This is a genomic window from Arthrobacter sp. MDT2-34-1 (assembly GCF_059091365.1).
In genome coordinates, this window is sequence record NZ_JBNHGO010000003.1 from 283458 (window position 1) to 339821 (window position 56364).

Consider the following 56364-nt stretch of genomic DNA (forward strand, 5'->3'; position numbering starts at 1 on the left):
AGCTTCCTGGCCCGCGTCTCCTAACCCGGGCTCTCCTCTAAGGACAGCCGGGCTCACCACCCCTACTGCGTGGACAACGTCGTCGTGCCCAAGCCGGGGCAGGACGTGCCTGCTCACACCCTGGCTGAGCACCGCCGTCGTCCTCCCTCAATAACTTGCACCACCCGAAAGGAACACCAGTGAGCACCACCCAGGAAACCACCGCGGCAGCCGTCCCCGCAGGCCTCGCCGCCGAAGCCAAGGCCTCGGCCCGGGAGTGGATCGACGCCAACATGGACCGGCTGTCCGAATGGCACCGGCACATTTGGGAGCTCGCGGAGCCGGCTTGGCGCGAATACCGCTCCGCCGCCTGGTACGTGGAGCGGTTGCGGGCCGAGGGCTTCGATGTGGAAGAGGCAAGCGGCGGGATGCCCACCGCGTTCAAGGCAGAGTGGACGCAGGGGAGCGGCGGCCCGGTGCTGCTGACCTACGCCGAGTACGACGCCGTGCCGGGCAACTGCCAGGCCGCGTCCACGGAGGAGACCCCGCGCGACGGGCTGAGCGCCTTCGCGCCCGGCCACACCGACCCGCACTCGGCGCTGGGCATCTCCACGCTGGCCGGGCTGCTCGGCACCAAGCACGCCATGGAGGTGCACGGCATTGCCGGCACCCTGCGCTATACCGGCGAACCGGCCGAGAAGGTGCAGGGCTCCAAAGTGGTGCACGGCCTGCGCGGCTACTACGACGGCGTGGACGCGATTGCCAGCTTCCACCCGTTCTACATGCTGCCGCTGTGCAACACCGCCCGCTGGGACACCCAGTGCGGCTCCTATTACTCCAAGGTCTACTCGTTCGTCTGCGACGAGCCGGAGACCTGGCAGCTCTCGGCCAATCCGAACTCGCCGATCCCGGCGTCGCACTCGGCGGCCCGCGCCCCGGGCGCGAACGTGGCGCTGATGCAGATGTACACCAGTTCGCGGGTGATGCAGGACGCCATGCTGCCCAGCTTCGGCGGCTGGAGCCTGTCGGACGCGATCCTCGGCTCCGGGCAGGCGACGGCGGACAACCTGCCGGCGCGGATTGCGCAGATCCAGTACTCCTGGCGCTGCGCCACGCTGGAGATGGCCGAGCACGTCCTGGCCGTGCTGGACCGCAACGCCGAGCACGCCGCCGCGATGGCGCACTGCCGGGTGGAGACCACCTGGGTGGCCCGAAACCGCCCCGGCATCACCAACCACGTGCTGGCGCAGGCGCTGTACAACAACCTTGAAGAGGTGGGCGCGCCTTCTTATAACGACGACGCCGTGGCCGCCGCGCAGCAGATCCAGTCCGGTCTGGGGATCGAGCCGATGGACAAGCCCTTCCTGGACGAGTGCGAATCGCTGATCTCGCCGCAGGACGCCGAGGAGGCGCTGCGCGAGCACCTTGCCCCGTGGCAGAAGAACTGGACCAGCGACGATTACGTGGAAATGACGCACTACGCCCCGACCGTGCGCTTCTACATCTCCCGGCCCGCGCTGAAGCCCGCGCCCGGCAAGGGGGCGTACCCCGGCTGGGTGATGAACGCGCTCGGCGGCATCCCCGCCGCCATCGACCCGACCATCGAGGTGGCCGGCAAGACTATCGCGGGCACCTTCGTGGACATGCTGACGTCGCCGGAACTGTTGGCGGAGGCGGGGGAGGAGTTCCGTCGCCGCAAGGCCGAGGACCCCACCGGAGCCCTGCTGCCCGCCGACTTCATGCCGCCGACCGGCCTCGCTTGGCCAGACTACGCCCCGGCCGAACCGACGGCTTCCGGCGAGCGGGTCTGGCACCCGCAGGCGCTGTAGCATCCTGAAAAACGTAAGGGTGCCGTCCCTGGCGGGACGGCACCCCTCATGGCTGTCCGCAGGTTAGGCGGTGGGCTCTTCGACGACGGGCTCTTCGATGATCGGGTCTTCGACAACCGGCTGTTCGGCGGCGAGCTGCGCCTCGTAGGCGTCGGCAACGGCCTGGTAGGCAGTGCGGGCTTCGTTGACGAGCACGCGGTTCTTGACGCGGAGGTCCTTCAGGGCAGCGGTCTGGGCTGCGCGAAGGTTCTTGACCTGCAGCTGCGCGGCTTTCACCGCCTTGCCCTTGGCAAGCTTCGCCTTCTTGGACACGGCCTTCAGCTCGGCGGCTGCGGTGGCGCGGGCCTGCTGTTCGGTGGTGCGGGCATTATTCTGCGCTGCCTTGAAGGCGGCCTTGGCGGCTTTGACGTCGGCCTCGGTCACGACCGGCTCGGCGCTGACGGGTGCGGTGATGACCGGTTCGGCGACGGGCTCAAGGTTAGCGGCGGACGCGGCGGTGGCGCTTCCGCCGGCCAGGAGGGCGGCTGCGAGGAAGCCGGCGGCGATCTTGCGGATTGCAGTCATGTGTACTCCGTGTTCGGATGAGGTGGCCGGCCCAGTGCCCGCCACCCTTCGAAAATAGCGAGTCCGACCGCCGCAATGGCCCTCCTTGTGGCTAACCTGCCGAAACGTTGCCGCAGCTTTCCAAAACCTGCGTCTTTGGTGGGACGAGACGTATCTGAAGTGACTGCAACCTGCCCCTGGGAAGGAGGCGGGCAGCGCCGTCGTGATGGGTTTCCGGCTCTTCCGCCGGAACCCTTTTAGCGTTAACCTGATTAACATGAAATCCGTGCAGGACACGGGAGCCCGGGGCTACCGGATGGGCAAGCGGGCCGAAACAACCGCGGCCACGGCTGACCGGATCCTGACTGCCACGGTGGAGCTCTTCACCGCGGAAAGCCTGGCCGGCGTGACCCTTGGCAAGGTGGCCGAGCGCGCGGACACCACGGTCCAGACGATCATCCGCCGTTTCGGCGACAGGGACGGCCTGCTGGGAGCGGCCGCGGAACGGGCCAGCGCGGAAGTAGCCCGGGCCCGCGGTGCGGTCGAACCGGGTGACGCGGCCGCCGCCGTCGTCAATCTAGTGGAGCACTATGAGCACGTGGGGCGGACTGCCTTGCGCATGCTCGCGGAGGAGGCCGGTTCGGACTTCATGCGCCGCATCACGGGGGAGGGGCGTGCCTTTCACCGGCGGTGGTGCGCCCGGGTTTTCGCCCCGTCCTTGGAAGGGCTGGAGAATGCGGACCGGCGCCGCCGGCTGGCCCAGTTCGTCGCCGTTTGCGACGTCTACACCTGGAAGCTGCTCCGGCTCGACGCGGGCCTCAGCCGTCACCAGACGGAAAAAGCACTGCTCGAGATGCTCGAGCCCCTCATCGGGAGGACGCCATGTCCACCATCCTTGCGTACACCTCGCCCGCGCTCGGGCACCTCTACCCGCTGATCCCGCTGCTGCAAGAACTGGTCCGGCGGGGGCACGACGTCCACCTGCGCACCCTGGAATCCCAGTTGCCGGCGGTCCGTGCCCTTGGCATCCGCGCGGAAGCGATGGACCGGCGGGCCATCACCGAGATCGAGGACTACCGGGCCGGGAACACCCGAGATGCCCTCGCCGCCTCGGCCAGCACCTTCGTTGAGCGGGGCCGGTTCGACGGGCCGGATCTGCGCGCGGCGATGTACGGCGTGCGGCCGGACCTGCTGGTGGTGGACATCAACGCGTGGGGTGCCCGCATGATGGCCGAATCCTCCGGCTTGCCGTGGGTGCTGTTCAGCCCGTACACCCCTCCCATCAGGTCGAAGGGCACCCCACCGTTCGGGCCGGGGCTGCGTCCCTTGAGCGGTCCGTTGGGGCGGATTCGCGACGCCGCCGTCCGGCCGCTGGTGATCGGCGCCGTGGAGCGGCTGGTGCGTCCGGGCATCAACGCCCTGCGGGCCGAGTTCGGGCTGGGCAGCATCAAAACCGCCGACGAGTTCTTCCGCCTGGCGCCGTTGATGCTGGTGGCCACCGCCGAGCCGTTCGAGTACCCGCACCCCGACTGGGGCGACCGGATCCGCATGATCGGTGCCCTGTCTTGGGAACCACCCGCCGAACCGCCGGCCTGGCTCGCCGAGACCACCGGGCCGCTGGTGCTGGTGACGACCTCCTCGGAGTACCAGGCGGACGAAGCGCTAGTCCGCGCCGCGGTCGACGGCCTTGCCGGCGAACCCTACACGGTGGCCGTCACCGTCCCCGCCGGGACCGCGGACTTCGGGCCGTTGCCGGACAACGTCCAGGTGGAGCGGTTCGCTTCCCACCTCGCTCTGTTGGAGCGGGCCGTGGCTGCGGTGACGCACGGCGGCATGGGAGCGACCCAGAAGGCGCTGGCCCGCGGGGTGCCGGTGTGCGTGGTCCCGTTCGGCCGGGACCAGCTGGAGGTCGCCGCCCGGGTGGTCGCCTGCGCGGCCGGTACCCGCTTGTCCGTGAAGAAGCTGTCGCCGGAGGCCCTGCGCGGCAAGGTTCGCCAGACAATCTCGATGGCCGACGGTGCCCGCCGGGTCGCGGCCGGCTACGACGCCGCCGGGGGAGCTCCTGCCGGTGCGGACGCAATGGAGGAGTTGCTGCGGCGGGGCGTTGGGGTGGGATAACCGTTTTGGGTGGGGGGCTCATCGGTTTGCAGCACAGACACGGCAACGGGGTGGCGCGGAGTCAGCGCGGCCGGATTCCAGTCCACCCTTGATGGTCAGGACGCAAGGGGCGGGAACCGATCCTGATTGCTCGTTTGACCAACGAGAGGGCGTTCAGGTAGTGTTGCGCCCCACACGCGGCCGCAGGTCCAGCGGCTTCTCCTCCCCGTCTCGTATTCCTTCACGTGAGAGTCCCTCCATGCGCCTGGCCTTAAAAATGATGCTGATCCCGGTCCTGATGGCGCTCGCGCTCCTGGGCGGAGGGGTTGTCCCCGCTCAGGCAGCCACGGCCGCGATAACTCTCAGTCCCTCATCCGGACCGGCAGGGACCTCCGTCACGGTGACCGGCACAGGCTTTCCCAAGAAGTCCTCCGGAACAATCACGGGAGGAACAGAGCCTGTCCCCTTCCTCTCAAGTGCCTCGGGATACTTCCGTACCACGCTGGTTATCCCTGCGACCGAGCAGGCAACTGTCTCCATCGAGGCTAAAGCCGGCGCCACCCGCGCCTCCGCTCCCTTCACGCTCACCTACAGCAGCCCCTCGGGGACACAGGAGGAACCGGCGCCGCCCCAGCAGTCTCCCGCCCCCACCGCGCCATTGATCAGCAAGGCGCCGCTTCGCTTTGGCTTGGGAACGCCCGGTGGACCGCTGGCTTCGGCGGAACTGGACGCAGTGGCTGCCCTGGTTGGCGAAGCACCGTCGATCATCCTCTCCTACAAGGACTTCAACCAAGCCCCGCCCATCACCGAATTGGAAGCGGTCCGCTCCCGCGGAGCTCATACCTTGCTCACCTGGGAGCCCTGGACCTGGGGCGGAGGCACTGCACAGCCCGCCTACTCGCTGGACCGGATCACCGCCGGAGACTTCGACCCCTACCTCCGCGAATGGGGTACCGCGCTGGCTAAGTGGGGCCACCCCGTGATGCTGCGCTTCGGCCACGAGATGAACGGAAACTGGTACCCCTGGTCCGAGGGAATCAACGGCAATACGGCCGGGGACTATGCCGCCGCTTGGCGGCACGTGCACGACGTCGTCTCTTCCACCGGCGCCCGTAACATCACCTGGGTCTGGAACCCGAACGTCCCCTACGCCGGATCTACCCTCTTGGACGGTCTCTACCCGGGCGCGGGTTACGTGGATGCGGTTGCCCTCGACGGCTACAACTGGGGAACCGCCGCCGCGTGGAGCACCTGGACCCCGCCGTGGGCGCTGTTCGCCGACGGGCTTGGACAACTCCGGTCGCTGGCCCTGGGCAAGCCCATCCTCATCGCCGAAACGTCCTCCGCGGAAGAGGGCGGCTCCAAGGCGGCCTGGAACAAGGACCTTGTCTACTACCTGTCCCAGCAGCCCGACATCACCGCCCTGGTCTGGTTCCACTACAACAAGGAAACGGACTGGCGCATCGACAGCAGCAAAGCGTCTGCCACTGCGCTCGCCGAAGCCCTGGCCGCCCGGCCCAAATAGCGAACGGACGTGCGAGCCTTCCACTAATCTGGATAATCCGGCAGCGCCGACCCTGAAATCCTGCACGCTCTGCTGGCCGAGCGGCCGGATGGGGCGCGACGTTACACAGCAGCATCTGGTCTTCAGCGCGCACGCGACGAGCCTGTCCGACCGTCGCTGCCGCCGGGTGCAGCCCATCGCCAGCGACTTAGGATGGGAGGCGCACGGAGTATGAGGGTGCGCAGTCAAGAGGAGGACCCAATTCCCGCCACCGCGCCACGGACGCAGCGCCCACAGCTGCAGCAATTGCTGGTCACGCTCTACGGTCTTTATGCGGGAGGCGCCGGAGCGTGGCTGCCGGTCTCTGTGCTGGTGGCCATGTTGGCGGATCTGGGCGTGGACGGCCAAGCGGCGCGGTCGACCATTTCCCGGTTGAAGTCAAAGGGTGTGCTGTCCGGCCGCCGGGTCGACGGCGTGTCCGAATACGCCCTTTCCGAAGGGGTGCTGGATATTTTCCATGCCGATGACCAGCGGATCTTCGCACCGGAACGCTCACGGCCGGACGATGCCTGGGCTTTGGTGGTGTTTTCCGTGCCGGAGGCGGAGCGAAACCGCCGGTACGAACTGCGCGCCGAACTGACCAGCCTCGGCTTCGGGTTTGTGGCGGCGGGTGTGGCGATCGCTCCCACTACGGTGATGGAGCAGGCTAAGCGCCGGCTGGCTGACCGCGGCCTTGACCGCTACACGGAGTACTTTGCCGGAAGTTACCTCAAAGAGGGCGACATCCGCGAGCACGTGCAGCAGTGGTGGGACCTGGCGCTGCTTGAGCGCCAGTACGAAGATTTTCTACAGTGCTACTCGCTCCCGGCGGACGAGTGGCAGCGCCGGACCGAAGCAGGTGAGCGGCCGCATCCGCGCGAGGCTTTCAGCCTGTACGTGCCGATGCTGACTCAGTGGCGAAGGTTCCCCTACCGGGACCCGAACTTGCCCTTCGAATACTTGCCAGAAGGCTGGAAAGCACCGCAAGCCAAACAAGTGTTCCTGACCCTGGACGGCATCCTCCGTGCTCCGGCCGCCGACCGTGCACATGCGCTGTTGGGAACACCAGTTCCCTGAGCCGGTACCCGTATCCCGAATGATCGCCGATGCCGGTGCCCTGCCTGCGGGAGGAGGGCACCGGCGTCGTGACCACAGGGTCACCTCGGCCGCTGGAGCGGGGATTACGCGCCGGGAACGCTGCCCTCGGGCAGGAAGTTTACGTCGTGCAACGCCGATCGGCGGACAACTTCTTCCGGATCGCTGAGGTCGTGCAGCTGGTCGAATAGCTGGGCGAGCCGGCCTGACGGGCTGACCCAGAAGAGAGCCTTGCCCGGGGTCTCTCCCTTGTTGTAGTAGGCGTGCGGCAGATCCCGGGGCATGCGTACGGTGTCGCCCGGGCCCGCAGTGGTCCACTCGCCGTCGAGGTACAGCGTGTAGACGCCTTCCATCACGTAGATGTGCTCGTCCTGAGTCGGGTGGACGTGCGGCGGCACGCCCGTTCCGGTGGGATCCAGCGACAGCCACGCAAAGCTTGTGGCGCTTTCCGACTTGGCCAAGTAGGTGTGGCCGAGGACGTTCCAGGTTTTGTTACCCATGGCTTCGCTGGCCAGAGTGATGCCCTTGGGCAGGTCTCCCAGAACGATTTCCTGATCCTGTTGCGCCTGCATGGCGGCTCCTTTCGTTGAACGAACTGTGCAGCCAGCATGGCAGGCCAAAGGTTTATATGCAATAGGTATTGCGATCGCAAAAGTAACTCCATATGATGTGTGTCACGCTTCGATCGCTACCAGGCCGAGGCGCGTCACGACGCCGCCACATCACCTTTCCGGGCGGCTCCTTTCCCGCCCACCTACCGAAGGAAAGAGGGCACATGGCTACAGCACCGCAGGGTATGAGCGTTCACACGCTTGGAACGGGAGGCGGTCCGATTGTCTCCACCAGTCGCGCAGGAACCAGCACCGCCATCCGCGTAGACGACGCTGTCTACGTGGTGGACTGCGGGATGGGCAGCATCCGCAACTACCGATCCAGCTCCACGTGGGGTGAACTGCGGGGGATTTTCCTGACTCACCACCACTCGGATCATGTGTACGACCTGGGTTCGTTCCTGGTCACCGGTTGGCAAGTCCCCGGGGAGTCCTTCAGCCGGCAGATCCAGATTCTGGGTCCGGGCCGTCCGGAGCGTGTACCGGCTCTGGATGACGATCATGCCGGGCAGATCAGCACCCGGCTAGGCAACCGCGGCATGACAGGTACCCGCGAGATGGTCGACGCTCTGCTGGACAAGGTTTACGCGTCTGACATCTGCATCCGGATGGCCGATGAAGGGCGCGCCGACCCGAACGACTGGGTGGTTGCCGCAGATATCGAGATACCAACATCGGCGGCCGCAGACCCTGTCTACAACCGGCATCCCGAGATGGAGCCCTTCGAGATCTACCGGGACGACAAAGTGGCCGTCAGCGCCATTCTGGTGGACCACCGGTTGTGTTTCCCGGCCTTCGCCTACCGTTTCGACTCGGCGTACGGGTCGGTGGTGATATCGGGCGATACAGCCTTTTCGGAGAACTGCATCCGGCTGGCGCAGGGTGCCGAGCTGCTGCTGCACGAGGTGATGGATCTGGAAGCCATCCTTGCGACCTTCCCGGACGGGCCGACCCGCAACGGCATAGAAGTCCACCTGCGTGAATCGCACACCCCGTACACCGAAGTGGGCAAGGTAGCCGCACGCGCCGGCGTGGGGCGGCTGGTGCTGCACCACGTGGTGCCGAACACGCCGGGCGCGGCAGACACACAAAAAATGCAGGAGGCCGCTGCCGCCGACTTCGGTGGCCCTGTGGACGTGGCCGAAGACAATGACGTTTTCGTCCTACCGCCGGGGTTCCCGGTTGGTGCGCCGTTCGCCACGGGGGCAGCGTCGTCCGTGGCCGCAGCCGAGACCGTGGAGGTCGGAGTATGAGCGCGCAGCAGGCCCGGCAGGTGACCGGGCAAGAGGAGCTGATCGCGCCGCATACCCTCCGGGCCGCGGTGAAGTATGGCCGGATGAATCGTCGAGCCTGGCTGGTCACGGGAGCGCTGGTGGTTTTTCAGATCATCAACTTCGCGGACAAGGCGGTCCTCGGCCTGGTTGCAGCGCCCGTGATGCAGGAACTCAACCTGAGTGCCGGTGAGTTCGGCTTCATTGGCAGCGCGTTCTTCTTTCTCTTCGCGGCAGCTGCCGTGGCCGTGGGCTTCCTGGCCGGCAAGGTGCCGACGCGTTGGATCCTGCTGGCCATGGGTATTTCCTGGGCGGTGCTGCAGTTCCCGATGCTCTTCGGCGGCGGCGCGGCCGTCCTGTTGGTTACCCGGATCATCCTGGGCGCCGCAGAGGGGCCGGCCACTCCCATCAGCCTGCAGCACGTCCACGGCTGGTTCCCGGCGAAGGAGCGGGGGCTGCCCAGCAGCATGGTCGCCATTGGCTCCACGCTGGGGCCCATCATTGCAGCTCCGGTGCTGGCCTGGATCATCGCACATCCCGATCTGGGCTGGCGCTGGGCCTTCGGATTTCTGGGAATCGTGGGGTTGCTGTGGTCGCTTGCCTGGCTGTTCATAGGACGCGAAGGTCCTTATAGCCACACTGCCACATCAGAGTCCGGAAAGGCGGGCGGCGAGGAGCCAACTGTTGCTGCCGCGGCGGCAGAGGAACGAACTGCGCCCGCTCCCGCGACCGCAAGTATCGCTGACCGTTCGGACCTGCTCAAGATAGTGCCGATTCGACGTGTGCTCGGCACTCGCATGTTCCTGTGCGCTGTCCTGGCGGGAGCCGGTTGCTTCTGGGCGCAGGGGTTCCTGACCACCTGGTCGCCCAAATACCTCGCTTCGGTCGTCGAGCTTTCTCCCGAGATGATCGGGCTCGTCTCCACCTTCCCCTGGGTCCTCGGCGCGCTGGCGCTGCTGGTGCTCGGCTACACGTCCCGGTTCCTCATGCAGCGCGGTGTGACCGTTCGCTGGGCACTCGGGGCGCTGTTCGGGGCATCGCTGCTGTGTTCGGGTGTGTGTTTCCTGGTGCTGCCGCAGGTTGGCGGCGCGGCAGCGGTGGTCTTTGTGACGCTTGGCGCGGGTCTGGCGCTGGTCTTTCCGCTGGCCCCGACGGCCTTGGCCTTCAGCGTCTGCGCCAAGCAGCGTGGCGCCGTCATGGCCACCTTGACCGGTTTGGCCTCGCTCGGGGGCGTGATCGCTCCGGCGATGGTCGGCCGGCTGATGGACCGTGCTGGCTATGTCATAGGCCCCAAGGGTGTTGCCGATACCGGCGAGATGGCGGCCCGGCTGGCCGCGGGGATGAACTCGGCATTCTGGATGATCGGCATCTACCTCGTCGCGGTCGGGATCCTGAGTGTGATCATGCTCAACCCGGACCGGACGGCAAGCCGGCTGCAGCAGCGGTTCGTGTTCAACGGCTGAACGGGCGGAAGGCCGCCGTCGTCTATCGACCCGGCAGGGCGCTCCGTCACCGTTGCGCCATAGGATGGACGTGGTCTGCAGTGAAGGGAGAACCATGGAGGCGAACGACGGCGGCCTGCCGGAGGTCAGCATCGAACGGACCGTCGAGTGGGTCGATACCGACGCGGCCGGCCACCAGCACAATTCCGTAATCATGCGGTGGGTGGAGGCTGCTGAGGCCGAACTGTTCCGTCGGCTGCAGTTGCCCGATTACTTCCCTAGCGCCCCGCGCGTGCAGCAGGTGATCAACTACCGGGCCAAGCTGTGGTTCGGCCAGCGGGTGACCGCCCGGTTGTCCGTGCAACAGTTAGGCCAAACATCCCTGACGTTCGCGTTCGAGGTCCACGGTCAGCCGCATGAACAGTCGCCGGGCGGTCTGGCGGCCCACGGAACCTTCACCACTGTTTACGTACCGGCCGACAGCGGCGGCGCGCAGCCGTGGCCCGACCACATGCGCGCCGCCATCTGCGGTGCCGGCTTCCGGTCCTCGGATGCGGGAATCTTGAAGGCATGATGGAGATTCCAGCGCCGCAACTGCAGCACCAGCAGTTAATTCTCACCATCTACGGCTTGTACGGGCGGCGAGGTGGATCCGCGCTGCCCGTGTCTGTGCTGATCGATATGCTTGGCGACCTGGGGCACGACGCCCCGGGCGTGCGTTCAGCGGTCTCGCGCATGAAGGCCAAGGGCGTGCTCAACAGCGTTCGGAGCGGTGGAGCGGCGCGATACGAGCTGTCGCCGCGCTCGCTGGAGATAGTGCAGGAAGGCGATGAGCGCATTTTCGCGCCGCAGCGAGGGGGGCCGGAAGGACGATGGGTGCTGGCGATTTTCTCGGTGCCGGAGTCTATGCGCGATCGCCGTCACCAACTTCGCACCGAACTGGCTCGGCTTGGTTTCGGGTCCATGTCGGCGGGGGTTTGGATCGCTCCGGCCGCAGTCCGGGAGAGCGCCCGGCGGCGGCTCGAAGACCGCGGTTTGGCCGAGTACGTGGAATTCTTCACGGGCGAGTACTCGGAAGGGCCGGATATGCGTGCCAAGGTGGCTCAATGGTGGGACCTCGACGCGTTGGCGGCTCAAATCAATGAATTCCTGGACTACTACGGTGGATCGCTGGCAGCGTGGACGGAGCGCGTCGGAGACGACGCCGCACAGGCGCTGGCCGCGTCGGATGCCGAAACCAAACGGGACGCTTTCCGGTACTACGTGCCCATGCTGACGTTGTGGCGGCGTCTGCCGTATCGGGATCCCGGCCTACCGCTGAAGTACCTGCCTGAAGGCTGGCGCGGCCCGGACGCGCGGCAAACCTTTTTCGGAGTTCATCGCTTGATCGGCCCGCTGGCCGAGGCCCACGCCCAGTCGTTGGTCGCTGGCGCCGCCGGGGCTAAGGTCTTGACGGCATAAGCTGCCGATCGCCGGTACGGTGTGGGGCTTAGGCGTCTGCCGGCCACGCCGACCGGTTGCAAGCCGAGCCAGCGGGACGCCTGCCCGTCCTCAAAGTTCATGTGCGGAAATCTGGTGACGCCCGTCACAAGCCTGTGCTATGTTGTGCCAGTATGACGCTCGTAAAGATGTCAGCATATGCCTTGGGTGGTGCAGTAGAACCGCCTAACGGCAGTCCTGCCCGTCCGGTAGAGCACTCGCCCACTTCGTCCCGAATGATGAATTGAGACCCGAATGGAAACTACGTCCCCACCCGCCTTCAGGGTGCCCCCCAAGGCAACGAAGACGGTGCTTTTTTGCTGCTGGCTGGCCATCCTGGCTGAGGGCTACGATGTGGGCGTCCTTGGTGCTGTCCTGCCGGCGCTCGCAGAGTACCGTGCCTGGGACCTTACGCCGTTGGAGCTCGGCGGACTCGGGGCCTACGCCCTGGTTGGAATGCTCATCGGTGCTCTATTCATCGGCACCCTTAGCGATATGTACGGGCGCAAAAAGATGCTGTTGGTCTCAATGGTCATCTTCACCCTGACACAAGCAGGTGCCGCGGTCGCTCCGACGCCGGAAATCTTCGGTCTTTTCCGACTCATCGGCGGCCTTGGCATGGGCGGCGTCATTCCCGTGGCCGCCGCGCTGACAATCGAGTATTCGGCTCCGAAAAAGCGTTCGTACAATTACGGACTCATGTACTCCGGCTACTCGCTGGGCATCGTTGCCGCTGCGCTCATGGCGCTCTTCTTGCTCCCGGTGGCCGGTTGGCGCTGGGTGGTCGCCATCGGCGCCGTCCCGGTTCTACTCTTGCCGGTTATCGCCAAGCTGCTGCCGGAGTCGCTGGACTATCTGGAGGCCAGCGGAAAGCGGCAGCAGGCTGAGCTTTTGGCCGGCCGATTGGGAATAGCTCCTTATGTTCCGACCGTGCCGACGAAGCCAGTCGAAGAAGGCAAGACCGACCCCTGGTGGCGGACCATCACTACGATGTTCTCTTCCCGGTACTTGCGCTCCACAGTATTCTTCTGGATTTCCCTTTTCTGCGGCATGGTCCTGGTCTACGGGCTGAACACCTGGCTGCCTTCCATCATGAAATCCGCCGGCTACGACCTCGGTTCCTCTCTGACCTTCCTGTTGGTGTTCAGCCTCGCCTCCGCTGCCGGAGGGCTGGCCTTGGGCAAGGCTGCAGACAAGTACGGTCAGAAGCTCATTCTGGTGGTCTTCTACCTCCTCGGGGGTTTGGGCATCCTGCTGCTGATATTCCCCGGGAACATGGTGGTCAATCTCCTGTTTGTCGCGTTCGCCGGTATCGGCTCCATCTCTACCTCGCTGGTGCTGACTGGCTACATTGCCGACTACTATCCCGCCAACATGCGTGCCACCGCCACGGGATGGGCGTTGAGCTTCGCTCGCATCGGAGCGATCTCCGGCCCACTGATTGGTGGATGGATCGGAAGCGCCGCACTGCCCTTCGAATGGAACTTCATCATTTTTGCGGGCGTCGCCGTTGTTGCGGCGGTAGCAGTGGCTTTGATTCCGAAACGTATTACGCCGACATTGCCGTCGGCGAAGCAAGGCGGGGAAACTGCGGACGTTAGCTTCCGCTAGCCCTACTGCTGAGCGCGGAAATGCCTCGGAGCCCAGCCGGAGCCGAGGCATTTCCGCCATTTGATCGTTGCTGCGGGCGCCGAGCTGGACTGGCCCGTATCCGAAGGGAGACGTCTTGACCATTACGACCAACAACCAACAGGCACACCCGCAAGCCGATATCCGCCAACCCGTGAACGTCGCAGAGCTCGTCGGCTATACCTTGGCACGGCTGGGGGCGGGTCATGTTTTTGGGGTAGTGGGCAGCGGCAACTTCACTGTCACCAATGCGTTGCGCCGCTACGGGGTACCGTTCACCGCCGCCCGGCACGAAGCCGGCGCAGCGACCATGGCCGACGCTTACGGGCGGATGTCCGGAAGGGTGGGCATAGCCTCCACCCACCAAGGCTGCGGGCTGACCAATGCTGTCACCGGAATCGGGGAAGCCGCTAAGAGCCGCACTCCGATGATCGTGCTGACAGCGGATACGGCGGCCTCGGCCATCCGTTCCAACTTCAAGATCGACCAAGATGCCTTGGCACGAAGTGTCGGTGCCGTCGCCGATCGCATCCATTCCCCGGAGAGCGCCATAGCGGACACCGTCCGTGCATTCCGTACCGCTGTCAATGAACGGCGGACAGTGGTGCTGTCGCTGCCCACGGATATTCAGGCGGCAACCGTGCCTGACGAGCTGCCCGTTCTTGAACATCGCCCGGTGCCGCAGGCCGTTCGTCCAGACGTCGCATCGACCTCCCGGTTGGCCGGATTAATTCGCCGCGCCCAGCGTCCGGTTTTTGTCGCCGGCCGCGGCGCCCGTGGAGCAGGCCAGCAGATTTCGGCGCTTGCCGCAGCCTCCGGTGCGCTGGTGGCGACCTCAGCAGTGGCACATGGGCTCTTCGCCGGGGATCCCTTCAATCTCGGAATATCCGGAGGATTTTCCTCCCCCTTCACTGCCGAGACCATTGGCAATGCGGATTTGATAGTCGGCTGGGGCTGCGCGCTGAACATGTGGACCATGCGGCACGGATCCTTGATCGGGCCAAACACGCGGGTGGCCCAGGTCGATCTGGAGGATTCGGCCCTCGGCGCCAATCGGCCCATCGAACTGGGCGTACTGGGTGACAGCGCCGAGACCGCCAAGGCCGTACTGGAAGCGCTGCAGGCCGAGGGCTACCAGGCCACCGGACTGCGTACCCCGGAGATGGCCGCGCAGATCTGCGCCCATGCCCGCTGGAACTCCGTGGCGACGGAAGACCTGTCCACGGATGAGGTCATCGACCCACGGGTCATCAGCCGGGAGTTGGACAAGATTCTCCCGGCTAACCGCCTGGTGTCCATCGACTCCGGAAACTTCATGGGTTACCCCAGCAGTTACCTGTCCGTGCCGGACGAATTCGGATTCTGCTTCACCCAGGCATTCCAATCCATCGGACTCGGGCTTGCGACTGCCATCGGCGCCGCCACAGCCCGCCCGGACCGCCTGCCGGTCCTGGGCACCGGGGACGGTGGCTTCCTGATGGGGATCGCAGACCTGGAGACAGCAGTGCGGGAGCGGATCCCGTTGGTGGTCATCGTCTACAACGACTCCGCTTACGGCGCCGAGGTCCATCACTTCGACGTAGGCGACGAGGAACTTGAGGTGGTCCGGTTCCCGCTCGGGGACATCGCCTCGATAGCCAGAGGCTACGGGGCCGAAGCCGTCACCGTTACCGGCTTGGCCGACCTTGCGGCGGTTTCGGCGTGGCTTGCGGGTCCGCGGGCGGAGCCGCTGGTCATCGACGCGCGGATTGCCTCCGACGGCGGTGCCTGGTGGCTTGCCGAGGCATTCAAGGGGCATTGACCGCCGGCGCTGCCGAGGTGCGGTCGGCAACGACCGCAAAAAAGTGTGGGAGGGCGGAAAACTCCGCCCTCCCACAGGATTTGGCTCTGCGTTTTAAATCAGCGCTCCGGTATCACCGCGATACCTTGGATCTCGATCAGCGCTTCTTTCTGCCACAAACGCGAGACGCCGATGCCGGCCATCGCCGGATACTCTGTCCCCGCCATCTCCCGCCACAGGCGCCCGATTTCCCGGCCGTTGGCCAAGTAATCGTCCACATCGGTGAGGTAGATGGTCACGCTGACCAGGTCTTCCGGGCGTCCGCCGGCTTCCTCCAGCGTGACGAGCACGTTGGAGAACGCTTGGCGGAACTGTTCCACAATGCCGCCCGGGACAATCTGCATGTCCTTGTCCAGCGCGGTCTGGCCGCCTAGGAAGACCGTGTTTCCGGCCAGGATTCCATGCGCGTAGCCGGATGGCTTGGGTAGTGAAGCGGGATTGATGGTGCGGTTCCCAAGGGCTGACTGATGGCTCATGTGTTCTCTCCTGGCGTTGATGGGTCGGTGTGGTCAGTTTGGAAAAAACTCTGGTGCGGATCGCTTTGATCGTGTACGTTGAGCATATGTGACGGCCGTAAAAAAGTCGACACATTGAAAAACGAAGGAGAAACCGCATGAAACTAGCCACCTTGCGAACCGGCCCCGGCAGCACCACGGCAGCCGTCCAAATAGCGGCCGGCGCCTATGTGCCGTTGCCGGCCTCCGATGTGGGAGCCTTGCTGGCGACGCCGGGCTGGCGTGCGGTGGCCGAGGAGGCCGTGCGCACCGCCGCGGGCGCCGCCGTCGTCCGGCCCGGGGACCGCGAACTGGCACCGGTGGTGCCGCGGCCGGGCAAGGTGATTTGCTGCGGTCTGAACTACGGCGACCACATCCAGGAGATGGGCCGCGAGCTGCCCGAGTATCCGACGCTGTTCGCCAAGTTCGCGGACACCCTGGCCGGGCCGGAGGACCAACTCACGGTAGCCGGCAGCGAGAACGTCGACTGGGAGGCCGAGCTGGCCGTGGTGGTGGGGGCCACCCTGACCCGCGCCGACGAGGACCAGGCTGCGGCCGCCGTTGCCGGCTACACCGTGGCCAACGATGTCTCCATGCGGGACTGGCAGCGCCGGACCCTGCAGTGGTTCCAAGGCAAGGCTTTCGACGCGAGCACGCCGCTGGGACCGGTGCTGGTTACCGCTGACGAATTCGACGGAAGCGGAGTAGAGGTCCGCGGCTACGTGAACGGCGAACTGGTGCAGCGCGGCCACACCCGCACGCTGGTGTTCGGTCCGGCCAAGCTGCTGTCCTATATTTCGCAGTTCACCACGCTGCGCCCGGGCGACGTGGTCCTGACCGGCACACCCGGGGGAGTGGGCATGGGCATGGTTCCGCCGCGCTTCCTGGCCGACGGCGACGTGCTCAGCACCGAGATCGACGGCATCGGCCGCCTGACTAACCTGATCCGCATCCAGTCCGCCGACGGCTTGTCGGAGCCCGCACCAACACTTTCAGAAACAACGACGGCGGTGCCAGCCGCCCGCGGCTAAGGCGCCTTTCCCATTCACCCCCTTCAACAGAGGAGCAACTATGACTGAAGCAGCCATCGAATACCGCACCGAGGGCGACAACTCGGTCTATGCCGGAGCGGACGGGAAAGTGGTCCCGGTCGTCACCAAATCCGGCAGCGAGGACACGAACACCGCCCAGTCCGGTGATTGCGTCCGGGTCTCCGGTGTCTCGATCCAGCACACGCCGGCCACCAAAATCTGGTTCGGCCAGGTCTCCAACGTTCCCGGCTACCGCTCGCTGCCCCACCACCACGGAGAGGCCGAAACCGGCGGTTACGTGCTGCGCGGCCATGGCCGGATCTACTTCGGCGAGGGCTACTCCGAGTTTGTGGACATGAAGGCCGGCGACTGGGTCTTCGTGCCGCCGTTCATGCCGCACGTGGAAGCGAACATGTCCGTCACAGAAGAACTGGTCTGGCTCACCGCCCGCACGCCCGAGAACATCGTGGTCAACCTGGAAGAGGTTCCGGACGAGACGCTGGAAGGATACCGGCGGGCATGAACACCGTAACTTCCCAGGACACCCTGGCGCCGACGTCCGAGACCTTCCTGCGCGCCGTCGAACTGACTGCCGTTGAACCTCAAGTCCACGACGAAGCCTACGAGGCGACCACCCAGTACGTGCCGTGGCCCAAGGCCTACGGCGGCGACATGGTGGCCCAGGCGGCAGCGGCCATGATGCGTTCGGTGGGCGAGGACCGGCAGCTGCATTCGATGCACAGTTACTTTATGCGCCCGGTGGATATTGGGGCCGTGGTCCGCTACGAAGTGGAGAAGCTGCGAGACGGTCGCGGCTACTCCACCCGCAGTGTGCGGGGCTGGCAGGACGGCAAGACCGTGTTCGCCGCCATGGGTTCCTTTCAGGTGCCCGAGGACGGCCCGGAATTCCAGCCGGAGATGCCGGCCGCCGTGGACCCGGAGTCGTTGCGCAGCGCCGCCGACGTGCTGGCAGGCGTCGAAGGCGACGCCGCTGCCTACTGGTCCGGGGGACGCAGTTTCGACATGCGGCACGTGCCCGGCCCGGTGTATCTGGAGATTGAGGGCGAACAGGTGCCGCAGCAAGCTGTATGGGTGAAGGCATTCGGGCAACTGCCTGACCAAGCCGACGAGCGCGCCACCCGGGACCTGCACCGCACCGCGCTGGCCTACGTCTGCGACTACACCATCCTGGAGCCGATCCTGCGCGCGCAGGGCCAGTACTGGGCCCAACCCGGACTCGTGACCGCAAGCCTGGACCACTCCATGTGGTTCCACCGCGACGGTCGCGTGGACGACTGGGTGCTGTACTCCCAGGAAGCGGTTTCCGGCCAGCGCAACCGCGGGCTGGCCACCGGCAGGTTCTTCGACCGCGACGGCCGCCTGCTGGCCACGGTCGCGCAAGAAGGCATGATCCGCGCAGGGCGCTAAGCCTGGCGGAGGCACGTGAACCATCCACCTGCCTCCGCTCTGGCCGCCTCACCCGCTCTTTTTTGTCCCCTCGCCCATTCTTCTCTCCGAAAGGAACGCCATGGAGCTTTCCCCGTCAGCTCATGTGGACTCGTTCACGCGCGACCACCTGCCGCCCGTTGAGCAGTGGCCAACCCTGGAATTCACCCTTCCCGAACTGCAGTATCCGGACCGACTTAACGCTGCCACGGTGCTCATCGATGAGGCCGTAACCGCCTTCGGGAGCGAGCAGCCCGCCCTGCATACTCCGGACGGCCAGACGTGGAGCTACGGCCAACTGCAGGAGCGCGCCAACCAAGTGGCGCAGGTGCTCACCGAGGATTTCGGCGTGGTGCCGGGTAACCGTGTCCTGCTGCGCGGCCCCAATAACCCCTGGCTGGTGGCCGCCTGGTTGGGCGTGCTCAAGGCCGGTGCCGTCGTCGTCACCACGATGCCGGTGCTGCGCGCCAGTGAAGTCGCCACCATCTGCCGGTTGACCCGTCCCTCCGCAGCGATCACTGATGCTCGCTTTGCTGATGGACTTGCCGAGGCGGTCGGGGAAGGCATCGCCGTCATGACCTACGGGGCGGACGACCCCGATGACCTCACCGTCAGGTGTGCTGCCAAGAGCGGCAAATTCGACGACGTTGACACAGCGGCGGACGACGTTGCCCTGCTTGGGCCGACCTCGGGTACGACCGGCACGCCGAAGATCACCATGCACTTCCACCGCGACATCCTGGCTAACGCGGACACGTTTGCCCGGTATATCTTGCAGCCCACGGCCGACGACGTGTTCGCGGGATCTCCGCCTCTGGCGTTTACGTTCGGGCTGGGTGGTTTGGTGGTCTTCCCGCTGCGCTTTGGGGCTTCCTCGCTCCTCACTGAACGGGCCACCCCGGTGCAGTTGGCGGAACAGGCAGCCAATGCCGGCGCTACCGTGCTTTTCACGGCACCCACCGCGTACCGCGCCATCCTAAAGGAAGGTCGGGCGGACCTCCTCCGGGGGCTGCGCATAGCGGTGTCTGCAGGAGAGCATCTGCCCAAGGAGACGTGGGAGGCGGTCCATGAGGCCACCGGGCTATCCCTGGTCAACGGGATCGGTTCCACCGAGATGCTGCATGTGTTCATTTCCGCCGCTGGAGACGACATCCGCCCCGGCGCCACGGGGATTGCAATCCCGGGTTTTCGTGCCAAGGTGCTGGACGACGACGGCAACGAAGCCCCGGTCAACCAGCCCGGGAAGCTGGCCGTTATCGGCCCGACCGGTTGCCGCTATCTGGACGACCCGCGGCAGGCAAACTACGTGCAGAACGGCTGGAACATAACCGGCGACACGTTTCTGCGCGACGAGGAAGGCTACTTCGTCTACCAGGCCCGGTCGGACAACATGATTGTCTCGTCCGGCTACAACATCGGGGCCCCCGAGGTGGAAGCAGCGATCGACCAGCATCCGGACGTGGTGGAGAACGCCGTGATCGGTCGGCCGGATCCAGAACGCGGCAGCGTCGTCTGCGCCTTCGTGGTGCTGCGCGAGGGTGCGATCGGCGACGACGCCACACGCAAGGATATCCAGGACTTCGTCAAGGCAACCATCGCGCCTTACAAATACCCGCGGGACATCAGGTTCGTGACCGAACTGCCGCGCAATCCCAGCGGAAAACTTCAGCACTTCAAACTCCGCGAGCAGGCCGGCCAAGGGGCAGACCTGGCCGGCAGCCCGGCTTAGACCAGACCGGAAGGACAACAGACATGAAAATCGCAATTGTGGGAGGCGGCCCCGGCGGCCTGTACTTCGCAGCCCTGATGAAGCAGTTGGACCCGGCGCACGAGCTGACCGTCTGGGAGCGCAACGCGGCTAATGACACCTTCGGTTTCGGCGTGGTTTTTTCGGACGAAACCCTGGGCGGGATCGGCAACGCGGACCCTGTGGTGGCCGAGTATATGAGCCGCCGATTCGCCCGCTGGTCCGACATCGACATTCACTACCAGGGCGAAACCATCGCCGTGGGCGGCCAAGGTTTCGCTGCCATGAGCCGCAAAGAACTGCTCGAACTGCTGCAGCACCGCTGTGCGGAACTCGGTGTGGACCTGCGCTTCTCAACCCTGGCACCTCCGGTGGAGGAACTCGAAGCCGGCTATGACCTGGTGCTGGCAGCAGACGGCGTAAACTCCCAGATCCGCTCGAAGTACGCCGACTCGTTCGGCCCCAATCTGGACCCGCGGCCGAACAAATTCATGTGGTTGGGTACCGACCTGGTCTTCGAAGCCTTCAAGTTCTTTATTAAAGAGACCGAGCACGGGGTCATGCAGATCCACGGCTACCCGTTCTCCGATCAGGGCTCCACGTTCATCGTGGAAATGCCCGAGGACGTCTGGCGCGCTGCCGGCTTCGATGAAACCGAGAACGAGGTGTTTGCCCCGGGCGTCTCCGATGAAAAAGCGATCGCGAAGATCCGGGAGATATTCGCTGACGAGCTTGAGGGCCATCAGGTACTGGCCAATAATTCCAAGTGGCTGAACTTCACCACGGTCCGGAACAGCAGTTGGCGGCACGGCAACGTGGTGCTGCTCGGCGACGCCGCGCACACCGCACACTTCTCCATCGGCTCCGGCACAAAACTGGCCATGGAGGATGCCCTGGCCCTGGCGGCTTGCCTCCACGAACACCAGGATCTGGAGACGGCGCTGGGAGCCTATGAAACCGAGCGGCGGCCAGTGGTCGAATCTACCCAACGCGCCGCGCAGGCGTCACTCGAATGGTTTGAACGCGTGGGCCAATACACCGGGCAGGACCCGGTCCAGTTCACCTTCAACCTGCTCACCCGCAGCCGGCGCATCACGCAGGACAACCTGCGGCTGCGCGATCCGGAATTCGCTCTGAAAGTCGAGGAACACTTCGCCACCTCGCAGGGTCTGGAATCAGTCGCGCCGGCGATGTTCCAGCCGTACCGCATAGGCGGCTTGGAGCTGAAGAACCGCATCGTGGTCTCGCCCATGGATATGTACTCCGCCACCGATGGGATGCCGGCTGACTTCCACAAGGTGCACCTGGGCAGTAAGGCCATGGGCGGCGCCGGCCTGGTCATGACCGAGATGGTGTGCGTCTCGGCAGAAGGCCGTATCACTCCGGGCGACACGGGGCTCTACACGGATGAACAGCGCGACGCATGGGAAGACATTGTCGAGTTCATCCACGGGCACTCCGACGCCAAGATCGGCGCCCAGATCGGCCACGCCGGCCGCAAAGCGTCCACCAAGCTGATGTGGGAAGGCATCGATCAGCCGCTGGATTCGGGCAACTGGGAGGTCATCGGCCCGTCCCCGCTGCCCTACGGACCGGACAACCAGGTTCCTCGGGAAATGGATCGTGCCCAGATGGATAAGGTCGTGGCAGACTTTGTCGCCGCCACACGTCGAGCAGACGAGGCCGGATTCGACTTGTTGGAAGTGCACGCGGCCCACGGTTATCTACTCTCCTCCTTCCTGTCCCCGGTGGCCAACCACCGAACGGACGAGTACGGCGGCAGCGTGGAGAACCGGCTGCGATTCCCGCTGGAGGTCTTCGAGGCGGTGCGGGCTGCGTGGCCGGCGGAGAAACCGCTGACGGTACGCATCTCAGCGACCGACTGGATCGACGGCGGCAACACGCTGGATGAAGCTGTCCAGATCGCCAAGGCGTTTGCGGCCCACGGCGCCGATGGAATTGATGTATCCACCGGCCAGATCGCCAAGGGGGAGAAGCCTCAGTTCGGCCGTAGCTACCAGACGCCGTATGCGGACCGGATCCGCCAGGAAGTGGCAGTTCCCGCGGGCATCGCTGTCATCGCTGTGGGAGCGATTTCCACTCACGACGACGCGAACTCGATCCTGCTGGCCGGACGCGCCGACCTGATCGCTCTGGGACGAACACACCTGTATGACCCGCACTGGACGCTGCACGCGGCTGCGGAGCAGGACTACCGGGGCGACGGCGTCGCGTGGATCCCACAATTCCGGGCCGGACGGCGCAAACCGCCGAGCGCGCGCACGGACGCGGTCCGCCCGCGACTCTCCCTCATCCGGGAGGTTAACGAGTCGGCGGACAACTCGCATCTACGCTGGAAGCCATTGCGCCCGGCTGAGCCCGCACTGGCAGGCTAAGGTGCGTGGCATGTGGTGACCGATGACGGTTTGGCCCGGGCAACGTCCCGGGCCAAACCGTCATCGGTCACATTTCGTATCCGCCAAGCCGAGCAGGCCGAAAGGGAAGGTTCAGTGAGCACACCCGCAGAAGAAATTCAGACGATCCACTACGGGCCGGAGGCGTCCCAGCGCGTTTATTGCTGGAATCCAGCCGGCCACGCCGCCCCCGTCGGATTAGCCTTGCTGGTGCACGGCGGCTACTGGCGTGCCCAGTTCGATGCCTCGCTGATGGAACCCATGGCGTCCGACCTGAGCTCGCGTGGATGGGCGGTGGCGAACATCGAATACCGGCGCGGAGCGGTGGAGAGTGAGTGGCCTGAACCGCACGAGGACGTTGACGCGGCAATCCGCGCGGTCACTGAAAGCCCTTGGGCGCAGGAGATGCCCGGACCGCGGATTGCCATCGGTCATTCGGTGGGCGGGCAACTGGTCCTGCTGACCCGCGCGCCGGTTGACGCAATGGTTGCGCTGGCGCCTGTGACGGATGTGGCACGAACCTACGAAGAAAACCTGGCGGAAGGTGCCGTCGTCGAATATTTTGGCGCTGGCCGCCATGATTTGTACCGTGATGCATCACCGGTGCGGCATCGGCCGTCCTCCATCCCCACCTTGGTGGTGCATGGCGATGCTGACCTACGAGTGCCCTTGAACCACACCCGCGACTTCGTCCGCCAGGCCCGGACACATGGTGCCCAGGTCGAACTAAGCGTTCAGCCCGGCATGGACCACGTCCAACTCATTGACCCGCAGGCCGGACACTGGGACAAGGTTCTGACGTGGATGGATGAACAGCAATCCCGGTTGGAAGGGGTGCCTTAACTCGGCCGCCATCGTCCGGCAGCGCTGATGCCATTCCTGGCCGCTCGCTACTTCGTCATCGACCTATGGGATTCTGGCAGCTTTACCTTCTTCTCGCCCTTGAGAGCGCCGTCCATGGTTTCCTTCCAGACCGGGGCGGCGACTTCGGAGCCGGTCAGGTCTGTGTAGGTCTTGCCGTAGGCCTTGACGCGTTTGAGCGGGTACTCGGCACCGCCGCGCGGGTCGCCGAGCCAGACGGCGGCCGTGAGCTGCGGGGTGCCGCCCACAATCCAATTGGCGGCGAAGTCGTTGGTTGTTCCGGTCTTGGCTCCGGCCTCCCGGTTTCCCTTGAGTTCGATGCGCGGTCCCAGGGTTCCTCTCGGGTTGAAGGGTTCCTTGAGCACGTCGGCAACGGTGTCCGCGACAGCGGGTTTGATGGCGCGGTGGCAATCCGGGTCCGGAACCGGCAACTCCTTCTTCGTGTCGGTCTTGACTGCCTTGATGATGGTGACCGGTTTGCAGACCGTCCCGTTGCTCATGAAGGCGGCGTAGGCGCTGGCCATTTGCAGCGGCGTGACTTCGTAGGCGCCGAGGGCCAGCGAACCTTCCCTGCCGCTGAGCTTGTCGGGGTTGATGGAGGTGATGCCCAGCTTGTTGGCCATCTTTGCCGCGTTGATGACGCCGACGCGCTCGACCAGCTTGATGAAGTAGATGTTCACCGAGGCCCGAATAGCCTGGTACGCGTTGATGACTCCGTAGTCGACGTTGTCGTAGTTGATGTACCCGCCCTTCGGATTGTCCAGTTTCGGTGAGCGGTAGGGGCCGTCGGCCCGGAACTTTTGGGAGGTGGGGATGCCCTGCGTGAGCGCCGTCGCGAGCACGATCGGCTTCATGGCCGACCCGACCTGGAAAGCGTGACGGACGTAGACAACCTGGGTCTTGCCTTTGCCCTTGCCCCAGGCCCGGTTCTGCGCGATCGCGGCCACGTGGCCGGTTCCCGGTCGGACGACGGCGGTCCCCAGCGCTGCGCGGTTGTTGTTGCCCAGCGCCCTCTCCACGGCTTTTTGTGCTGCGTCGGCAGCCTTCCGGTCCAACGCGGTGGTCAAGGTCAGGCCGCCCACGTTGAAGCGCTGCTCTCGGATTTCCGGGGTCTTGCCGAAGGCCGGGTTGGACAGGAGTTCTTCGCGGGCGGCCTCGCAGTAGAACGGATACTTGGACCCGCCGCAACCGGATGGCACCTCGCCGCGCTTCACGCCCAGCGGGGCCTCGCGGGCGGCCTGCGCTTCGTCGGCCGGCAATACGCCCTGCTTTTCCAGCACATCCAGCACGGTGTTGCGCCGTTCCGTGGCGGCTTCGGGGTTGGCGAAGGGGTCGAAGGCCGTGGGCGCCTTGAGCAGCCCCACCAACAGGGCCGACTGCGCATAGTCGAGTTTGGCCGCCGGCGTGCTGAAGTAGTAGCGGGCCGCGGCCTCCACGCCGTAGGCACGGTTCCCGAAATAGACGGCGTTCAGGTAGCGCGTGAGGATCTCGTCCTTGGGCAACTGCTTTTCCAAGGCGACGGCATACTTCATCTCCCGGAGCTTGGCGTTGTAGGTGTTGCCCACAGCGACCTTGTCTTCCTCTTCGTTCCGCGCGTGGTTGACCAGCAGGTTTTGGACCAGCTGCTGGGTCAGGGTGGAAGCGCCCTGGACCTCGCTGTTGGTGGCGTTATGCATCAGTGCCCGGGCGATGCCCAGCGGGTCTACGCCGCCGTGTTCGTAGAAGCGGGCATCCTCCGTGCTGATCAGTGTTTTCTTGAAGGCCTCCGACACCTGGTCCAGCTCAACATCCACGCGGTTCTCGCTGGCGAACCGGGCGAACTCCTTACCGTCCTTGTCCAGCAAAACTGTGTGCTGGGCCAACGGGCGATCCAGCGGCAGGTCTGTCGGCAGCTCTTGCCACATGTCCAGGACCGAATTGCCGACGGCGGACACGCCCACCGCCGCGGGTGCGACGATCGCCCCGGCCCCCAGGGCCGCGACGGCAACGCTCACCACCCACAAGTCGAGGCGCCGACGCCGGAGCTTCTTCTTCGGGCGGCGGGCAGACGCCATCAGTTCGTCGAGGTCGACCTGTTGAAACCTGTTTCGTCGAAAGGGCCACATGATGCGTTATGCGGGAAATCAACGTGACGGATGCATCCGCGCGCAGCCTTCGGGCGGGGCGTTGGGGAGCATTTCCTGACGCTGAATCCCACACCCCTCCTTCCCCGCAGTGGAGCAGTAGAGAAAATGGTAGAAGCTCAAAACCCCCTTCGGTAGGGGCCGGCCTACCCTGTTTTGGCCAGGGGAGAGGCGCCGGCGTGGAGGGCTGCTGCAGGATGGGCGAGGCGCCGGATAGGGTGGCCACGAACAGCCATTTCTGATCCAAGGAGAAACATGCAACGCGACGTGCAATCTGGTTTCGCGGACCAACAGACCGGTGGGCGCCCGCCGGCGGTGGCCACCGTGCAGATCGACAACGACCGGGTGACGGTCACCGAGTGGCGGTTTCCTCCCGGCGCGGAAACCGGCTGGCACGTGCACCCCGTGGACTACGTTGTAGTCCCCATGAGCACCGGGACCCTGACCCTGGAGACCAGCGAGGGGGCGTCGGCCAGCCAGTTGACCGCCGGCGTTTCCTACACGCGCACGGCAGGCAGCGAACACAACGTTGTCAACGAGTCCGACGACGACTTTGTGTTCGTCGAGATCGAGCTCAAGTAGGCGCTTGGCAGTAGCCCGGCCGACGGTGATTCAGCCGGCGGCCACGTGCGCGTCGATGAGGATCGGGCCGTTGGCGGCGAGTGCTTTTTGGTAGGCGGCTTCGAATTCTTCGCGGGTGTTGGTGCGTTCGGCGGGGACACCGTAGCCCTCGGCGATGGAGACGAAATCGATGCCGTCGAGCTTGAGTCCGGGGACGTCGGGCACGCCCATGCGCTGGGCAAAGCCGGCGAGGGCGCCGTAGCCGGAGTTGTTCACGATGACGAACACGGTGCGCGTCTGCCGCCGGGCCGCGGTGTAGAGGGCGGTGATGCCGTAGTTGGCGGAGCCGTCGCCCACGGTCGCGACGATGGTCTTCTCCGGGGCGCCCAGGGACATGCCCACGGCTGCGGGCAGGCCGAAGCCCAGCCCGCCCGACGCCGGAAAGTGGTACATGCCCGGGCGGTCGATGGCGATGCGTTCCAGGTAGTCCAGGTCCAGGGTGGTGGTCTCGTTAACGTAGGCGACGGTATCGTTGACGTGGGTGTTGAGGACTTCGAGGATTTCGCTGCCGGTCATGCCGTCCGGCGAGGTCTTGGCCGCCGGCAGCTCCCGGGTGCCCGGCTCACCGCGCCGATGGCCCCGGTCCCTCACCCCGGCGGCCAGCGCCTTGGCCGCGCCTGCCACGTCGGCGACGACGGACCGGCCGAACGGCGCCCGGGTCGCCTCGCGCGGGTCCTGGGTCAGTTGGATGACGCGGGTGCCGGTCTCGAGGTAGTTGCTCGGCTCCCAGCGGTGGTAGCGGAAAACGGCGGCGCCGAGGACCAGCACGACGTCGTGGCCAGCCAAGCGGTCGCGCACCGACTGTATGCCCGGGACGATCACGCCCTCGAAGTTCGGGTGGGTGGTCGGGAACGGACCCCGGGAGGGGGAGGGCGCGACGTAGACCGAGGCGCCGGTTTTCTCCGCCAGCGACACGACGGCGTCGAACACGGCCGGGTCCTCGACCGCGGCGGCGTCCACCTGCGGGCCGACGACGAATGCAAGCCTTTTCGCGCCGTCGATCGCCGCGATCACTTCCCGGGCCAGGTCCTCGGTGAGGCCGCCGGCCGTGGTGACCGAGCGGTCGGTGAGTAGGGCGTCGTCGTCGAGGGCGGACTCGGCCCAGTCATCGAGGGGGACCGAGACGTAGACCGGTCCGCGGGGCTGGGTGCAGGTTTCGAATACGGCCTGGGACAGGGCGCGCGGCACGTCGGCGGCGGCCAGCGGCTCGTGCGAGTACTTGACCAGCGGGGCCGGCAGGGCAGCGGCGTCGGCGCTGGCGAGCATCACTTCCTGGCCGACGGTGCGGCGGACCTGCTGGCCGGCGAGGATGACCATCGGGATGTGCCCGTAGTGGGCGTTGGTCAGGGCGCCCATGGCGTTGCCCGATCCGGAGGCGGCATGCAGGTTCACCAGCGCGGGCCGGCCCGTGGCACGGGCGTAGCCCTCGGCCATGCCCACGACCACCTGCTCGTGCAATCCGAGAACGAAGTCGAAGTCTCCGCCCAGGCCGGCGAGGAACGGGAGCTCGTTCGACCCGGGATTGCCGAAAATCGTGGTCAGCCCGTGGGCGCGGAACATCTCCAGCGTCGCCTCGAGGACCGTCTTCCTCTTGCCCGTCACTCCTGCTCCTCCAACCTCGCGAACCCGGCGGTCGGTACCGTGACCGGCCCCGCCGGCCCGACGTCGTGCCCTTGGACGCAGCCTATGTGCAGCGAATCACTAAATCCAACAGTCGCCGGGTTTCTCGGAAAGCCTGCGCCCGCCGTCAGCAGCGGTCATATGCAGGCGAGCGGCAACGCGACGTCCCGGACGCGATAGCGTGGACCCAGGATGGTCCGGGCGGTTCGGACCCGAAAGGAGCAGCATCGTGTCCGTCGTCGTCATTAACGCGCTCAAGGTCCCCGAGGGCTCGGGCACCGAATTGGAGGCGCGCTTCGCCGCACGCAAGCACGCCGTCGACTCCGCTCCGGGGTTCGAGGGCTTCCAGCTGCTGCGTCCGGTCGCAGGCGAAGACCGCTACTTCGTGTATACCCAGTGGGCTACGCGTGAGGACTTCGAGAACTGGCGCGACAACCGTGCGCCACGCGATCACAGCTCGAAGACCCCCGTGGCCAGTGGGTCGGAGCTGCTCGAGTTCGAGGTTGTTGAGCTCGCCGACTGACCAACAGTTGGTTGACCCGGCGCGCTCCGGGTCACAGGACTTGCGGCTGGCGCATCCGGACAAGTCCCGTGATGCCGCCGAGGACTAGGAGGCCCGCGGCCAGGGCGGCCAGCACAACGGGCGGCAAGGTCCCGTAAGCCACTCCAAAGCCGGCGGACCCCAGCGCCTGTCCGACGGCCAGTGCGATGAAGAGCCACGAAGTCCCTGCGCCGGCACTCTGAGGCCAAACGCTGCGCGCCCAGAGAATGAGCACGCCGGACAGGCTCATGTAGCCGGCACCGAAAACGGCCATGCCGGCATAAGCGACCCAAGTGCTGCCGGAGGCTACCGATATTGAGACTCCTAAGCTGGCGACGGCCAGGACGCTGGCAGAAAAGCACCATGCGGCCCGCATGCCCATGCGCCTGGCCAAGGCTCCCGTGAGTACGCCGAGGACCCCGCCCAGGCCCAAGGCGATCCACAGCCATCCGGCCTGAGCGGCAGCAACGGAACCGGCTTCCGTAACCAGCAACGGTCCAAACGTCCAGATCAAGGCCGAGCCGGCTCCTGCAATGACCGCGGCCCCGGCCGGGACGAGGAGAACGTGCCCCGGTCCATGGCGACGTTCGGGGCTCGAAGCCGCTGCAGCGGCTGGGAGGCCAGAGGTACCCGGATCAGCACGAGCCCGGACGGGATACCACACCGCGACCGCCGCCGCCGCGCAGACCAGCGCCATGAGCACCCATGCCCCGGCAATCGAAGCGGCCAATGAGGCGACAATGCCGGCTCCCACCACGCCGACCGCCGTTCCCGAGTTCACCAGGGACTGTGCTGTCGCACTGGTGCGGCGTGCAACGAGCGCGTCGATAACCGGCACCAATGCGGGCGAGGCGAAGCCCCCGCCCATGCCGCCGACGAATACAGCCGCCACGAACATGCCCGGAGCTGAGGCGACAGCCACCCCCAAGCAACCGACCGCGGCAGTGCCTCCGGCGAGAAGAAGTCCGGCCCGAGGAGCGCGGTCGACGAAGCGGGCGGCCGCCACGGCGGCTATCGAATAGGAGGTGAACTGTGCAGCCGCAGCCCATCCCAGCACCTCGGTAAGTTCCGGCCGCTGTTCGGCCAAGAGCGGGGCGAAGAGGCCGACCCCGAACCGGGCCATGCCATACGTGGCCGCGATCAACAGCATTCCGGCCAGCGCCACGCCAAGGCCGGAGCCGGCTCGACGACCCACCGTGTTTCTGCCCATGGTCCGGCACCTCCCAACACACAACGCCCGTTACACCACAGCGAGCGTTACACAGATGGTAACCGACCGTCTGGGCGCGGCTCGCGCAGGAAGCCGGCGCCCCGACCCGGACGCCGTCGCGGCCCGGTGCAACCCGCCCGGTCATAGGAGCAAGCTTCCGTTATCGTTAGGGCATGCCCGAGATGCCGGAAGTGCAGGGACTCGTCGACTTCCTGCGGCTTAAGCTCATCCCGCCCGACGCCCCGCCGGCCCAGGTGGCAAAGGTGGAGGTGCTGTCCTTCTCCGTGTTGAAAACGGCGGACGTGCCGCCGGAGACGATGGGAGCCGAGCCGGTGTCCGCGGTCTCGCGACGCGGCAAGTTCATCGTCATCACCGCCGGGCAGACGCACCTGGTGATGCACCTGGCCAAGGCCGGTTGGCTCCGCTGGTCGGATGCCCTGAAGCCCGAACCCCTGCGGCCCGGCAAGGGTCCCATTGCGCTGCGCGTGCGGTTCGTCGCGGCCGACGGCGCCGGTCAGCCCGGGTTCGACCTGACCGAAGCCGGCACCAAGAAATCACTGGCCGCCTACGTGGTCAAGGACCCGATGGAGGTGCCGGGCATCGCCCGCCTGGGACCCGACGCGCTCGACGTCGACCACGCGGCGTTCGCGGAGATGCTCGCCTCCCACTCGGGACAGATTAAGGGCCTGCTGCGGGACCAGTCGGCGATCGCGGGCATCGGGAACGCCTACAGCGACGAGATCCTGCACGCGGCGAAGCTCTCCCCGTTCGCCAACGCCTCGAAGCTGGATGCAGAGGACGTGGAGCGCCTGTTTTGGGCGATGCACCAGGTGCTCGAGTCGGCCATCGCCCACGCCTCCGGCCGTCCGGCCAGCAAGCTGAAGGATTCCAAGCGCAAGGCCATGCGCGTGCACGCCCGCACCGGCGAGCCCTGCCCGGTGTGCGGGGACACGGTCCGGGAAGTGTCCTTCGCGGATTCCTCGCTGCAGTACTGTCCCAGCTGCCAGACCGGCGGGAAGCTGCTGGCGGACCGGCGGATGTCCAAGTTCCTCAAGTAAACCTCCCGCCGTTCGGTGGTGCATGCCGTAGATATTCTGGTGTGTTCCTGGTGGACGGTTCCTCCGACCGCGGTAAGTTCAATGGGACGACACGTACTGCGGGAAAGAGGGGGCATGGTCACTGAACCATACGAGGCAAAACCTCGAGCCACCGACTTTGGTTTCGGGTTGCACCACGTTCAGCTCGCAATGCCGCCGGGTGGTGAGGATAACTGCCGAGAGTTTTACGTCGAAGTCCTGGGGCTCACGGAGGTTCAAAAGCCGCCGGTATTGGCTGCCCGTGGTGGGCTGTGGGTGCGCGCCGATAACTTAGAGATTCATCTAGGAGTCGAGGAGAATTTCCGTCCTCAGCGGAAGGCTCATCCCGGCATCCTCGTCCGGGATATAGATGCGCTGGCCCGGCGATTAGAAGCTCATGGGCATGCTCCCGAGTGGGATGACAACTTCCCGGGAATGCGCCGGTTTTACCTGTTGGACAACAACGGAAATCGGCTCGAGTTCCTCTCGCCTCATAGCGGGTAGCAAGAGCACTCTAAAGGACTTGTTCCGTCGGACACCAGCATGATCCTCAGAAGTAGCAGTTGAGACTTTGCTTTAAGCAGAGGGCGGCGGAAGCAGGTTTGCTTCCGCCGCCCTCACTGCACCGATCAGGCGTGCACCGCGCCGGTGCCGGCCGCCGCCGTCGTTGTTTCCGCGGCCAAGCTGCCGCGGATGAGGTCGGCGCAGCGTTCGCCGATCATCATCACGGTCAGGTTGGGGTTGACCGTCACGTGCTCGGGCATGACCGATGCGTCAGCCACGCGCAGGCCGGTGACGCCCTTGACCCGCAGCTCGGGGTCCAGCGGCGACATGACGTCGTCCACCGGGCCCATGCGGACGGTGCCGACCGGGTGGTAGACGGTGTTGTGCGTCTTGCGGATGTAGTCCTGCAGCTCCTCGTCCGTCTGCGCCTCGATGCCCGGCGAGAGCTCGCGGCCGGCCCACGGGGCCATGGCCGGCTGCGCGGCGATCTCGCGGGCCTTGCGGATGCCGGCGACCATCACGCGCATGTCGTGGCCCTCGGGGTCGGTGAAGTACCGGGGGTCGACCATCGGCTTGTCGCGGAAGTCGCGGCTGCGCAGCCGGACGGTGCCGCGGGAGCGGGCGTGCGTGACGTTCGGGGTGAGGCTGAAGCCGTTCTCCGTGGTGGGGTAGCCGTGCCGCAGGGTGTTCATGTCGAACGGGACGGAGCCGTAGTGCATCATCAGGTCGGGGCGGTCCAGGCCCTCCTCGGTGGGCGTGAAGATGCCGATCTCCCACCACTGGGTGGATTCGGTGACCATCGGCTGCTTCGCCTCGAACTGGACCACGCCCTCGGGGTGGTCCTGCAGGTGTTCGCCGACGCCGGGGGAGTCGACCAGGACCTCGATGCCGTGCTCCGCGAGGTGGGCGGCCGGCCCGATGCCGGAGAGCATCAGCAGCTTCGGCGAATCGATGGCGCCGGTGGACAGCACTACCTCGCGCCGCGCGGACAGCGTGTGCGTGCGGCCGAAGGCATTGTCCACGATCTCGACGCCGGAGCAGCGCTTGTCCGCGTCGATCACCAGCCGGCGGGCGCGCAGCCCGGTCAGCAGGGTGAAGTTTTCCCGCTCGATGATCGGGTGGATGTAGGACACCGAGCTGGAGGAGCGGGTGCCGTCGGCCCGGCGGTTGATCTGGAAGAAGTTGGCGCCGTTGACCACGGTGGTGCCGTCGTTAAACTTGGCGCGCGGGATGCCGGCCTGTTCGCAGGCATCCAGCAGCGCGACGCCGGTCGGGTCGGCCGGCGGGACATTCATGACGTGCACCGGGCCGGAGTCGCCGTGGTGCGGGGCGTCCGGGCCGGCGTCCTCGTTGGTCTCCAGCCGCTTGTACAGCGGCCAGGCGGCGTCGGCGTTCCAGCCGGTGACGCCGTGCTTGGACTCCCACTCGTCCAGGTCCTCGCGCGGGGCCCAGAAGGCGATGCAGGAGTTGTGGCTCGAGCAGCCGCCCATGACCTTCGCGCGCGAGTGGCGCATGAAGGAGTTGCCGTTCTCCTGCGGCTCGATCGGGTAGTCCCAGTCGTAGCCGGACTCGAGCAGCTCCATCCACCGGTCCAGCTGCAGGACCTCGGGCACGCCCCGGTCGTCCGGGCCGGCCTCGACCAGCGCCACGGACACCGCAGGGTGTTCGCTCAGGCGTGCGGCGGCGGCGGCGCCGGCGGATCCACCGCCGACGACGATGTAGTCGAATTCCCGGTCGACGAGGTTCTCGACGTTGTCGATGTGCATCAGTTCTCCTTGCCGTGGTCAGCGAACCAGCCGGTCACCTGCGGGCTGGTGTTCTGGTAGATGTGCTTGGCTTCCTGGTACTCGGCCAAACCGGTGGGGCCGAGCTCGCGGCCGACGCCGGACTGGCCGAAGCCGCCCCACTCGGCCTGCGGGAGGTAGGGGTGGAAGTCGTTGATCCAGATAGTGCCGTGACGCAGCCGGCCGGCAACGCGCTGGGCCTTGCCGGCGTCCTGGGTCCAGACGGCTCCGGCCAGGCCGTAGATCGTGTCGTTGGCGGTGGCCACTGCCTCATCCTCGTCGCGGAACGTCTCCACGGTCACCACCGGGCCGAAGGCTTCGTCCACGACCACGGACATCCCCCGCTCCACGCGGTCCAGGACGGTGGGCAGGTAGTAGAACCCGTCGTCGTACTCGGGGCTCTCGGGGGCGGCGCCGCCGCAGCGCAGCCGCGCGCCCTCTTCCACGCCGCGCTTCACGTAGGCGTCCACCTTCTCCCGGTGTGCCGCCGAAATCAGCGGCCCAGTTTCCGCGGCCTCGTCGAACGGGCCGCCCAGGCGGATGCCCTCGGCGCGGCGGACGAGCTCGTCGACGAAGCGCTCCGCGATCGACTCTTCGACCAGCAGGCGCGCGCCCGCGGAGCAGACCTGCCCGGAGTGGACGAAGGCCGCGTTCAGGGCGTTGTCGACGGCGGCGTCGAAGTCGGCGTCGGCGAACACCACGTTCGGGTTCTTGCCGCCGAGTTCCAGTGCCACCTTCTTCACGGTGCCGGCGGCGGCCGCCGCGACGACCTTGCCGGTCACCAGGCCGCCGGTGAAGGAGACGAGGTCGACGTCGGGGTGTTCGGAGAGCGGTGCGCCCGCCTCCGCGCCGGGGCCGGTGACCAGGTTCGCGACGCCGTCGGGCAGGCCCAGGTCCTTGAGCAGTTTCATGGTCAGGATGGCCGTGGACGGGGTGAGCTCGGCGGGCTTGAGCACGAAGGTGCAGCCGGCGGCCAGCGCGGGCGCGATCTTCCACGCGGCCTGCAGCAGCGGGTAGTTCCAGGGCGTGATCATGCCGCAGACGCCCACCGGCTCGTAGACAATCCGGCTGACGACGGCGGGGTCCCCGGCATCGACCACGCGGCCCGCCTCCTGCGAGGCGATCTTGCCGAAGTACTCGAAGGAGGCGGCGATGTCGTCCATGTCCATGCGGCTTTCAACGATCCGCTTGCCGGTGTCCAGAGACTCGGCGCGGGCGAACTCCTCGCGGCGCTCCCGCAGGCCTGCGGCGACCTTGAGCAGGAAGTCGCCACGCTCGGGCGCCGGCACGGCCGCCCACACGCCGGAGTCGAAGGCGGCGCGGGCCGCGGCGATGGCCCGCTCGGTGTCGGCACGGCCGGCCTCGGACACGGTGGCAACAACCCGGCCGTCGGCCGGATTGCGGATCTCGCGCACCGCGCCGTCGGCGGCCGGCTCCCAAGCGCCGTTGATGAACAGGGTGGAGGCGGTGGTGGTCATGGTGTCTCCTTTGAAAGTGCGGCGACGGGTTCTGGGACGGCGGCGACGGGTTCGTCGACGGTGTCGTAATCGGTTTCCCAGTCCGCCTTGGGCGGGACGTTTTCGGCGGCGGTGCTGTAGGGCAGCGTCGCGCGGTGCTGGTGCAGGAACTCGAGGTGCACCTCGTAGTGGTCCAGCACGTCGGCGATGACCTCGTCCTTGCTGTACCCCATGAGGTCGTAGCCGTGGCTGCCCTCGAGCGAGAACACCTCGATGCGGTAGTACTTGCCGCCGGCGGCGGAGGAGCGCGCATAGGACGGGACGTCGTTCTGCACCGGATAGATCTGGTACTTGAAGGTGCGTTCGCCGTCGAGCTCCACGCAAAGGTCCGCGGTGTCGATCCCGAAGGCATCGACGGTGCTGGTCTTCAGCGTGGCCTCCAGCCCGCGGGCGGCGAGGTCGGTGCGGACGTCATTGAGCGCGGGCATGGCGACCTCGGCCACGAAGCGCTGGGCCTGCCGACGGCCCGGGTAGTTCATGGCCCGGGCCAGGCGCTGGCGCCAGCCACGGCGTCCGTCCGCCCCGTGCGGCACGTTGGTGCGGGAGTTCAGCACGGAGTGCAGGCCGGCCTGGTAGCTGTCCGCGAGGGCCGTTTCCAGCCGCAGCGCCTTGTAGAGGCCGAGCATGATGAAGACCAGCACCACCGAGAACGGCAGGCCCATGATGACGGTGGCGCTCTGCAGCGTGGGCACCCCGCCCACCAGCAGCATGGCCAGGGTCAGCAGGCCGGTGGCGACGGACCAGAAGACGCGCAGCCACTTGGGGCCGTCGGAATCGGCGTCCTTGAGGTAGGAGGTGAAGTTGCTCATCACCAGGGCACCCGAGTCGGCGCTGGTGACGTAGAACAGCAGGCCGGTGAAGGTGGCGATCGCGGCGCTGAGCGGCGCCATGGGGTACTGCTCCAGCAGCCCGTAGAAGGCCCGTTCCGGCTGGCTCATGGCCACCTCGCCGAACGCGGCGTTGCCGCCCATCACGATCTCGAGGGCGCTGTTGCCGAAGATGGAGATCCACAGCAGGATGAACGCGAACGGCACCACCAGCACCCCGACGACGAACTCGCGCAGCGTGCGTCCGCGCGAGATGCGCGCGAGGAACAGGCCCACGAAGGGCGCCCAGGCGATCCACCAGGCCCAGAAGAACAGCGTCCAGCCGTTCAGCCAGGCGTCGGGCCGGTCGTAGGCGAAGGTGTCCAGTGCCATCGACGGAAAGCGGGAGAGCGTGTCGCCGATGTTGGTCACGATTCCGTCCAGCAGGAACCGGGTGGAGCCGGTGATCAGGATAAAGACCATCAGGGCGATCGCCAGGATGACGTTGAGTTCGGACAGCCGGCGGATGCCCTTTTCGATCCCGGTCAGCACGGAGATGGTCGCCATCAGTACCGCGACGGCGATGAGGGCGATCTGCACCACCGTGTTCTCCGGGATGCCGAACTGGAAGCTCAGGCCGTAGTTGAGCTGCGCGACGCCGATGCCCAGGCTGGTGGCAATGCCGAAGATGGTGCCGAGCATGGCGGCAATATCGACGGCGTGGCCCACCGGCCCGTGGATCCGCTTGCCGAGGATCGGGTAGAGCGCCGAGCGGATGCTGAGCGGCAGGTTGTGCCGGAAGGCGAAGTAGCCCAGCGCCAGTCCCATCAGGGCGTAGAGGCCCCAGCCGAGGATGCCGTAGTGGAACAAGGTCCAGACCACGGCCTGCCGGGCGGCCTCGACCGTGGAGCCGTCGCCCGTGGGCGGTGCCAGGTACTGAGTGACCGGCTCCGCGACCGAGAAGAACATCAGGTCGATACCGATGCCCGCGGCGAAGAGCATCGCGGTCCACGTGAAGAGGTTGAAGGTCGGGCGCGAATGGTCGGGCCCCAACCGGGTCTTGCCCACCCGGGAGACGGCCACGAAGAGGACGAACGCCAGGACGGCGACGACGATCAGTGAGTACCACCAGCCGAAGGTCTCGCCCACCCACGCGACGGCGGTGCCAATCACCGCGTCTGCCGATTCGCGGTCCAGGATGGCCCACAGCGCGATGCCGAGGACGCCCGCCGCGGAACCGATGAAGACGGTCCAGTTGACCCGAGTCCGCGGTTCGGCGGCGTCGCTGCCGGCGGGGGACTCCGGTGGGGCGGCTCCGGGCACCGGCGCCGGGCGGTTACTGTCTTCGCCGTTGAGCTTAGGCTCGTCAGTTTCGGGCGGCGTACTCATATCGGTCTCGTACCTCGCATCGTAGGAGTGCTGGTCGCGGTCTCGCTGTTGTCTTGGCCGGGTGAGGGCAACTTTCGACGCTAGCAAGAGCAGGAAGTGACCAGCCTGCGCGCGTATAGCACATGAACTAAGTGAGGAGGATCACCTCATGAAGTGGCGAGGTTCACGTCGATTGCCCCGCGTGTTCTGTTTACGGGAGGTCAGTGGGGCGCCACCAGAAGGGGATGCTTCAGGCGCCGTCGTCGTAAAACTGGCTGTTCATCCCGAACTCCGGATCCTGCTCCGAGCGGATCATCCGGTGGTCCTCGGGGTGCTCCAGGCAGGGGCTGGTGAAGGAGAGGACGACGGCGCCCACACCGCCGGCCACGTGGTGCGCGGCGGTGGCGCCGAGGTCGCCGTTGCGGAAGTAGAGCGTGCGGACGTCGCCGGTTTCGGCAGTGGCCTCGTTCTTTTGCTCCCAGCCATGCGCGGTCAGGTAGCCGGCGGCGGCGTCGAGGGCTGCGTTGGCCTGGTCCGCGTCCGCTACCTTGCCGGTGGCCCGGGCGATCCAGGCGGTCTGGGTCTGCGGTTGTTCGTCCTCGGGTCGCAGGCAGGTTTGTTCGCGCAGCAGGCTGACCTTCAGGTCGGCGGCGGTGGACGCCTCGGCGATCGCCTGGGGGAGCAGCTGCTCGAGCTGGCGGCCGTAGTCCTGCGACGTCGGTTGTATCTCCTGCGACTGGTTCTCCTGCGGCATGGCGCAGCCTCCTAAAATGACGGCGGAAAGGGTGGCAGTCGCGGTGAGGGCGGCGGCGGAACCGGGTCGCCGCCGTCGTTCTTCGCCGCGCGGCCGGGCCGGGCGGTGCCAAGGGGAGCGAGCCCGCATGTTCATTTCTCCAGACTTTCGACCGTCACGGTTTCAAGGTTGCCATATGCGTAGTCCTCGGGATCCTGCTCGAGCGGGCTGGTGATCAGCGGGCCGTAGGGGGAGTAGGTTTGCTGGATTCGGTCCTCGACAAACGTGCTGACGCTGGTGCCTTCGACGACGCCCTGGATGTTGGTGGCCGAGGTGGAGCCCGGCCAGAAGTAGTCGGTGTGCCCGTTCATCAGCGAGTCCGGGTCCTCCGGTCTCAGGAAGCCGGTCTCGAGCCGGACCGGGTCCATGACGGTGGGGCTGCCGCCGCGCCAGAACGACGCTCCGTGGTAGCCGCCGCCGAGGAGCTGGGCCGCGCTGATGGGGTCGTCGCGGGTCTGCAGCCAGTAGCGGTGGGCATCGGGGTTAGCGGTGTCCGCGGGGCTGCCCACGTTGTGTCCGGTGCCGGCCGGTGCGACGTAGACGATGTTGGTGGAATCCAGGCCCTCGCGTTCGGCGGTGCCCAGCAGCGAGCCGCCGGCGCTGTAGCCGATGTACGTGGTGCGGGCGTCGGGCCGGGTCTCGAGGTCGAGGGCGTGGTCGAAGGCGGCCAGCAGGGGCCCGCCCCGCTCGTTGAACGAGGTGGTGATGTTGTCGGGGACCTCATCCGGCAAGTCGGTGCCCTGCCAGTAGAAGGAGACCGTGCCGGCGGGCGGTTCGCCGTTCACCGCGTCGAGCCGGGCCGAGTAGGCCTCCAGCTGACCCAGGTCGGCGCCGGTGCCCGGGACCAGGGCGGCCACCGTCCTGGTGTCCGGCGTCAGGGTGCCGTTCATGGTGACGATCCTGCCGTCGCCGTCCAGGCTGACCAGGACCACTTGGGATTGATGGCCGACGGCGTAGTCCAGTCCCGTCCTCAGCGTTGCCAGCCGGTCGTGTTCGGCCTGCCAGGTCTCGAGGTCGGCGGTGTACTGCCGGTAGGCCCGCTGGTAGACCATCCGCGGGTGGCCCTGCTGATTCCCCGCGGCCGCGAGGTAGTCGCTGAGGTCGGGCTGTGGGCCCAGCTGTGCCTGCCGGGACACCACGGTTTCGCGGTAGCCGGCGGCGGTGATGGTGTTGGCCCGGATCCGGCTGGCGAAGGGGATGCCGTTCAGGCTCCCGAACACCGCGGGGTAGAGCAGCAGCATCCGTTCCTGTTCGGCCGGCGCCAGGGTGAGCCAGGCCTCGCGGATTCCCGCAATCCCGCCCTCGGTCAGCGCGGCGTCGCCGGCCATCGCCTCCGCCATGACGGCCTCGGACGAGCCGGGCATCCGCCACGCGGGCAGTTTGTGGGCGGCCAGCAGGGCGGCACCCTCGGGGTTGGCCGCGGCCCAGGCCCGCAGTTCCTCGTCGGTCAGGCCGGCCAAGGACGGCAGGTACGACTCCGGCGTCAGCGGGCCGAACCGCTCGTCGAGACCGCTGGTGAAGTGGGCCCACGGCGGGGAGGACGGACCGGCGGCCAGCAGCGGGGTGGGCGGCAGCGAGTCGACGGTTCCGCCGCCGATGGACCGCAGGGCGGCGGCGGTTTCCGCGGTCAGCGCCTGCCAGTCGGCCCGCAGGGAGCGGACGCGTCCGTTGAAGGCCTCCGCCCGCTGCTCCGCTTGGTCCGCCTCGTCCCCCTCCTGTGAACCGGCATCCTTCAGCGCCCTGGTCAGGCCGGGGCGTGCCGCCGCGAGTTCTTCGGCCTCCGCCTGCAGCGCCCGGCCGGAGGCGACGAAGGCCGTGACGGCTTCCCGGGCGGCGGCCAGCGCCGCAGTCCATTCCTGCGAGGGACCCTCCAGCTCGTTCAGGGCGGAGTGGACCTCCAGTTCGGTGTCCGGTTGCTGGTAGGCGACGCTCAGCCCGGCCCAAGCGGCACCGGCATCGACCAGGTAGTTTGCCGCAGACGCGGCGCGCAGGGACATCTCCCGGACCGCATCGCCGAGCCGGTCCCAGGGGACGTTGATCTCCGGGACGCTGCCCAGCCGCACCGTCACGGCTGCGGCACCCGCCCGAAGCCGCGCGGGGTAAGGACGGCCGAGTGGCCGGCATTCAGGGACTCGGCGAAAGCGGCGGCGGCACCCGACATCCGCCCGTCCGCCTCGACGAACAGCTCCGCGGTTTCGGCCACGACCCGCGACTTGTTGTACACGAGGCCTGCAATCCGGTGGCCCACGTCCCGCCGCGGCGACCAGAACTCCGCGAACGCGTCGGCCACCTCCGTGGCGCTGCCGAACGACGACGTCGCCTCGTCGCCTGCCGCCGCCGTGTCGCCTGCCGCCTTGTCCAACGACTGGCCGTCCGCGGCCACGTCCACCAGAATCATGTGGAGCTGCCTCGGATTGATCCGCCAGCTGCCCATCCCGCCGCCCTCCCGCTTAACCGTTTCCCTCACACTGTTGCATGCGGCGCCGCGGAACTGAATGGGGACGACTCCCCATGGTTTAGCGATTTTGCACCTCCGGCGGCTTCAGGACCCGGAACCCTGGCCCCCGGCGCGGGGCGGGGGACATACTGGGGCTCCTTGCTGAAATAGATCCGGGGAGGTTGCATGGAACGTCCGGAACAGTGGGGGGCCGCCCGCCGGCCGACTGGACCCGAAACCCTGTATTCGCCGTTCATGGAATTCGATCCGCCAGCTGTCGTGGCGGAACCAACCCGCGCCCGCGGAGCGCATCGGCCGCAGCTACAACGGCCTTCGCGTTGTGGTCGTCGTCGTCCTATTACTGATCAGTTTCGGACAGTCATTGGTGCTCATCTCGATGCTGGCCAGCGCCGCATTAGGCGATGCTCCCCCTCAGTGGCCGGTCGCCGTCGTCCTAACGGCAGCCTGTTTACTGGGCCTTGGCGCGATTGGCAGGCACTGGGGCGTCGCGGCGCCGAAAAAGGTTGCCCGGCAACTGGTGTTCGGCGCGGGTGGCGCGGCCCTGTCGGGCGGCTGGTCCCGGTTTCGGCGCGAGGACATCGCCAAGGGCGCGGAGGGCGAGCGGTGGACGGCGCAGGCACTGGAGACCCTGCTGGCCATTCCCGGGACCCGGATCTTCCACGGGCTGCGGTTCCCGGGCAGCCACGTGGCGGACATCGACCACGCCGTCATCAACGGGGACCGGGTGGTCTATATCGACTCCAAATTCTGGAAACCCGGGCAATACCAGTGGATCGACCGGGAGACGCTGGCCTCCGTCCATCCGCGCGGGTTCAGGCGGCGGACCATTCACATGGACGTTGTGCAGACCGACCCGCGCACGGCCAGGGTTGCGGCCGAGGTCGCCTGCCACGTCATTGCCCATCCGAATGCGCCGGGCCCGATCACGTTCACGCCCGGGCACCAGATTTCTCCCACCGGCATCCCCATCACGGGGGTGCAGGCCGGCGTCGACGGCATTGGCCACTGGCTGCTGCAGGGGCAGAAGGCGGGAACGGTGAACCGCTACGCGCTAGCGAGGCTGCTTACCATGCAGAAGAAAGCACCGGCCGGTACCGGTACGCGCCGGACCGACCGCGGGCAACGGCGCTGATCTTTTAGCGGGGGCACGTGGACAGGCGCCTGTCGAGACGGCGAACGACGGCCGCCGCGCTGTCTGCGTGCCCGGGCCGGACCAGTTGCGGCGGCCGTCGTGTTGTGCTGGGGAGGTTTAGCTGTCGCTGACCGTGAAGCGGGTCTGCCGGTGCGCGGGCTTCTCGATCTCGTCCAGGATGGCCACGGCCATCGTGCCGGTGGTGGTGTGCGATTCGCCGTCGGCGGCATAGAGGAGCCGGTCGGTGCCCAGCACCGGGGCGGTGGCGTCGCCGGGCGTGAACAGCGCCGAGGGGGACACCCCGACCCAGTCAACGTCCGTGACGCCGCGCAGGTATTCGAGTTCCTTCAGCTGGTTCTCCGGGATGGAGATCCAGGCCTCGGCACCGGGGATGTTGCGGATGTCCTCGACGAACAGGTGGTTGTCGTCGCCGGTGGTCAGGCTGCCGGCGCCCAGGATGAAGACCAGGCGGAGTGTGGTTTCCCCGGCGAGCTCGACCAGCGAGCGGGCCAGGTCAACGTGCCGGTAGGCCTCGTGCGGAGCCGTGCCGAACGCATTGACGACGACGTCGAAGGCTGCGAGGTTTTCTGCGTCGAGAGAGAAGGCGTCGCGTTCCAGCACTTCGGAGTCCGTGCCCAGGACCTCCGCGGCCTTTGCGGCGCTCCGGACGATCGCTGTTGTCTGGTGGCCGCGTTTGGCCGACTCGTGGAAGAGGGCGCGTCCGGCGTTGCCCGTGGCCCCGATGATTCCGATCTTCATGCTGTCCTTACGTTGGCGTGATGACTTTCAAAAGGCTTGGCCTCTGCTAGGTGTAATCGATTGAAGCATCAACTTATTCCGACGCGAGTGCCTCTAGGCGACGGACCGCCCGCTCCGCGGCCGGCCGTAAGTGCCGCCGAGGCGACCGCCCGCTCAGTCAGGGCCCGCTGTCGTCGTCGTTAGGCGGGCAAGTGAGGGCATGGGCCGGGAGGCCCAGCTAGCTGGCAGGAGGGGACACAGTCTCCATGACGCGGCGCAGGACGTCGCTGCGGGACCCAACCGCGTCGACGACCTGCCAGTCCAACGACTTGGCCCTTCGCAGGTAGACGTTGCGTGCCGCCCGCAGGTAGTCCGCCGACTCGGAATCCTCGCCCCGCGCGATGATCCGGGCGTGCGCAGCCTCGGCGGGCAGATCCAGCAGCACGACGACGCCTGGTCGAGGCAGGGCTCGGACCAGCCAGGGCAGGACGCCTCCCGGCGGCAGGCCACGCACGTCACGAAGGACCTGCTGGCAGTGCAGGTGCCGGTCCATCACCGTGGTCCCGCGGAAGGCAGCCGCCCGGAGGTGGGCAGCCAGCACGTTCACAATGCGCACCATCGACTCGAACCGGTCGGCCCAGCGCGGAGTAATGCCGATGCCGAGGCGTGCAGCTGCCCGGGACAGCCAGCGCCGTCCGGCCGGGTTGCGCACTAACTGCGCGTAACGGCCCGCCGCCCGCTCAACTTCGACCAGCGAGGCCGCGGCCGTCGTCTTCCCGGCTCCGTCGATGCCGAGGATAACGACGGTTCTCCGCGGGTTCCGCCGCGGGCCGCGTCCGGTTTCCGTGGGCAAAAATTCCCTGCTCTCCTGTGGTGATGTCTCCTCAACAACGCACGCGCGGCCGGGATCGATGCCCGGTCAGGCTGTGAATTTGCTGAGACATGCCGAGCAGGCGAGGGGCTCCGAGCCAGAAAGACGACGGCGGCACGTGAGCGCCGTCGTCGTCCCTATGGGGCGATCGGTACCGCGAAATTCAGGCGGGCAGGTGAGGGTAGTCTTCCGAGCGGTTCTGGAAGGCGAGAACCGCCGGGTTGGCGATGACGCCGTCGCGGATTTCGATGGCCCGGCTGATCGTCTCGTCCTCGAGCCAGCTGCCGGGGCCGCCCATCACGGTGCGCAGGAACGGGATCAGGGCCGTGCTGATCTCCCAGGTCGCGGAATTCCACAGGTACGACGGCGTGTGGTCCACGGCGTAGTAGCTCACGTGGTTGCCGACCTCGAACGTGGGTTCGGCGAAGGTCGTCATCTTCGCCCAGCTGAAGCCCATGCCTTCGTCGCAGGAGACATCGACGATCAGGCTGCCCGGCCGGAAGCCGTCCAGATCCGCCTCGTCGAGGTAGATCAGCGGGTTGTTGGGATCTTGCAGCGTGCAGTTGACCACGATGTCCCGCTCGGCGAGGAACGGAGCCAGTGGCACCCGTCCGTCGTCGTCGGTGATGACGTGGCTGAGGTGCGGGGCGGTGGCGTCCTGGTCGAACTGGGTGATCCGCGCGGAGTGGATCGGGGATCCGACGGCGGCCGCGGCGCGGTTGGTCAGGACCTGCACGTCGTGGATGCCGTGCGCGTTCAGCGCGGTGACCGCGCCTCGGGCCGTGGCGCCGAAACCAATGACGACGGCGGTGAGCGGGCGGCCGTAGTCGCCGGTGGATCCTGCCAGTTCCAGAGCATGCAGTACCGAGCAGTAGCCGGCCATCTCGTTGTTCTTATGGAAGACGTGGAGGGCGAATCTGCCGTCCGCGGCCCAATGGTTCATGGCTTCGAAGGCGATCAGCGTCAGCCGCTTGTCGATGGCCAGCTGGGTGATGGCACGGTCCTGGACGCAGTGCGGCCAGCCCCAGAGGATTTGTCCGTCACGGAGTTCGGCAAGGTCTTCCGGCTGCGGCTTGGGCAGCACCACCACGTCCGCTGCTTCGATGAGTTCCTCGCGCGGCGCGATCCGTCCCACCAGTTGTTCCAGGTGCGCGTCGGAAATGCCGAAGCGCTCGCCGTAGCCCCGTTCGAGGATAATCCGCTCGCGAAGGTCGGCGTCGAGGCGCTCGATGTGCGCAGGATGGAGGGCCAGCCTGCGCTCATCGGGCTTTCGCGTCGTTGCCAGGACTCCGAGCGAGAGCAGAGTCAAAAGCCTCAGCGTTTCTTGATAGTGGTCAGGGTCTCCGAGGCTGCGGCGCCGGCGGCCTTGGCCTTCTTGTCGCTGCGCTTTTCCTTGATGGACTTGCCCGATTTCTTCGAAGCGGTCTGTCGGGGAGATTTGTCGGCCATGAGTGCCTCCTTGGCGCCAGCGAAGAATGCTGCGCCTTAACGGGAGCACAGACGTGCTCCGTACTCCTGACCATACGCCATCGCGCGTCAGGCAGGTGCTCCGGTGGCCGTCGGCGGTGCACGTTGTGGCACGACGGCGGGAATGGGGCGCCAGTCCAGCTGCAGTCGAGGACGACGGTGGGGATGCGCCGTCGCGGGGCGGCCCTGAATCCTGGTCCGTCGTCGACAGCCGCCGGAAACGCCGAAAGCGGCCGGAAACGTCGACAGCGGCCGAAAACGGCGAAACGGGCCGATAATGTCGTAGCCCTGTCGGATATCGGCCCGTTTCGGCGCGCGGTGCCTCTGCATTGGGACATGGCAGGGGCCGCGAGGCTCGAAGCACCAGGGCAAAGCGGCCTGAAGCACCAGAGCCCCGCGAGGCCTGAAGCCCCAGAACCCCGCGAGGCTTGGAACACCAGAGCGTGGGGCTTGGGCCACCTGAGCGCCCGTGATTCAAACACCAGTACGCTGGATCTGAGACGCGAGTAACCGGGAGGGTGGATGTCCGAGACGACGGTAACCGAGGTGATGGCCGAGCTGGCCGCGCTTGAGGACCCGAAGGTGCGCGAGGCGAATGAGAAGCGCGGCGACGACCACGGCGTGAACCTCGGCAAGCTGCGCGCTGTCGCCAAGCGTTTGAAGACGCAGCAGGACTTGGCGCGCGGGCTGTGGGCCACGGACAACACGGCGGCCCGGCTACTGGCCCTGCTGATCTGCCGGCCGAAGGATTTCGGACGGGACGAGCTGGACGCCATGCTGCGCGAGGCGCGCGCGCCCAAGGTGCACGACTGGCTGGTGAACTACGTGGTCAAGAAGAGCCCGCACGCCGAGGATCTGCGCGTGACTTGGACCGGCGACGCGGACCCGGTCGTCGCCAGCGCCGGGTGGGCGCTGACCACCGAACGGGTGGCGAAAAAGCCCGAGGGCCTGGACCTCGAGGGACTGCTGGACACCGTCGAGGCGGAGATGAAGGACGCCCCGGACCGCCTGCAGTGGGCCATGAACCACACCCTCGCCCAGATCGGCATCGAGCACGCCGAGCACCGCGTCCGCGCGATCAACATCGGCGAACGCCTCGGGGTGCTCAAGGACTACCCGACGCCGCCGAACTGCACGTCCCCGTATGCGCCAGCCTGGATCAACGAGATGGTGAGCCGGCAGGCCAAAGCCTGAGCGCTCGTCAGCGGCGCCGTTGTGAAGACCCGCACCGGAGTCGCCCCCTCAGCGGGTCTTAGGCGGCGACGGCGACTCAACGGTCAACCGCAGGCGTCTACAGCACCTTCGCCAAGAACGCCTTCGTCCTCTCCATCTGCGGGTTGGCGAGCACATCAGCCGGCGCGCCGGATTCGACGATGGTCCCGGCATCGAAGAAATGAACGGTATCGGCAACCTCACGTGCGAAGCCCATCTCGTGGGTGACTACCACCATGGTCATGCCTGCACGGGCGAGTGCCTTCATCGCCTCAAGGACTTCCTCGACCAACTCCGGATCCAGTGCGGAAGTGGGTTCGTCGAAGAGCATGATTTCGGGGTCCATGGCCAGAGCGCGCGCAATCGCCACGCGCTGTTGCTGTCCGCCGGAAAGCTGGTGCGGGCGTTTCTGCGAATGGTCGGCCAGGCCCACCTTCGCCAGTTCATGCAGTGCCCGGGTGCGGGCGGCGGACTTGGAGACGCCTCGGACCTCGGTCAGCGCGCAGGCGACGTTTTCCTCGGCAGTAAGGTGTCCGAAGAGGTTGAAACGCTGGAAGACCATGCCTATGCGCGAGCGGAACGCGGCGAACTGCTTGGCGGTCCACTCGTAGTAGCGTCCATTCCGATACTCGTACCCGACGTGCCGCCCGTGGACCAGCAGCGTGCCGTCGTCGTACGCCTCCAGCGCATTCAGGCAGCGCAGGAAGGTGGACTTGCCCGAGCCGGAGGGCCCGACGATGCAGCTGACCTCGCCGGCGGCAACCGTGAAGTCCACGCCGGTGAGCACCTGGTGGGCGCCGAAGGACTTGGTGACGCCGTGGGATTCCACATGCAGCTTGTGCGCCCGAGCCGTGGAGGCGGTACCGCCGGCGGCCGTCGCGGGGGATGACGCGGAGACAGATTCGCCGGCGCGAGGTGCAGGGGGGGCGGAAAGGCTATTGGGTTCGGTAGTCATGGGAGATCCTTTCCGGCCGTGGCGACATCATCCGCCGCGCGCGGTTCCGCCGTCGTTCTCTTGGCTGTAACGGTCTTGAGCAGGAAGCCCGGCCTGCGGACCAGACGCACGGCGTCGGCTCCGAAACGGGCCTCGAGCTTGGACTGGAAGAAGGTTGCGATGGCGGTCATGACCATGTACCAGAGCGAGGCAACGATCAGCAGTTCCATGATCAGGTTGTTCTGCTTGTAGATCTGACTGGCGTTGGTCATCAGGTCGTTGCCCGCGACGACGTACACCAGCGAAGTGGTCTTAAGCATGGAGATGAACTCGTTGCCGGTGGGCGGGATGATGATGCGCAGCGCCTGCGGCAGCACGATCTTCCGCATCCGTTTGCCCGGGGTCATGCCGAGCGCATACGCGGCCTCGCTTTGGCCGGCGTCGACGGCCTGGATGCCGGCGCGCACCGTTTCGGCGAAGTACGCCGCAAGGTTCAGCCCTAGCCCGAGCAACGCCGCGTTGAACCCGGTCATCACGTCATTGGTGTTCCACATGTAGCCGATGTTGGTGAACGGGATCTGGATGATCAGCGACGGGAACAGGAAGGCCAGGTTGTACCAAAAGATCAGCTGCACCAGCACGGGGGTGCCGCGGAAGAACCAGATGTACAGCGTGGATAGCCAGTTCAGCACTGGGTTGTGCGAGAGCTTCATGACCGCCAGCAAGACGCCGAGGACCAACCCGAGCACCGTGGCGAGCACGGAGATCATCAGGGTGACCCAGATCCCGTCGATAATCTTGGGGAAGAAGAGGTACTCGGCGACCTTGCCCCAGCGGATGTTGGGGTTGGTGGCCAGCGTGAAGGCCAGCCAGGCGAAGACCACCACGGCCAGCGCCCCCAGAATCCACCGCTCGGGGTGGCGGAGCGGGACCACGGTCACGGCGGTGCCGTCGGGCCCGCTCAGCTGCCTGGGCCGATTGCTGCGTCGGAGCGCTTGGCTCATCTGCGCCCCCTATTTTCCGTCGTTGATTGTGGCAGTGTCGATCGCCATCTGCTGGACGTTCCAAGCGGCGAGGATCTTCCCATAGCTGCCGTCGTCGATCAGCTCCTGCAGGGCCTTTTGCACCGCGTCGATCAGTTCCTTGTTATCCTGCTTCATCGCGATGCCCCAGACGCTTTCATCGCCTTCGATGGCCACGGCTTCCAGGACGCCCTCGGAGGTCTGCGCGCGGTAGGCGGCGACGGGGTAGTCGTTGATCCCCGCGTCGGCGCGGTCGTTGCGCACCTGCAGGATGGCGTCCTGGTCGCCGGAGAACTTCAGGATCTCCAGTCCGTCTTTCCCGGCGGCCTTGCAGTCCTTGTCAAAGCCCTCCGCGAGGGCGAGCGAGGAGCCGTTGTCCACGACGGCCACCGTCTTGCCACAGGCCGTCGACGGGTCACCCATGCCGGCGGGATTGCCCTTCTTGACGACCCAGCCGTTGCCGGCCTGGACATAGTCCACGAATGTGACGGTCTTGCGCCGCTCTTCGTTGTCGGTCATGGAGGACATGATGATGTCGTAGCGCCCGGTGGTGATGCCCGGGATCTGCGCGTTGAAGTCCTCGTTGTTGATGGTGATTTTGACGCCGAGCTTGTTCGCGATCGCCCGGCCGAGGGAGGGGTCCACCCCGATCAGTGTCTTGCCGTCCTCGGCGAGCAGTTCCATGGGCGGGTAACCCTCGGATGTGGTCATTTTGATGCCCTCGGTCTTGATCGACTCGGGCAAGCCGGCGGCCAAATCGGCGTTCGGCGCGATGCCGTCGATGACGGACTTGGCCAGGTCCTCATCGGGTGCCGGTGCGGCGCTAAAGGAGGTGTCCTCGTTGCCGGCGGCGTTGCCCTCGGTGGAGGAGAGTGACTGCCCGCCGCAGGCCGTCGTGGCCAGCAGTGCCAGCAACGCAGCGGATGCCATGACGCCGGAGCGGAGGGTACGGACTCGGGTGATGTTCATGCGGTCTCCTTGGTGCGGATGGTTGGAGCGGATTGTGTGCTGGAGGTGTGTAGCGGGCGGAGCGGTTACAGGTCCCTCCGGTACCGGAGGGATCCCCCAACGGCGGTAGCCATGACCGGACTGTCGCGTAGCTCGGCGGGACCGACGGCGTAGGGGTCGGCCCCGAGGGCCGTGAAGTCGGCCAGCATTCCTGGGCGCAGCCGGCCCTTGGTCGCCTCTTCGCCGGAGGCATGCGCGGCGCCGGTGGTGTAGCCGGCGATCGCCTCGGCGACGCTTACCCGCTCGCCGGGCTGCCAGCCGCCGACGGGCTCGTTGTCACGGTTCTGCCGGGTCGCGGCGGCATGAATCCCGTGTAAAGGGTCGGGCAATTCCACGGGCGCGTCGGAGCCGAAGGCGGGAAGTGCGCCGGCGTCGATCAGCGAGCGCCACGCGTAAGAGGCCAGTTCGCGGCCAACGAGCAGGGTGGAGGCCAGCGGGATGTCGGACGTGCAGTGGGTGGGCTGCATGGAGGGAACGACGCCGAGGCGCGCCACGCGTTGCACGTCCGCGGGGCGTAAATGCTGCGTGTGTTCGATCCGGTGCCGCAATCGGCTGGCTGCTCGTTCGGTGTGGCCCGTGATGTTGGGGGAGACATCGAGCGGGTTGCGGACCAGGTCCTGATAGGCATCCAGCACCAGCTGGTTGGCGCGGTCCCCGATGGCGTGAGTAGCGACCGCGATTCCGGCGCCGGCGGCCCGGCGAACCAGTGCGAGCAGGTCGAGATAGGGGATGACCTCGATGCCAGTGTTCCCGTCCTCGCCGGGGAAGGGCTGGTTCATGTGACAGGTGTGGGAACCCAAGGCGCCGTCGGAAAAAAGCTTTACCGGACCGGTGCTCAGCCAGGCGTCGCCGTTGCCGGTGGCCCGCCCTTCGTCGATCGCTTGGTCCAAGGCGATGCGCGGGATTGCCTTATGTACGCGCAAATGGAGGTTGCCGCTCTCGCGCAGAGACCGGTATGCATGCAGGCAGTCCTCGCCATCGAAGTCGTGGATGCCGGTGAGCCCGACGGCTAGCAGGCGGTGCTGGGCCTCGGCAAGCTGTGCCTCGAGGTCCCCGGCCTCGGCGCTGTGCATGATGTCGCTCAGCTGGGCATGGGCCGTCTCGCGCAGGATGCCGGTGGGATGGCCGTCGCCGTCGCGGACGATTTCACCACCCACCGGATCCGGCGTGGAGGCGTCGATGCCGACGGCCGCCAATGCCGAGGTGTTGGCCCAAACCGTGTGCCCGTCGATGCTTGGCAATGCGGCGGGCCTGCCACCTGTGGCGGCATCCAGCGCTTGGCGGTCCGGTTGAACCGGCACATCCCAGGCGTTGAAGTCCCAGCGTCCGCCGAAGACCCAGGCCGATGCCGGCAGCGCCTCCGCGTAGTTCCTCACCCTGTCCAGGGCGTCCTCGAGGCTGGTGGCGCCGCGAAGGTCCAGGGCGGCAATTTCGCGGGCGTAGTTCGCGGTGTGGATATGGGCGTCGGTCAGGCCCGGAACCACTGTGGTGCCACCGAGGTCGATGGTTTCGTATGTACCGGTGGCGTGGGTGCGCATTTCCTCGGGTGTGCCGATGGCGAGGATGCGTTCGCCCCGGGTCAGCAGCGCGGTGGCCCGGGGAAGCCCGGCCCATTGGGTGTAGAACGTGGCATTGACGTAGAGGCGTTGCTCAAGCATTCCTAATCCTTTGCGGCATGCTAGCGCCGAAAGCGGCATGCCCAAGCGTGTCTTGCGGAACTTCTTCGTCCCGTTCGCAACACTCTAGGCGACGATGTAGCAAACTATGACGTACAACACAGCGGTGATTCGACGAACTCAGTTCAAGGAACGCTAATGCTCAACCTGATCCACCTGCGCACCCTCGTGGAAGTGCTGCGGCTCGGTTCCTTCACGGCGGCCGGCAATCGGCTGGGATACACGGCCTCGGCGGTGTCCCAGCAGATGTCGGCACTGGAGAAGGACATGGGCACGCGGTTGTTCGTGCGCAGCGCACGCAGCGTGCAGCCCACGCAGGCCGCGCATGCAGTGGGCCAACATGCGCTGAAGCTGTTGCGCGACGTCGACGGGTTGTTGGCCGCGGGGGCCGCCGCCAGCGGAGATGCGGTACGCGAGTTGCGCATCGGGGCATTCCCCTCGGCCGCGACGTTCATCTTGGGGGACGTCCTGGAATCAGTGCAGTGGCGGGAGCTGGGTGCGCAATTGAAAATTTCTATCGGGGAACCGAGCGCCGTCGTGCCGGGAGTTCGAGTCGGTGGGGAGCTGGATGCGGCCCTTGTGTACCAGGTGGGCGAATCCGGGCTGGTCCTGCCCCAGGGGGTGACCCGGCATTGGCTGGGGGAGGACCCGTTCCGCGTCGTTATTCCCGCCGCGGCGGGCTACCGGGAAGACCAGCGGATGGACGTCAATGCGCTGGGCGCGATGCCCTGGATCATCCACCTGCGCGGTTCCAGCGACGCGAACGTAGTGGACGCAGTGCTGGCCAACGCCGGCCTGCACCCGCGTATCGTGGCTTCCAGTGACGACTTCCACGCGACGCTGCGGCTGGTCGCCGCCGGCCATGGGGCAGCTATGGTGCCGCAACTGGCGATGGGCGCACGGCCAAGCGGACTGACTGCCGTGCAGGTGCCCGAGCTGCAGCTTTCCCGGAAGCTCATGGCGTTGTCGGCCGAGGACGCACCCGCGGACCTCGTCGGGGAACTAGTCGGGTGTTGCGAGAACCTGTTGCAGCCGGAGAGTTGAGGCGTGGGGACCCGGGGACCACCCCCGCTGATCCGGTGGCGGTCAGCGCCGGCTGGGGCGCTGAACCCCGAACTGCGCGTCCCCGTACGCGCCCATCTGGGCCAACGAACTGGCCAGCAGGCAGGCCAACGCTTGCTACCGGCGCGAGGCGGCAAAATCCGGGCGTCCTTAGGTCAGCCGGAGACCCGTGATGCAGGTGGCGCTGTCATCGGTCGTCGAGAAATCGGCCGAGCCGGTGTGCCCGTCGTAACTCACTTCGATGGTGCCGTGGATGTCGCCGGGAACCCAGAAACCTGCGAAACCGTTGCTGAAGGTTTCAATCTGCTCATCCACCAGCGTCTCCCCGGTGGTGTCGTCAGTGATCTTGACGCTCATGTCCTTGTTGCCCAGTTCGCCAAGGCAGGTCGTCAGGCTGTGGTAGAAGCAGTCGTGGGTCTGGTTCAGGTACGGGGCGACTGAGATGTAGGAACTGTCCTCCGGCAGGTCCAGCGTTACCTCGTTTTGGCCGTCGGTGAGCAGTAGATCGCCCTGCCGGGCAGATGCCATCAAGTCGGTGGGCAGCTCGACAGTGTCCAGCCGGTCGAGGTGGTCGATGATGCCAACCGCGTCCATATCGTCGAGCCCGAAGCCAGCGAGGAATTCGGCGTCCGTGGCCTCCCCCGCGGAGGTAGTCCCCTGGGCTGGCGCGCAGGCAGTCAGCATCAGGCCAAGCGCAGCCGCGGCGATAACGGCCCGTTTCATATCCCATCTCCTCATCCCCGCACCATGGGCAACGCGGGGCCTACGGTGGTGATCTGTCCGCAAGAAAAGGACGACGGCGGCACTTTCGCGCCGCCGTCGTCCTTCTGAAGGGTAAATCAGTGCTGCGGCTCGCGGGCCTTCAGCAGGGGCGCGAAGAACTCGGCCAGCTCCGCGGTCGCGGACAGCGGCAGCACGTCCGCCACGTACTGGTCCGGCCGGACCACCACGATGGCGCCGTCGCGGGAGATGCCGCGGGCATCGAAGATGTCCTCATCCTTGGCGGTGCCGAAGACCTTCTCGAGGTTGGTCAGCTGGAACGGGCCCACCTCGGGCTTGAACACGGCGGGTACGGCGTTGATGTCCACCTCCTCGTGATGCTGCTGGTAGATCACCTTCACATCGAACCAGGCGTCGAGGTCAGCGCCCTCCGGCCGGGCGGCGAGCGGGGAATCCGGTGCGGTCACCAGCCACTCCGACAGGTTGGCAACGGCCGCGGACTCGCCGGCGTGCGCCTGGTCGGCGAAGACATAGATGCGCCAGCGCCCGTCGGCCTCGGCCAGGTGGCCCAGGTGCAGCGGGTTGGTGTCGCAGACGCGGGAGACCTTGGCCGACTTGAAGCGCTTGCCGACGGGGAAGCCGGTGGCCAGGTCCTGGTGGCTGCGCGCGCCTGTCAGGATCGACTGGGCGTACTCGGTCATGAAGCCGGCCGGGAATTCGGCGGTGCGGACGTAGAAGTCCTCGAGCTCCGTGGGATCGGCGAACTCCTCGGGCTTCTTGGCCATCATCGTCGACCATTCCTTGTCGAAGTCGATGAGGTCCTTCGCCACCACCTGGCGCTCGGCGGAGTAGGTGGAGAGCAGGCTCTCCGGGCTGCGGCCCTCCAGCACGTGGCCCAGCTTCCAGGCGATGTTGAAGCCGTCCTGCATGGAGACGTTCATGCCCTGGCCGGCCTTGGCGCTGTGCGTGTGGCAGGCGTCGCCGGTGATGAAGACACGCGGAGTGCGGGTGCCGACGTCCTCGGGCAGCAGGTCGTCGAACCGATCGGTGAGGCGGTGGCCCACCTCGTACACGCTGTGCCAGGCGACGCTGCGCACGTCCACCGTGTACGGGGTCATGATCTCGTTGGCCTTGGCGATGATCTGCTCGATCGAGGTCTGGCGGATCTTGCCGTTGTCGTCGTCGGGCACCACGCCGAGGTCCACGTACATGCGGAACAGGTAGCCGCCCTCACGCGGGATCAGCAGGATGGACCCGCCGTCGTGCGACTGGATGGCGCACTTGGTGCGGATGTCCGGGAAGTCGGTCTGGGCCAGCACGTCCATGACGCCCCAGGCATGGTTGGCGCTGTCGCCGGCCAGGGTGCTGCCGATCGCGGCGCGGACCTTGCTGCGGGCGCCGTCGCAACCCACCACGTACTTGGCGTTGACGATGCGCTCCGAGCCGGCGTCCGGGCCGGCGCTGCGGATCAGCGTCACCTTCACCGGGTAGTCGCCCTCGTCGGCAACCTCGAGGGTCTTGAATTCCCAGCCGTAGTCAGGCGTCAGGCGGGTGGGCGAGTTGGCCGCGACCTCGGCGAAGTAGTCGAGCACGCGCGCCTGGTTGACGATCAGGTGCGGGAACTCGCTGATGCCCATCTCGTCGTCGACGGCGCGGCCGCCGCGGACAATGTGCTTGGGGTTTTCGGTGCCGGGGCGCCAGAAGTTCATTTCCGTGAGCCAGAACGCCTCGGCGGTGATGCGCTCGGCGAAGCCAAAGGCCTGGAAGGTCTCCACGCTGCGGGCCTGGATGCCGTCGGCCTGGCCGAGGACCAGCCGTCCCTCCCGGCGCTCCACCAGCCGCGTGGTGATGTTCGGGAACTGGGCCAGCTGCGCGGCCGCGAGCATGCCGGCGGGACCCGAGCCCACGATGAGCACATCGACCTCGTCGGGAAGCTCCTCGGGGCGGTCGATGCCTACGCCGGCTGCCGGCTTGACGCGCGGGTCTCCGGATACGTAACCGTGGTGGTGAAACTGCACGGGTGTCCTCACTTCTATTGCATCTGCGGCCGTCGCCAGTGTTCTATATCCGAACACCGGGTTCTATAACTGAATAACCGTTCGGTTGCAGATACTGTACGGCAAACATGACGCAGCTAACAAGTAACGCCGCTATCGGCGGGTGGCCCTCCGGGTCCGGCGGTGTGGTTCTCTTGCCGCCCGACTGGGGTGTTCTGGGGACAGGAGGGCGTAAATTGCGCTGTCGCCGCGCGACTTGGGTGTCGTGGGGACAGAAGGGCGGAATTGCGGAATCGCCGCCCGCCGGGGCGGCCCACGTGAAGTGACGAGGGTCACGAAAACTGAAACCGGCGGATGTTGACCGTAGAATCCGGCCAGCAACGGACTCCAGATGCTGCGAGAGGACTTTCTGTGACCATCCCTTATTACGACGCCGATGCCGTGCGTGCCGCCGTCCCCTTCAGTCGCGCGGTGCGCGCCATCGAGGAGGGGCTGCTGTCCGGCGTTGATCCGGAACTGGACAGTCCCCGGTTGTTCAGCCCCGCGCCGGACGGGGAGTTTCTGCTGATGCCGACCGAGGGCGGCGGCCGCTACAGCGGGGTGAAGGTGGCGACAATCGCACCGAGGAATCCGGCCCGCGGGCTGGAGAAGATCCAGGGCATCTACGTCCTGTTCGACGCCGAGACGCTGGCCCCGCTGGCGACGATGGAAGGCGCCGAGCTCACGGCCATCCGCACTCCGGCGACAACCCTGGCGGCCGTGAAGAACATTGCGGCGGCGGCACCGGACGGCGAGGGCTTTGGAGATGCCCCGCAGGTGCTGGTCTTCGGCGCGGGGATACAAGCGCTGAACCACATCCGCGCCGCCAAATCCGTATTTCCGAACGCGGGCTTCGCGGTCGTCGGCCAGCGTCCGCAACGCATCTCGAACCTGATCGCCGTGCTGGCCGCGGAGGGAATAGAGGTGGCCGACGCAACCGGTGCGCCGGACGCTGCCGTGGCGGGCGCCGACGTCGTACTTTGCGTGACATCCTCGCCGGAGCCGCTGTTCGACGGCAAGCTGCCCAAGGACGGGGCGATCATCGCGTCGGTCGGGCAGCACGGTTTGGACGCCCGGGAGGTCGACGCGGCGCTGGTGCTGCGCAGCGACGTGGTGGTGGAAGGCCGGGCGTCGTCCTGGCGGGAGAGCGGGGACCTGATCCCGGCCCGAAGCGTGGAGGAATGGCGGCAGATCCAGCCGCCGAACCTGCGTGATTTGGTGCAGGGCAAGCTGGTCCGGCGCCCGCGCACGTGCTGCCTCTACACCGGCGTCGGCATGGCCTGGGAGGACCTGGTGACGGCGGCCGTGGTCTATGAAGAGGGCGGGCCGCGCGTTACCGGTGCGCGTAGGTGAGGCAGTCCGCGTTGTCCGCGCCGGGACCCACGTGAACTTCGGGCGCCTGGCACATGAGGTGGTCGTTGTGGGTGCACTCGGTCCGCTGGCAGGCGCCGACGCTGGCCAGCACCTTGGGCAGCCCGCCGTGCACTCCGGTGTCGATAAAGGTGGCACAGGCGGCATGGTTCTCGCCGCCGGCCACGGTGATGGCGGCCGCATTGCATTCGCTGTGATCGTTGAAGGAACAGTTGGTCACTGAGCAGTCGCTGACGTGTGAAGTCACAGTCATGGCACTTCCTTCCATCCTGGGACAGCCCCGGGTTGGGCGGCTCCATTAACTACGGTAGGCGCGATGCGGCCGATCAAAAAGGCATAACACTGTGAGGTAATTGCCGTCGCGACAATAGGCGTGGGGCCTGCGGCTCAGGCGGCCGCGCGGCTGGCTGTCCGGCCGTGTACCAGGTAGTACAGCGGGATGCAGGCGAGCATGAGCAGGCCAAGCCAGCCGTACATTCCGTCGAAGCCGGTCAGCGGCACCAGCAGGCCCAGCAGCACCGGGCCGAAGCCGGTGCCGATGTCCAGCATCAGGTAGTAGGTGGCCAGGGCGGTGCCGAACCTCCGCTCCGCAACCAGCCGGACGGTAATGGCCTGCGTTCCGGGCAGCAGGGTCCCGAACCCGAGTCCGCTGAGCACCGCGGAGGCGACGACTATCCAGGTGTCCGGCCCGAGCGCCAGCAGCGCCAGGCCGGCGGCGAACAGCACCAGCGCGGGATACAGCACCACGTTGTCGCCGCGGCGGTCTTGGACCCTGCCGGTGGTCACCCGCGACACCAGCACCGCGGCGGCAAACACCATAAAGAACAGCGCCGCCGCATCCGCTGCACCCGCGGCAGCGGTATACGAGGTGAGGAACGAGAGGATGCCGGAAAACGCCAGCCCGCTCACCAGCAGCACGGTGGTGATCGGCAGGACCTCGGGCGCGAACACCTTTCCGAGCAGGACCGCGGGCGACCGGCGCTCCCTTGTTGGCTCGCCGCCCGGACCGCGCTGATTGACGACGGCGGTGGGCGCCGCCGGCGCTTCCGGCAGTTTCAGGATCAGGGTCACCGCCAACGCCGCGACCGAACATGCCGCACAAAAGAGGAACGCGACCTCGTAACTGCCGTCAACAACCAGCACCACGGCCAGCAGCGGCCCGAGGGCGGTGGCCAGCGTGGTGGACACGGCGAAGTAGCCGGTGCCTTCGCTGCGGCGGGCGGGCGGAATCAGCGCCTGCGCACCGGCCGTGACGGCGGTGTTGGCGAGGCCGAAGGCCACACCGTGGGCCAGCCGCAGGACCACCAACGAGGTGAGGGAGTCCGCCGGGATGTACAAGAGGG

Annotated in this window: 50 protein-coding genes (2 of these 50 running past the window's edge); 26 read left to right on the forward strand and 24 right to left on the reverse strand. The window is 66.7% G+C overall.

Features of this window, described 5'->3' with window-relative positions; all coding sequences use genetic code 11:
- A protein-coding gene (locus AC5RVV_RS14645) for an amino acid ABC transporter ATP-binding protein (protein WP_494002120.1) crosses the window boundary here: on the forward strand, nucleotides 1-24 show its 3' end. The gene continues 735 nt to the left of window position 1, outside the view; only the last 24 of its 759 coding nucleotides appear in the window; its start codon lies beyond the left edge, outside the window; its stop codon occupies nucleotides 22-24.
- Nucleotides 25-179: 155 nt separating this feature from the next.
- Nucleotides 180-1808: a zinc-binding metallopeptidase family protein gene (locus AC5RVV_RS14650; RefSeq protein WP_494002121.1), complete on the forward strand. Its 1629-nt coding sequence runs from the start codon at nucleotides 180-182 to the stop codon at nucleotides 1806-1808.
- A 63-nt stretch (nucleotides 1809-1871) separates the two neighbouring features.
- Here the strand turns inward: AC5RVV_RS14650 and AC5RVV_RS14655 are convergent, their stop codons facing one another.
- Nucleotides 1872-2372 (reverse strand): hypothetical protein, encoded by a 501-nt coding sequence (locus AC5RVV_RS14655; protein ID WP_494002122.1) that lies wholly within the window; start codon nucleotides 2370-2372, stop codon nucleotides 1872-1874.
- A gap of 256 nt (nucleotides 2373-2628) precedes the next feature.
- On the opposite strand from AC5RVV_RS14655, the gene AC5RVV_RS14660 reads away from it, so the two are divergent.
- The 4 genes from AC5RVV_RS14660 to AC5RVV_RS14675 all read left to right on the forward strand — a co-directional run bounded on the left by AC5RVV_RS14660 (nucleotide 2629) and on the right by AC5RVV_RS14675 (nucleotide 7068).
- The gene (locus AC5RVV_RS14660) at nucleotides 2629-3288 is read left to right on the forward strand and encodes a TetR/AcrR family transcriptional regulator (RefSeq protein WP_494002123.1); all 660 of its coding nucleotides are present in this window, start codon (nucleotides 2629-2631) and stop codon (nucleotides 3286-3288) included.
- Nucleotides 3234-4469: a glycosyltransferase gene (locus tag AC5RVV_RS14665; protein WP_494002124.1), complete on the forward strand. Its 1236-nt coding sequence runs from the start codon at nucleotides 3234-3236 to the stop codon at nucleotides 4467-4469. Before AC5RVV_RS14660 ends, AC5RVV_RS14665 begins: the two co-directional genes overlap by 55 nt.
- 238 nt (nucleotides 4470-4707) lie before the next feature.
- Nucleotides 4708-5973 carry a glycosyl hydrolase gene (locus AC5RVV_RS14670; RefSeq protein ID WP_494002125.1) on the forward strand — a complete coding sequence of 422 codons (1266 nt, stop codon included), beginning with the start codon at nucleotides 4708-4710 and terminating at the stop codon, nucleotides 5971-5973.
- 216 nt (nucleotides 5974-6189) lie between these two features.
- Nucleotides 6190-7068 carry a PaaX family transcriptional regulator gene (locus AC5RVV_RS14675; RefSeq protein WP_494002126.1) on the forward strand — a complete coding sequence of 293 codons (879 nt, stop codon included), beginning with the start codon at nucleotides 6190-6192 and terminating at the stop codon, nucleotides 7066-7068.
- Nucleotides 7069-7172: 104 nt separating this feature from the next.
- Here the strand turns inward: AC5RVV_RS14675 and AC5RVV_RS14680 are convergent, their stop codons facing one another.
- On the reverse strand, nucleotides 7173-7658 hold the full coding sequence (locus tag AC5RVV_RS14680) for a cupin domain-containing protein (protein ID WP_494002127.1): 486 nt from the start codon (nucleotides 7656-7658) through the stop codon (nucleotides 7173-7175).
- Between the two features lie 203 nt (nucleotides 7659-7861).
- Between AC5RVV_RS14680 and AC5RVV_RS14685 the strand changes: the two genes are divergently transcribed.
- The 6 genes from AC5RVV_RS14685 (at nucleotide 7862) to AC5RVV_RS14710 (ending at nucleotide 15319) form a co-directional block, all read left to right on the forward strand.
- Nucleotides 7862-8950: an MBL fold metallo-hydrolase gene (locus AC5RVV_RS14685; protein WP_494002128.1), complete on the forward strand. Its 1089-nt coding sequence runs from the start codon at nucleotides 7862-7864 to the stop codon at nucleotides 8948-8950.
- Nucleotides 8947-10431, forward strand: coding sequence for an MFS transporter (locus tag AC5RVV_RS14690; RefSeq protein WP_494002129.1), 1485 nt, complete (start codon nucleotides 8947-8949; stop codon nucleotides 10429-10431). Before AC5RVV_RS14685 ends, AC5RVV_RS14690 begins: the two co-directional genes overlap by 4 nt.
- A 94-nt stretch (nucleotides 10432-10525) precedes the next feature.
- Nucleotides 10526-10984, forward strand: a complete 459-nt coding sequence (locus AC5RVV_RS14695; RefSeq protein ID WP_494002130.1) for an acyl-CoA thioesterase — start codon at nucleotides 10526-10528, stop codon at nucleotides 10982-10984.
- Nucleotides 10981-11871 (forward strand): PaaX family transcriptional regulator, encoded by an 891-nt coding sequence (locus tag AC5RVV_RS14700; protein WP_494002131.1) that lies wholly within the window; start codon nucleotides 10981-10983, stop codon nucleotides 11869-11871. The genes AC5RVV_RS14695 and AC5RVV_RS14700 overlap by 4 nt, the downstream gene beginning before the upstream one ends.
- Nucleotides 11872-12144: 273 nt before the next feature.
- Entirely contained in the window at nucleotides 12145-13500 is a 1356-nt protein-coding gene (locus AC5RVV_RS14705; RefSeq protein WP_494002132.1) for an MFS transporter, read from the forward strand.
- A 115-nt stretch (nucleotides 13501-13615) separates the two neighbouring features.
- Nucleotides 13616-15319 (forward strand): thiamine pyrophosphate-binding protein, encoded by a 1704-nt coding sequence (locus tag AC5RVV_RS14710; protein WP_494002133.1) that lies wholly within the window; start codon nucleotides 13616-13618, stop codon nucleotides 15317-15319.
- A 98-nt stretch (nucleotides 15320-15417) separates the two neighbouring features.
- Here AC5RVV_RS14710 and AC5RVV_RS14715 read toward each other — a convergent pair whose 3' ends face one another.
- Nucleotides 15418-15834 (reverse strand): RidA family protein, encoded by a 417-nt coding sequence (locus AC5RVV_RS14715; protein WP_494002134.1) that lies wholly within the window; start codon nucleotides 15832-15834, stop codon nucleotides 15418-15420.
- Between the two features lie 137 nt (nucleotides 15835-15971).
- On the opposite strand from AC5RVV_RS14715, the gene AC5RVV_RS14720 reads away from it, so the two are divergent.
- From AC5RVV_RS14720 to AC5RVV_RS14745, 6 genes are all read left to right on the forward strand, one after another.
- Complete coding sequence (locus AC5RVV_RS14720) at nucleotides 15972-16883, forward strand: fumarylacetoacetate hydrolase family protein (protein ID WP_494002135.1); 912 nt, start codon at nucleotides 15972-15974, stop codon at nucleotides 16881-16883.
- A 40-nt stretch (nucleotides 16884-16923) separates the two neighbouring features.
- A complete protein-coding gene (locus AC5RVV_RS14725; protein WP_494002136.1) occupies nucleotides 16924-17406 on the forward strand; it encodes a cupin domain-containing protein in 483 nt (160 codons plus the stop codon).
- Nucleotides 17403-18311: an acyl-CoA thioesterase gene (locus tag AC5RVV_RS14730; protein ID WP_494002137.1), complete on the forward strand. Its 909-nt coding sequence runs from the start codon at nucleotides 17403-17405 to the stop codon at nucleotides 18309-18311. Before AC5RVV_RS14725 ends, AC5RVV_RS14730 begins: the two co-directional genes overlap by 4 nt.
- Nucleotides 18312-18411: 100 nt before the next feature.
- On the forward strand, nucleotides 18412-20058 hold the full coding sequence (locus AC5RVV_RS14735) for an AMP-binding protein (RefSeq protein WP_494002138.1): 1647 nt from the start codon (nucleotides 18412-18414) through the stop codon (nucleotides 20056-20058).
- A 23-nt stretch (nucleotides 20059-20081) separates the two neighbouring features.
- Complete coding sequence (locus AC5RVV_RS14740; RefSeq protein WP_494002139.1) at nucleotides 20082-22472, forward strand: bifunctional salicylyl-CoA 5-hydroxylase/oxidoreductase; 2391 nt, start codon at nucleotides 20082-20084, stop codon at nucleotides 22470-22472.
- A 15-nt stretch (nucleotides 22473-22487) separates the two neighbouring features.
- On the forward strand, nucleotides 22488-23333 hold the full coding sequence (locus AC5RVV_RS14745; RefSeq protein ID WP_494002140.1) for an alpha/beta hydrolase family protein: 846 nt from the start codon (nucleotides 22488-22490) through the stop codon (nucleotides 23331-23333).
- 47 nt (nucleotides 23334-23380) lie between these two features.
- On the opposite strand, the gene AC5RVV_RS14750 is transcribed toward AC5RVV_RS14745, so the two are convergent.
- Nucleotides 23381-25345 (reverse strand): transglycosylase domain-containing protein, encoded by a 1965-nt coding sequence (locus AC5RVV_RS14750; RefSeq protein WP_494002141.1) that lies wholly within the window; start codon nucleotides 25343-25345, stop codon nucleotides 23381-23383.
- Between the two features lie 384 nt (nucleotides 25346-25729).
- On the opposite strand from AC5RVV_RS14750, the gene AC5RVV_RS14755 reads away from it, so the two are divergent.
- A complete protein-coding gene (locus tag AC5RVV_RS14755) occupies nucleotides 25730-26056 on the forward strand; it encodes a cupin domain-containing protein (protein WP_494002142.1) in 327 nt (108 codons plus the stop codon).
- A gap of 30 nt (nucleotides 26057-26086) precedes the next feature.
- On the opposite strand, the gene mdlC is transcribed toward AC5RVV_RS14755, so the two are convergent.
- Nucleotides 26087-27697, reverse strand: coding sequence for a benzoylformate decarboxylase (gene mdlC, locus AC5RVV_RS14760; protein WP_494002143.1), 1611 nt, complete (start codon nucleotides 27695-27697; stop codon nucleotides 26087-26089).
- Nucleotides 27698-27944: 247 nt separating this feature from the next.
- Between mdlC and AC5RVV_RS14765 the strand changes: the two genes are divergently transcribed.
- On the forward strand, nucleotides 27945-28238 hold the full coding sequence (locus AC5RVV_RS14765; RefSeq protein ID WP_494002345.1) for an antibiotic biosynthesis monooxygenase family protein: 294 nt from the start codon (nucleotides 27945-27947) through the stop codon (nucleotides 28236-28238).
- 31 nt (nucleotides 28239-28269) lie between these two features.
- Here AC5RVV_RS14765 and AC5RVV_RS14770 read toward each other — a convergent pair whose 3' ends face one another.
- Complete coding sequence (locus AC5RVV_RS14770) at nucleotides 28270-29466, reverse strand: MFS transporter (RefSeq protein WP_494002144.1); 1197 nt, start codon at nucleotides 29464-29466, stop codon at nucleotides 28270-28272.
- Nucleotides 29467-29639: 173 nt separating this feature from the next.
- Between AC5RVV_RS14770 and AC5RVV_RS14775 the strand changes: the two genes are divergently transcribed.
- Nucleotides 29640-30524, forward strand: coding sequence for a DNA-formamidopyrimidine glycosylase family protein (locus tag AC5RVV_RS14775; protein ID WP_494002145.1), 885 nt, complete (start codon nucleotides 29640-29642; stop codon nucleotides 30522-30524).
- 114 nt (nucleotides 30525-30638) lie between these two features.
- Nucleotides 30639-31046 (forward strand): VOC family protein, encoded by a 408-nt coding sequence (locus tag AC5RVV_RS14780; RefSeq protein WP_494002146.1) that lies wholly within the window; start codon nucleotides 30639-30641, stop codon nucleotides 31044-31046.
- 125 nt (nucleotides 31047-31171) lie between these two features.
- On the opposite strand, the gene AC5RVV_RS14785 is transcribed toward AC5RVV_RS14780, so the two are convergent.
- The 6 genes from AC5RVV_RS14785 to AC5RVV_RS14810 form a co-directional block, all read right to left on the reverse strand.
- Entirely contained in the window at nucleotides 31172-32812 is a 1641-nt protein-coding gene (locus tag AC5RVV_RS14785) for a GMC family oxidoreductase (protein ID WP_494002147.1), read from the reverse strand.
- Nucleotides 32812-34308: an aldehyde dehydrogenase family protein gene (locus AC5RVV_RS14790; protein ID WP_494002148.1), complete on the reverse strand. Its 1497-nt coding sequence runs from the start codon at nucleotides 34306-34308 to the stop codon at nucleotides 32812-32814. The genes AC5RVV_RS14785 and AC5RVV_RS14790 overlap by 1 nt, the downstream gene beginning before the upstream one ends.
- Nucleotides 34305-36542, reverse strand: a complete 2238-nt coding sequence (gene betT, locus AC5RVV_RS14795; protein WP_494002149.1) for a choline BCCT transporter BetT — start codon at nucleotides 36540-36542, stop codon at nucleotides 34305-34307. The genes AC5RVV_RS14790 and betT overlap by 4 nt, the downstream gene beginning before the upstream one ends.
- Before the next feature lie 229 nt (nucleotides 36543-36771).
- Nucleotides 36772-37275: a hypothetical protein gene (locus AC5RVV_RS14800; protein ID WP_494002150.1), complete on the reverse strand. Its 504-nt coding sequence runs from the start codon at nucleotides 37273-37275 to the stop codon at nucleotides 36772-36774.
- Between the two features lie 131 nt (nucleotides 37276-37406).
- Nucleotides 37407-39383: an alpha/beta hydrolase gene (locus AC5RVV_RS14805; protein ID WP_494002151.1), complete on the reverse strand. Its 1977-nt coding sequence runs from the start codon at nucleotides 39381-39383 to the stop codon at nucleotides 37407-37409.
- The gene (locus AC5RVV_RS14810) at nucleotides 39380-39781 is read right to left on the reverse strand and encodes a hypothetical protein (RefSeq protein WP_494002152.1); all 402 of its coding nucleotides are present in this window, start codon (nucleotides 39779-39781) and stop codon (nucleotides 39380-39382) included. Before AC5RVV_RS14810 ends, AC5RVV_RS14805 begins: the two co-directional genes overlap by 4 nt.
- 310 nt (nucleotides 39782-40091) lie before the next feature.
- Between AC5RVV_RS14810 and AC5RVV_RS14815 the strand changes: the two genes are divergently transcribed.
- Complete coding sequence (locus AC5RVV_RS14815) at nucleotides 40092-40904, forward strand: nuclease-related domain-containing protein (RefSeq protein ID WP_494002153.1); 813 nt, start codon at nucleotides 40092-40094, stop codon at nucleotides 40902-40904.
- A gap of 117 nt (nucleotides 40905-41021) precedes the next feature.
- On the opposite strand, the gene AC5RVV_RS14820 is transcribed toward AC5RVV_RS14815, so the two are convergent.
- From AC5RVV_RS14820 to AC5RVV_RS14835, 4 genes are all read right to left on the reverse strand, one after another.
- Nucleotides 41022-41663: an NAD(P)-dependent oxidoreductase gene (locus AC5RVV_RS14820; protein ID WP_494002154.1), complete on the reverse strand. Its 642-nt coding sequence runs from the start codon at nucleotides 41661-41663 to the stop codon at nucleotides 41022-41024.
- 217 nt (nucleotides 41664-41880) lie between these two features.
- Nucleotides 41881-42495, reverse strand: coding sequence for a dTMP kinase (locus AC5RVV_RS14825; RefSeq protein ID WP_494002155.1), 615 nt, complete (start codon nucleotides 42493-42495; stop codon nucleotides 41881-41883).
- A 181-nt stretch (nucleotides 42496-42676) separates the two neighbouring features.
- On the reverse strand, nucleotides 42677-43822 hold the full coding sequence (locus tag AC5RVV_RS14830; protein WP_494002156.1) for a N(5)-(carboxyethyl)ornithine synthase: 1146 nt from the start codon (nucleotides 43820-43822) through the stop codon (nucleotides 42677-42679).
- Between the two features lie 5 nt (nucleotides 43823-43827).
- Nucleotides 43828-43962: a hypothetical protein gene (locus AC5RVV_RS14835; protein WP_494002157.1), complete on the reverse strand. Its 135-nt coding sequence runs from the start codon at nucleotides 43960-43962 to the stop codon at nucleotides 43828-43830.
- Between the two features lie 540 nt (nucleotides 43963-44502).
- On the opposite strand from AC5RVV_RS14835, the gene AC5RVV_RS14840 reads away from it, so the two are divergent.
- A complete protein-coding gene (locus AC5RVV_RS14840) occupies nucleotides 44503-45174 on the forward strand; it encodes a DNA alkylation repair protein (RefSeq protein ID WP_494002158.1) in 672 nt (223 codons plus the stop codon).
- A 97-nt stretch (nucleotides 45175-45271) separates the two neighbouring features.
- On the opposite strand, the gene AC5RVV_RS14845 is transcribed toward AC5RVV_RS14840, so the two are convergent.
- The 4 genes from AC5RVV_RS14845 to AC5RVV_RS14860 all read right to left on the reverse strand — a co-directional run bounded on the left by AC5RVV_RS14845 (nucleotide 45272) and on the right by AC5RVV_RS14860 (nucleotide 49814).
- The gene (locus tag AC5RVV_RS14845; protein ID WP_494002159.1) at nucleotides 45272-46147 is read right to left on the reverse strand and encodes an amino acid ABC transporter ATP-binding protein; all 876 of its coding nucleotides are present in this window, start codon (nucleotides 46145-46147) and stop codon (nucleotides 45272-45274) included.
- Entirely contained in the window at nucleotides 46144-47130 is a 987-nt protein-coding gene (locus tag AC5RVV_RS14850) for an amino acid ABC transporter permease (RefSeq protein ID WP_494002160.1), read from the reverse strand. The genes AC5RVV_RS14845 and AC5RVV_RS14850 overlap by 4 nt, the downstream gene beginning before the upstream one ends.
- Before the next feature lie 9 nt (nucleotides 47131-47139).
- The gene (locus AC5RVV_RS14855) at nucleotides 47140-48117 is read right to left on the reverse strand and encodes an ABC transporter substrate-binding protein (RefSeq protein WP_494002161.1); all 978 of its coding nucleotides are present in this window, start codon (nucleotides 48115-48117) and stop codon (nucleotides 47140-47142) included.
- A gap of 65 nt (nucleotides 48118-48182) precedes the next feature.
- Nucleotides 48183-49814 (reverse strand): amidohydrolase, encoded by a 1632-nt coding sequence (locus AC5RVV_RS14860; protein WP_494002162.1) that lies wholly within the window; start codon nucleotides 49812-49814, stop codon nucleotides 48183-48185.
- Between the two features lie 156 nt (nucleotides 49815-49970).
- On the opposite strand from AC5RVV_RS14860, the gene AC5RVV_RS14865 reads away from it, so the two are divergent.
- Nucleotides 49971-50876: a LysR family transcriptional regulator gene (locus tag AC5RVV_RS14865; protein ID WP_494002163.1), complete on the forward strand. Its 906-nt coding sequence runs from the start codon at nucleotides 49971-49973 to the stop codon at nucleotides 50874-50876.
- A gap of 168 nt (nucleotides 50877-51044) precedes the next feature.
- Here AC5RVV_RS14865 and AC5RVV_RS14870 read toward each other — a convergent pair whose 3' ends face one another.
- On the reverse strand, nucleotides 51045-51617 hold the full coding sequence (locus tag AC5RVV_RS14870; RefSeq protein WP_494002164.1) for a CueP family metal-binding protein: 573 nt from the start codon (nucleotides 51615-51617) through the stop codon (nucleotides 51045-51047).
- Between the two features lie 116 nt (nucleotides 51618-51733).
- Nucleotides 51734-53632, reverse strand: coding sequence for an FAD-binding monooxygenase (locus AC5RVV_RS14875; RefSeq protein WP_494002165.1), 1899 nt, complete (start codon nucleotides 53630-53632; stop codon nucleotides 51734-51736).
- A 390-nt stretch (nucleotides 53633-54022) separates the two neighbouring features.
- Here AC5RVV_RS14875 and AC5RVV_RS14880 point away from each other — a divergent pair, with 390 nt between their 5' ends.
- The gene (locus AC5RVV_RS14880) at nucleotides 54023-55003 is read left to right on the forward strand and encodes an ornithine cyclodeaminase family protein (RefSeq protein ID WP_494002166.1); all 981 of its coding nucleotides are present in this window, start codon (nucleotides 54023-54025) and stop codon (nucleotides 55001-55003) included.
- Here the strand turns inward: AC5RVV_RS14880 and AC5RVV_RS14885 are convergent.
- Nucleotides 54984-55268, reverse strand: coding sequence for a DUF1540 domain-containing protein (locus tag AC5RVV_RS14885; protein ID WP_494002346.1), 285 nt, complete (start codon nucleotides 55266-55268; stop codon nucleotides 54984-54986). The genes AC5RVV_RS14880 and AC5RVV_RS14885 overlap by 20 nt on opposite strands.
- A gap of 140 nt (nucleotides 55269-55408) precedes the next feature.
- Nucleotides 55409-56364, reverse strand: partial view of an MFS transporter gene (locus tag AC5RVV_RS14890; protein ID WP_494002167.1) — the 3' portion only. Its footprint extends 262 nt past the window's final position; 956 of the gene's 1218 nt are visible here — the last part of the coding sequence; the start codon falls outside the window, past its right edge; the stop codon is at nucleotides 55409-55411.

Excerpts from the sequence above, each read along its gene's own strand:
- AC5RVV_RS14655 (WP_494002122.1), bottom strand. The coding sequence starts at position 2,372 with ATGACTGCAATCCGCAAGATCGCCGCCGGCTTCCTCGCAGCCGCCCTC.
- AC5RVV_RS14660 (WP_494002123.1), top strand. The coding sequence starts at position 2,629 with ATGAAATCCGTGCAGGACACGGGAGCCCGGGGCTACCGGATGGGCAAG.
- AC5RVV_RS14665 (WP_494002124.1), top strand. The coding sequence starts at position 3,234 with ATGTCCACCATCCTTGCGTACACCTCGCCCGCGCTCGGGCACCTCTAC.
- AC5RVV_RS14670 (WP_494002125.1), top strand. The coding sequence starts at position 4,708 with ATGCGCCTGGCCTTAAAAATGATGCTGATCCCGGTCCTGATGGCGCTC.
- AC5RVV_RS14680 (WP_494002127.1), bottom strand. The coding sequence starts at position 7,658 with ATGCAGGCGCAACAGGATCAGGAAATCGTTCTGGGAGACCTGCCCAAG.
- AC5RVV_RS14685 (WP_494002128.1), top strand. The coding sequence starts at position 7,862 with ATGGCTACAGCACCGCAGGGTATGAGCGTTCACACGCTTGGAACGGGA.
- AC5RVV_RS14690 (WP_494002129.1), top strand. The coding sequence starts at position 8,947 with ATGAGCGCGCAGCAGGCCCGGCAGGTGACCGGGCAAGAGGAGCTGATC.
- AC5RVV_RS14695 (WP_494002130.1), top strand. The coding sequence starts at position 10,526 with ATGGAGGCGAACGACGGCGGCCTGCCGGAGGTCAGCATCGAACGGACC.
- AC5RVV_RS14700 (WP_494002131.1), top strand. The coding sequence starts at position 10,981 with ATGATGGAGATTCCAGCGCCGCAACTGCAGCACCAGCAGTTAATTCTC.
- AC5RVV_RS14705 (WP_494002132.1), top strand. The coding sequence starts at position 12,145 with ATGGAAACTACGTCCCCACCCGCCTTCAGGGTGCCCCCCAAGGCAACG.
- AC5RVV_RS14715 (WP_494002134.1), bottom strand. The coding sequence starts at position 15,834 with ATGAGCCATCAGTCAGCCCTTGGGAACCGCACCATCAATCCCGCTTCA.
- AC5RVV_RS14720 (WP_494002135.1), top strand. The coding sequence starts at position 15,972 with ATGAAACTAGCCACCTTGCGAACCGGCCCCGGCAGCACCACGGCAGCC.
- AC5RVV_RS14725 (WP_494002136.1), top strand. The coding sequence starts at position 16,924 with ATGACTGAAGCAGCCATCGAATACCGCACCGAGGGCGACAACTCGGTC.
- AC5RVV_RS14730 (WP_494002137.1), top strand. The coding sequence starts at position 17,403 with ATGAACACCGTAACTTCCCAGGACACCCTGGCGCCGACGTCCGAGACC.
- AC5RVV_RS14735 (WP_494002138.1), top strand. The coding sequence starts at position 18,412 with ATGGAGCTTTCCCCGTCAGCTCATGTGGACTCGTTCACGCGCGACCAC.
- AC5RVV_RS14740 (WP_494002139.1), top strand. The coding sequence starts at position 20,082 with ATGAAAATCGCAATTGTGGGAGGCGGCCCCGGCGGCCTGTACTTCGCA.
- AC5RVV_RS14755 (WP_494002142.1), top strand. The coding sequence starts at position 25,730 with ATGCAACGCGACGTGCAATCTGGTTTCGCGGACCAACAGACCGGTGGG.
- AC5RVV_RS14770 (WP_494002144.1), bottom strand. The coding sequence starts at position 29,466 with ATGGGCAGAAACACGGTGGGTCGTCGAGCCGGCTCCGGCCTTGGCGTG.
- AC5RVV_RS14775 (WP_494002145.1), top strand. The coding sequence starts at position 29,640 with ATGCCCGAGATGCCGGAAGTGCAGGGACTCGTCGACTTCCTGCGGCTT.
- AC5RVV_RS14780 (WP_494002146.1), top strand. The coding sequence starts at position 30,639 with ATGGTCACTGAACCATACGAGGCAAAACCTCGAGCCACCGACTTTGGT.
- AC5RVV_RS14785 (WP_494002147.1), bottom strand. The coding sequence starts at position 32,812 with ATGCACATCGACAACGTCGAGAACCTCGTCGACCGGGAATTCGACTAC.
- AC5RVV_RS14790 (WP_494002148.1), bottom strand. The coding sequence starts at position 34,308 with ATGACCACCACCGCCTCCACCCTGTTCATCAACGGCGCTTGGGAGCCG.
- betT (WP_494002149.1), bottom strand. The coding sequence starts at position 36,542 with ATGAGTACGCCGCCCGAAACTGACGAGCCTAAGCTCAACGGCGAAGAC.
- AC5RVV_RS14800 (WP_494002150.1), bottom strand. The coding sequence starts at position 37,275 with ATGCCGCAGGAGAACCAGTCGCAGGAGATACAACCGACGTCGCAGGAC.
- AC5RVV_RS14820 (WP_494002154.1), bottom strand. The coding sequence starts at position 41,663 with ATGAAGATCGGAATCATCGGGGCCACGGGCAACGCCGGACGCGCCCTC.
- AC5RVV_RS14835 (WP_494002157.1), bottom strand. The coding sequence starts at position 43,962 with ATGGCCGACAAATCTCCCCGACAGACCGCTTCGAAGAAATCGGGCAAG.
- AC5RVV_RS14840 (WP_494002158.1), top strand. The coding sequence starts at position 44,503 with ATGTCCGAGACGACGGTAACCGAGGTGATGGCCGAGCTGGCCGCGCTT.
- AC5RVV_RS14845 (WP_494002159.1), bottom strand. The coding sequence starts at position 46,147 with ATGACTACCGAACCCAATAGCCTTTCCGCCCCCCCTGCACCTCGCGCC.
- AC5RVV_RS14850 (WP_494002160.1), bottom strand. The coding sequence starts at position 47,130 with ATGAGCCAAGCGCTCCGACGCAGCAATCGGCCCAGGCAGCTGAGCGGG.
- AC5RVV_RS14855 (WP_494002161.1), bottom strand. The coding sequence starts at position 48,117 with ATGAACATCACCCGAGTCCGTACCCTCCGCTCCGGCGTCATGGCATCC.
- AC5RVV_RS14860 (WP_494002162.1), bottom strand. The coding sequence starts at position 49,814 with ATGCTTGAGCAACGCCTCTACGTCAATGCCACGTTCTACACCCAATGG.
- AC5RVV_RS14865 (WP_494002163.1), top strand. The coding sequence starts at position 49,971 with ATGCTCAACCTGATCCACCTGCGCACCCTCGTGGAAGTGCTGCGGCTC.
- AC5RVV_RS14870 (WP_494002164.1), bottom strand. The coding sequence starts at position 51,617 with ATGAAACGGGCCGTTATCGCCGCGGCTGCGCTTGGCCTGATGCTGACT.